This is a genomic window from Streptomyces triticirhizae (genome assembly GCF_003696235.1).
In the GTDB taxonomy this organism is placed as follows: domain Bacteria; phylum Actinomycetota; class Actinomycetes; order Streptomycetales; family Streptomycetaceae; genus Streptomyces; species Streptomyces triticirhizae.
In genome coordinates this window covers 1-48692 of the sequence record NZ_RFFJ01000019.1, presented here as the reverse complement: position 1 = coordinate 48692, position 48692 = coordinate 1, and the positions used below count along the sequence as shown (strand labels likewise).

The following is a 48692-nucleotide window of genomic DNA, read 5'->3' as shown; positions in this document are numbered from 1 at the left end:
GGCGCGCGTGCCGCCCAGCGCACGCCGTCTCCGCGCGCCGCCCGCGCACGCCGCCCGTGCCCCGGGTGCGCCACGGCGCCGCGCCCGGGGGAGACTGGGAGGGTGGCGGGCAGACGAGCGCGGCGGGCGGCCGACCGGGGACAGGTGACCGAGACGGTCGAGGGCGGGGTCGCCCAGCTGGTGCCGGACCCGGATCGGGCGGACGCCTGGGAGCTGCTGTTGGACGGCGCTCCCCAGTCGCACGTGGACCTGGCCGATCCGACGCGGCTCACCTTCGAGTACCAGCGCAGGCTGGGGCACCTCGTCGATCTGATGGCCCCCGCCGGACGCCCCGTGCGGGTGCTGCACCTCGGCGGCGGGGCGCTCACCCTGGCGCGCTATGTGGCCGTGACCAGGCCGCGCTCCAGCCAGCAGGTGGCCGAGCCGGACGCCCCGCTGACCGCCCTCGTGCGCCGGCACCTGCCGCTTCCGGACGGCGCGCGGGTGCGGGTGCGCGCCCTCGACGCCAGGCAGGCGCTGTCCAGGGTCCCGCCCGGCTGGGCCGACCTGGTCATCACCGACGTCTTCGCCGACGCCAGGACCCCGGCCCACTGCGCCAGCCTGGAGTTCCTCGACGCGGTCAGGGGAGCGCTGGCCGTCGGCGGCTGGTACGCCGTCAACTGCACGGACGGGCCGCCGCTCGCGCATCTGCGGGGGCAGGTCGCCACCCTGCGGGCCCGGTTCCCCGAGGTCTGTCTGATGGCCGAGCCGGCCGTGCTGCGCGGCCGGCGCTTCGGCAACGGCGTGCTCTGCGCGGCCGACCACCCGCTGCCGGTCGCCGAGTTGACCCGCAGGGCCGCCGGCGACCCGTTTCCGGCGCGGCTGTTGACCGGGCGGGAACTCGCGGACTTCACCGGCGGCGCGGCCGTGGTCACGGACGCCACGGCCCGGCCGTCGCCGTCCCCGCCGGAGGGAACTTTCCCCTGATCAGGGGCCGTTGTCAGACCCTCGTGTCACAGTGTGTGCTCGAACGGAGACTTCGAGTGTGACAAGGGGTGGGGATGAGCGTGTGGGGCCTCGATCGGGTGAGTCGGGCGGCGCGTCACGGGAGCTGGCTGGCTCGTGGACGCCGGCCTCGGGGAACAGCGGTGCAGCGGTTATCAGTGAGAACGATCATGGTCAGGGCGCGAGTGCGCTGGCCCTGTTCTCGTACTCGCGGCGGGCCTTGCGCTGGGCCGGCACTGCGGGAAGGCCCTGGCCGCCGTCGAGCGGCGGCGGCGTACGAATGCCAGCTTCGGAAGGCCGCCGTCGAGGCCCTGAGCCGCACTCTGGCCGCAGAACTCGGCCCCCGAGATATCCGGGTCAACTCCCTTGCCCCGGGGCCGACCGCCACCGACTTCAACGGCGGTGCCATGCGGGATGACGCCCGTATGCGCCAGGGGCTGGCCGGGCAGACCGCGCTTGGCCGTGTCGGCGAACCCGAGGAGATCGGCGACGCCATCGCCACACTGGCGTCCGACGGCCCGCGCTGGATGACCGCCCAGCGCGTCGAGTCTCCGGCGGCGCCTTCCTGTGACCGACCGAGCGAGTCTGTCCCTGGCCACAGGCAACGGCGCGCCGGATTCATTCCGCGCCAGTCTCGTCTTCATCCAGCTCCGACGCGTCCGGGGCGCGTACCGAACCGCGCACATCTGGAGCGCGAACCCGAGCCGGTGATGCTCCGTCCGCCGCAGGGCGATCAGGTCCCGGTCCACGTCGTCCAGGAAGAAGAACCGCTCCAGCTCGGGCCTCGTCGGCTCCTCGGCGAACGTCCCGTACGCCTCGGCCCGCTCATCGCTCAAAGGATTCCACCGGCACGAGCCGGACCGCGGCCAGCCCCGGACCGGGCCCGGAGGCGCTTCACCGAACCCCAGCGGCGAAGTGGATCACTGCGCTGGACGGCCATGATCGTTCTCACCGATAACCGCTGTACCTATGTTCCCCGAGGCCGGACGCGGACGCCCCCGGCCCGGCCGCGCCGGGCGCGGTTCCGGACCGGGGGCCTGTCTCCCCCGCCCTCCCTCCCTCGGCGCCCGCCTGGGGCGATGGCTCGCCCGGTGCGGCGGGGTGCTGCGGGAGGGCTTCCGGGTAGGGCGGGGGGAGCGTGGCGGCGCCGGCCGCCCGGGGTCAGCCGGCGGCGGGCAGTTGCCCGGAGCCGACCACTCCCGCGTACCAGCGCGCGCTGGCCTTCGGGGTGCGCCGCAGCGTCTCGAAGTCCACGTGCACGACGCCGAAGCGTTTGCTGTAGCCGTACGCCCACTCGAAGTTGTCCATCAGGGACCACAGGAAGTAGCCGCGCACGTCCACGCCCTCGGCGATCGCCTGGTGCACCGCGTCCAGGTGGCCGTGGAGGTAGCTGATGCGGTCCGGGTCGTGGACGGCCCCGCTGGCGTCGACCTTGTCGTCGAACGCGGCGCCGTTCTCCGTGATGTAGAGCGGCAGGTCGGGGCGTTCCTCGCCGAAGCGCCTCAGCAGCTGCACCAGCCCGGTCGGGTCGATGACCCAGCCCATGTCGGTGCGTTCGCCCGGCGCCAGGTGGAACTCGACGCTCTCCGAGCCCACCCAGGGCGAGTGGTCGGAGGCGCCGTGCCCGTCGTTGCGCGGCGCCTCCCTGCCCTCCACCGGCGCGGAGACCACGGTCGGCGTGTAGTAGTTGAGCCCGAGGAAGTCGATCTGCTGGTGGATCTCGGCCTCGTCGCCGTCCCGCACGAAGGACCAGTCGCTGACGTGCGCGGTGTCCTCCTTCAGGTCCCCGGGGTAGGCGCCGTGCAGCACCGGGTCGGTGAAGATCCGGGTGTGCAGCGCGTCGATGCGGCGCGCGGCGTCCTGGTCCTCCGGGGACTCGGTGTGGGACCTGATCACCCCGGGGTTGAAGGTGATGCCGATCTGCGCCTCGGCCGGCAGCACCGTGCGCAGCGCCTGAACGCCGAGCCCGTGCGCGAGGTTGAGGTGGTGGGCCGCCTTCAGCACCGACTCGGGCTCGGTCCGCCCCGGGGCGTGCACCCCGGAGCCGTAGCCGAGGAACGCGCTGCAGAAGGGCTCGTTCAGCGTGGTCCACAGCCTGACCCGGTCGCCCAGCGCCGTGGCGACGAGATGCGCGTACTCGGCGAAGCGCTCGGCGGTCTCCCTGGCCGGCCAGCCGCCGGCGTCCTCCAACTCCTGGGGCAGGTCCCAGTGGTAGAGGGTGATGGCCGGGGTGATGTTCCGCTCCAGCAGCCCGTCGGCCAGGGCCCGGTAGAAGTCCAGCCCGCGCTGGACGGCGGGGCCGCGCCCGGTGGGCTGGACCCGGGACCAGGACACCGAGAAGCGGTAGGCCTGGAGGCCGAGTTCGGACATCAGGTCGAGGTCGTCGGACCAGCGGTGGTAGTGGTCGCAGGCCACGTCGCCGTTGTCGCCCTGGAAGACCTTGCCGGGGGTCCGGCAGAAGGTGTCCCAGATGGACGGAGTACGGCCGTCCTCGCTCGCCGCGCCCTCGATCTGGTAGGAGGCGGTCGCCGATCCCCACAGAAAGTCGGCCGGGAAGACCCGTGGTTGCTTTTCAGTCATGGAAGCGCTCCCATTCTTGCTCGTAGAGAGGGTATCGAAGCCGGACCGGCGGGGTGCTCAGCCCTTGAGTGCGCCGTGCATGATGCCGCCGACGATCTGCCTGCCGAACAGCACGAAGGCGATGAGCAGAGGCAGTGTGCCCAGGAAGGCGCCCGCCATGATCACGCCACGGTCGGGTACGTAGCCCTGCCCCAGCCCGGTCAGCGCGACCTGCACCGTCGGGTTCTGTTGGGTCAGGGCGATGATTGGCCAGAAGAACTCGTTCCAGGCCGCCACGAAGGTCAGCATTCCCAGCACGGCCATCGCCGGTCGGGCCGCCGGGAAGACCACGTGCCAGACCACCCGGAGGCTGTTGGCCCCGTCCACCCTGGCCGCCTCGATCAGCTCCGTCGGCAGCGCCTGCACCAGGTACTGGCGCATGAAGAAGACGCCGAAGGCGCTGACCATGGTCGGCAGGATCACGGCCTGGAGCTGGTTGGTCCACTCCAGCTTGGCGATCGCCATGAACAGCGGGACCACGGTGAGTTGGGGCGGCACCATCATGGTGCCGATGACCAGCAGGAGGAGCAGGTTCTTCGCGCGGAACCTCAGCTTGGCGAAGGCGAAGCCGGCGAGCGTGGCGAACAGCACGGTGGAGATGGTCACGGTCCCGGCCACGAAGATCGTGTTGATCATGGCCGTGCCCATGTTGGCGTCGGTCCAGGCCGCCTCCAGGTTGGTGAACAGCCGCCCGCCGAACCAGAACGGCGGAGTCGTCTCCGCCAGCCGGGAGTTGGTGTGCGAGGCCGCGATCGCCGACCACAGCAGCGGGAAGAGCGAGCCGACCGTGAAGACGGTGAGGATGAGATAGGTCAGCCAGCCGGCGCGCAGGTGGCCCCCGGCCCGGCCGGCCCTCCCGGCCCGCCTGCGGCGGCTTCCTCCCCGGGGCGGCGGGTCCGTCGTCTCCCGCGTGTTCGGGGCGATGACAGGTGCTGTCGCCATCACGCCTCCTCGCCGTTGCTCTTGCCCACCAGCCGGGTGAGCACCCAGTAGAGAATGCCGATGACGATCAGCAGCAGGAACATCGTCCAGGCGATGGCCGCCGCCCGGCCGAGGTGCAGGTTGAACCAGCCGGTCTCGTACATGTAGAGGCCCAGGGTCTGGTACTGACTCTGCGAGCCACCGTTCTCGCTGCCCGCCAACAGGTAGGCCTCACCGAAGAGTTGGGTGGCGCCGATGGTGGAGATCACCACGGTGAAGAGGATGGTGGGCCGCAGCGCCGGGATGGTCACATGGCGGAACTGCTGCCACCGCGAGGCGCCGTCCAGGGACGCCGACTCGTAGAGGTCGTTGGGCACCGCCTGCATCGCGGCCAGATAGATCAGGGTGTTGTAGCCCGTCCACCGCCAGATCACGATCGAGGAGACCGCGAACTGCGAGGACCAGGTCCCCGCCTCCCAGCTCACCGGGTCGATGCCGACCAGGTCGAGCGCCCAGTTGATCATGCCGTAGTCGCGGCCGTAGAGCATGGCGAAGACCAGCGTGGCCGCCGCCACCGAGGTGGCGTACGGCGTGAGCATCGCCACCCGGAACATCATGCTGCCGCGCATCCGGTAGTTGAGGATGTGCGCCAGGCCCAGCGCCATCAGCAGCTGCGGGACCGTGGAGATGAGGCCGATGGTGAACGTGTTGCGGAGCGCGTTCCAGAAGAACTCGTCGTCCCAGAGCCGCGAGAAGTTGTCGAAGCCGACCCACTCCATCTCGTTCGGGTTGGTCATCGACACCTGGTGCATCGCCGCCCACCCGGTGTAAAGGAGGGGGAAGAGCCCAAAGGCGGCGAAGAAGAGGAAGAAGGGGGAGATGAAGGCGTAGGGGCTGTACTTCAGGTCCCATCGATACCAGCGGGAGCGGCGCTCGGTCCGCTTCCGCTCCTGGGAGGGAGGGCCGTCGGCCTTGCCGGAATCGTGGCGCGGGGCCGCGCCCCCCGAGGTGACGGAGGGCGCGGCCGAGGCGTGGTCAGTTGTCATCTACCTGTCCCGGTCATTCCGCGAGTGCGTTGTCCAGCTGGCTCACGACGCTGTCCCAGGCCTCGTCCCCGGAGATGCCCTGCTGCTCCAGCGCGGCCAGGCCGTCGGTGATGCCCTGCTGGATCACCTGGTCCTGCGGGCCGATCACCGAACTCGGGATCTCGGCCGCCGCCTCGGTGAAGATCTGCCCGATGGGCGCGTCCTGGAAGTACTCGTGGGTGGCTTCGAGCACCTCGGGCAGCTCGTGGGCCGCCGCCGAACTCGGGAAGCTGCCACGCTCGGTGAAGAGCTTGGCCTGCTGCTCGGGGGCGGTCAGCCAGGCGGCCAGCTTGACGGCTTCTTCCTTGTTGTCACTGGCCTCGGGGACGCCGATGAAGGAGCCGCCCCAGTTGGAGGGCGAGGGGGACTGGGCGACGTCCCAGGCGCCCTGGCCGTTCTCGCCGGCCTCGGACTGGATGTAGCCGAGCATCCAGGCCGGGCAGGAGGCCACGGTGGCGAAGGCGCCGTTGGCGAAGGCGGTGTTCCACTCGTCGCTGAACTGCTGCTGACGGTCGGTCAGTTCGCCCTCGGCGGCCTGCACGGAGAGGTCCCAGGCGGTCTGGACGGCCTCGCTCTCCTGGTAGTTCACCTCGCCGTCCGCGCTGTAGTACCGCTCCTCGTAGCCGGAGACGACGGCGTTGAACATGCCGCCGGCGGAGTCGAGGTAGGCCACGTCGGCCGGCCCGTTGGCGAGGAACTGCTCGCCGACGTCGAGGTAGGACTGCCAGTCGGCGAAGAGCGCGCTGACCTCCTCGCGGTCGGTCGGAAGCCCGGCCTCCTCGAAGTAGTCCGTGCGGTAGCAGATGCCGGTCGGACCGATGTCCGTGCCGAGCCCGATCACCCGGCCGTCCTCGGTGGTGGCCTGGTCAAGCTTCCAGGGAAGGAAGTGGCTGGTGTCCACGTCCTCGTACTCGTTGAAGTCGACCCAGCGGTTGTTGAGGTCGCCGGTCATCTCGGCGATGTTGCCGACCTCGATGGCCTGGATGTCCATCAGACCGCTGTTCTGCGCGAGGCGGGTGCGCAGCTGGGCGATGTAGTCGCCGTTCTCGGTGATGGAGTCCTGCGTGATGGTGACGTTCGGGTTCAGCTCCATGTACTCGTCGTACAGGCCGGCCTCCTCGAAGCCGAACTGGCCGAAGACGCCGATGCTGATCTCGACGTTGCCGTCGCCGCCGCCCTCCTCGTCGTCGCTGCCGCAACCCGCGAGGACGCCCGTGGCAAGGGTGGCGGCTACCCCGAGGGCGAGGACCCGGGTGGTTCTGCGGTTGGGCCGGTGAAAAGTGCGTGCTCTATCGCGCATGACGGATTGTCCTCCTGGCGCACACATGACGTTGCCTTCCCGGCCAGTGGTGCGGCTGTGGGGGATGGGCCTGGGCTCGGAACGTACGGGTTCTGTAGGGTTCTCGTCGCGTGGGAGCGCTCCCAGCTGTGATGGGTTGAAGGCTTCCTGAGCCCTCGGCAAGTGTCAAGTCATAGAACAGGTCGCTTCGGTATCCGTGATGTAGTTGGACTCTGGGGCGCAAACGGGAGGAACCGATGGCAGTGACAAGGCGCGGCATGGGGCGCGACGGAAGACCAACCCTGGAGCAGGTCGCCGCTCGCGCCGGCGTGGGGCGGGGCACGGTTTCCCGTGTCATCAACGGCTCGCCCCGGGTCAGCGAACGCACGCGCGCGGCCGTTCAACAGGCCATCGCCGATCTGGGCTATGTGCCGCACCGCGCGGCCAGGGCGCTGGCCGCCAACCGCTCGGACGCGATCGCCCTCGTGGTCCCCGAGGCCGAGACCCGGCTCTTCGCCGAGCCGTACTTCTCGGGCATCATCCGGGGCGTCAGCGCGGAGTTGGCGGACACCGACATCCAGCTGCTGCTCACGCTCATCCGCACCCCGAAGGAGCGGCAGCGCTTCTCGCAGTACGCGGCCAGCCACCGCGTGGACGGCGTGCTGCTGGTCTCGGTCCATGGAGACGATCCGATGCCTGACCAGTTGGCTGAAATGGGCATCCCCGTGGTCATGAACGGGCGTCGTTCCTCGGACGAGATGGTTCCCCACGTGGACTGTGACAACGTCGGCGGCGCGCAGTTGGCCGTGGAGCACCTGCTGGGCCGTGGGCGTTCCACGGTGGCCACCATCACGGGCCCCTCCGACATGTATGTGGCCCGCTGCCGGGTCGACGGCTACAAGGAGGCGCTGCGCGCCGCCGGCCGGGAGCCTGACGAGGACCTGATCGCCAAGGGCGACTTCTCGGAGGAGAGCGGTCATGCGGCCATGCACAAACTGATCAAGCGGCGACCGGAGTTGGACGCGGTCTTCTGCGCCTCCGACCTGATGGCCATCGGGGCCCGCCGTGCGCTGCGGGAGCTGGGCCGGTCCGTGCCCGGGGACGTGGCGCTGGTCGGCTTCGACGACTCCGCGCTGGCCCGGCACATGGACCCGGCGCTCACCAGCGTGCGGCAGCCGATGGAGGGCATGGGCCGGGCGATGACCAGGGCGTTGCTCGCGGAGATCGGCGACTCGGGCCCCGACCGCCCCCGGCTGGTGCTGCCCACGGAGCTGGTGCGCCGGGCCTCGTCCTGAGGTTCGGGCCTCGCCCCGCCGGCGGGGCGAGGCCCGAACCTCAGGACGCCGGTGGGCGCCGGCGGGCGCCCTCGCGGCGTCCCGCGTCCGTCGGCGCGGTGTTGCGCTGGCCACATCCCGGCGCCGCAGTGCGCGTGAAAGCGCTCCCACGGGAGTGCTTATCGGCCATGCCCGAGGGGCCTTCCGTTGCCAGAAGGTTGTGCAAGGTGGCATCCGCTGTCGGTGCCTCGGTCTATGGTCCCTTGCATGGCTGTTCGACCACTCTGTGCGCCCGGCGATCTCGATCTTCGCCGGCCGCTGCCCGGGCGTCCCGCCGCCGCGCAGCGGGTCACGGCCGTCGCGGCCACGTCCGGCCTCACCCGGGTCGCCGTGGCCACGGCCGCGCCCTGGTTCCCCGGCCTCGCCGAGCTGTTGGTGCTCGCCCCCGGCGAGGACGCTCCGCCGTTACGCCTGCCCATGGCCCGGCGCCCCCAGGGGGCCGTGGTGCGGGACATGGTCTTCAGCTCGGACGACGCCGCGCTGACCGTCTCGCTCGGCGGCTCCGAGGAGCAACAGCTCGGCCAGGTCGCGCACTTCGCGCTGCGGCCCCGGCCCGTCGAGCGCTGGCGGCGCTCGCTCAGCCGGCCGGTCTACGCGGGCTTCAGCGAGTGCGGCGGCCTGCGGCTCGCCGTCAGCGGCGACGGGCGGGTGGTCGCCGGCTGCGACCAGTCCAGCCGTTCCGTGCTGGCCTGGTCGGCGGCCGACGGGTCCCGGCTGGTCGACGGGGCCGCCGAGCCGCCCCGGGTGGGCGGCAGCGAGGCGATCGCGGTCGACGGCGAGGGCTCCCGGCTCGCGTTCCGACTCTGCCGCCCCTACGAGCGGGCCCCCGACGGCGGCATCGCCGTACTGTCCCCGGACAGCGGCGCGTTGAGCGTGCTGCCCACCGGTCTCGACTGGTGCGCCGGGCTGGCCTTCGCGCCCAACGGCGCGCTGCTGGTCGTGCTGGGCACGGCCGGCGGCACCGCGCAGGCGGTCTTTCTCGACCCGGCCCGGCAGCCAGCCGACGCGGTGGTGGAGCGCCGTCGCCTGGCCGCGCTGCCCGCCGAGGCCGCCCAGCAGACGGCGCGTCCGGCCTGGGGGGCGGCGGGCCCCAGGGCGGCCCTGCGCGCCGACCGCACCGTCACGGTGTGGGACCTGGCGGCGGGGGAGCCGCTGTGCTCCGTCTCCGACCTGGGCCGCTCCACCGCCTGGGCCCTGACCCCCGACGGCCGCGCCCTGGTGGTGGCCTCCCCGGCCGAGGTGCGTGGCCATGACCTCGGCTGACACCGGGCCCGCGCGGCCCGTCCTCGACCCGACCCCCGAGCCCCGACCGCCCCAGAGCTGATCGTCCGAGAGCCGAACCGCCCGAGATCCACCCCCGAGAGCTGACCGCCCGCCGAACCCAGGACGGACGTCATGAACCCCTCCGACCCCCCAGGACCCGGGGCCCCCGCCCCTCTCGACCCGACCCGGGGCCCCGACCGTGAACGCCCGAAGTCCCCGTCCCCGCAGGGCACTTCGGGCGCCTCTCCCGAGGCCGTCGCGCGGGCGCTGCTGGCCGCGCGGCCCAGCGAGGAAGGCTGGTGGGAGATCTGCCGCCAGCTGGAGCGCATGACGCCCGAGCGGCTCGCGGCGATCCGCCCGGCGGCGCTGCGCTGGCCGGCGGCCCACCGGCCGATGCCCGACCGGTGGTGGGCGCAGTGGACCTCGGGGGACGTCCGCCCGCACCACGCCCTCGCCGGCACCCGGGCGTTGGGCCGGCTCGACCACGTGGAGACGGGCACCGTCCCCTACCCGGTGGCCGAGGACTGGGCGGAGGACCGGGACGTCGAGGGGAACGGGGACGTCGAGCGGGACGTCGTGCGGGATGGGCACGGCGCGGAACGCCCGACCGGGCACGCGACGGGGCACCCGTGGGGGACCGGCCCGGTGGACGCCGACCCGCCGCCGCCGTCGGCCGACCCCAGGGAGGCCCGCACGGCGTACTTCTACAACGGCGCCAGCGCGGTGGCCGCGCCCGCTGGGCTGCGCTGGCTGGCCCTGGCCGCCGCCGCCGAGTGGCACCACAACGGCGGGGACATCGTCCGCTGGGAGACCACCAGGGACGCCCCGCTCGTCTGGTACCTCGACGGTTCCGGGACCCACGACGAGTCCTACGACCTGCAACTCTCCCCGGACGGCGCGATCGTGGTCGCCGCGGTGGAGGGCGCCTGGCGGGCCTGGTCGGCGGCGACCGGCGAGCCGCTGTGGCGGGTCAGGCCGCACGCCGCCGAAGAGGCGGCGGACGCCGAGGAGTTGGCGGACGCCGAGGAGTTGGCGTTCGACGCGGAGGACGTCGAGGTCAGCATGGACGACCTGGTGCGCTTCGGCTTCTCGGCCGACGGGCGCCGGCTGGCCGTCGGCACCGGCAGTTCCGACGTGGTGGCCGTGCTCGCCAGTCACACGGGAGAGGTCCTGTTGCGGGTCCCCGAGGGGGAGGACGCCTTCGGCCCGGTCGCCCTCGACGCCACCGGCGAGCTGCTGGCCCACACCGGCCCCGCCGGCCGGGTGGTGCTGCGATCCGTGCCCGAGGGGCGCGTGCTGGCCGTCGCCGACACCGGGCTCAGCTCGATCGGCGCGCTGGCCCTGGCGCCGGACGGCGACGAGCTGTTCGTGGTGGGCGGCGCGGTCGGCGGCGTTCCCGAGCGCGCCGGCCTGGCGACGACGGCGCGGCCGGCCGGCCGCAGGTTCACCCTGCGCCGGGACGGCGGGCGGACCGTGCTGACCGGCCAACCCCTGCTGCGGCCCGGCGAGTTCACCGAGGGCCTGGACGCCGACTCGCCGTCGGCCGCGATCACCGCGCGGTCCTGCTGGACGGCGGAGGGGCCGTTCGCCTTCGTGGGTGCCGACTTCGGCTCCCTGCTCTTCGACGGCGAGGGCCGCACCCTGTGGGCCGACCCGGCCGCCGCCGTCGGCGCGTTCACCTCCGACGGCCGGGCCCTGGTCGTGGTCCAGGAGGACATCGACGTCTGGTTCCTCGCCGGCCTCGAACGCCCCGACGAGCCGGTGCCCGCCGAGGAGCCGGCGCCCGGCCTGGTGTTGCTCACCGGGCTGCCGCCGGCGCTCGCCGGGCCGGCCGCCGCCGGCGGCGACCAGCCGGCCGAACTGCCCTGCTCACACTGGTCGGTGCGGGTCGCCGCGGTGGCGGACGGGGCGCGGGCCCTGGCCTTCTGCGCCAAGCTGGACCGGGACTCCGTCGGCCGCCCGCAGGTGCTCTGCCGCTGGCCGGCCGGGTCCCCGCCCGGCCAGACGCCGCCGGAGACCGGCCTGCTGCCCGAGGTCGACGGCTCCTCCTACCTCTCCGACCTGGCGTTCTCCCCCTCGGGGGACGTGCTGGCCAGGGGCCTGCTCGGCGACGAGTCCGCGCTGGCGCTGGACGAGGTGGCCAGCGGAGCGACCCGCTGGGTCTACACCCTGCCCCCGGTCGCCTGGGACGAGGAGGAGCGGCTGCGCATCGCCTTCAGCGCCGACGGCTCCCGGGTCGCGCTGGCGGCCCATGTCACCGGACGCGTCGTGGTGTTGGACGTCTCCAACGGCAAGCCGCTGCTGTCCTTCGCGGAGTCCGCCACCCAGACGGTCTCCTGGCGGGGCGCCCGGATCGACATGGCGGCGCTGGACGCCACCGGCGAGCGGGTCGCCTTCGGCGTCAGGGACGCCACGAGCCGGGTGGTGGTGCGCGAGGTCGGCGGCCCCGCCCTTTCCGTCGCGGCGCCCGCCGGCCTGCGGCAGGTCACGGGGCTCGCCTTCGCGCCCGACGGGCGGACGTTGGCCGTCGCCGGCGCCACCCAGCGTGGCCACGCCGGGCTCTGGCGGCTCGCGCTCGACGGGGACCCGGGCGAGGCGGCCGTGCCGCCGGTCACGGCGGTGCGGGACCTGCCCATGCACGACCAGCCCGACGGCCAGCTGGTCTGGTCGGCGGCGGGTCCCCGGGCGTACTTCCCCGGCAGCCACGGCTGGGGCGCGGTCTGGGACGGGGGCTCGGGGCGGACCCTGGTGGAGATACCCTTCGGCTGCGCCGACGGCGGCGTGGCCCTCTCGCCCGACGGCGGGACGCTGGTCACCGTGACCCAGTTCGGCGCCAGGCTCTGGCCGTTGCCGGCCCCCTGAGCCGGGCGGCTCGGCGCCGGCGGCCGCGCCGGTCCCGCCTTCAACCCGTGAACGCGCGCCGGCCCCGCCGAACGCACCGAGCCCCCGGTGCCGCGAGGGCAACGGGGGCCGGTACGTGGGGGGTTCCCATGGTGTGCGCCACCGGCACCCCGCCGGCCGGGCAGGTCACCCGGCCGGCGGGGCATGGGTCACACGGTGATCGACGGGTCGATCACAGCGGGGGGTAGGCGTTGGCCAGCAGCTCCTGGAACTGCGCGGAGAACCAGTGCCCGGAGATCGGGGCGTTCGGCAGGGCGCCCGACGGGTTGTTGCCGTTGCGCGGGTTCCCCTCGTAGGTGGGGTCGCACATCCGGTCGAAGCCCTTGCCCTCGTCGTTCGGGATCTCCTCGCTGGAGCCGTCGGACTCACCCGGGGGCTTGATCCAGACGTAGGCGTCGATGCCCGGGGCGGGCGAGGCCTCCGGCCGCTCACCGAGGCCGGCGCCGGCCTGGTTGCACCAGTTGCCGGCCTGGATGCGCCGGTCGACCCGGCTGCCCTCGACATACGCGTTCACGTCGGTCTGGGGACCGGGACCGGTCGGACGGTCCGGGCCGCCCCAACCGCTGCGGGAGGTGTCGATCAACATCCCGATGTCCGAGTTGAAGCCCTGGGAGACCAGCTCCTGGCGGAACGCCTGGGCGAAGGACTGGTTGTCGATGTAGCGGTTCCAGTCCACCCAGTCGCTCTCGCGCACCGGAGTGCCGTTGATCGTGTCGTCGATGCTGTAGTACGGCTCGACCGTCGGGCCGTAGTTGGCCGTGTTGACGATGAAGCCGTGCACGTCGTCCACCGAGGCGCCGCCGGTGGTGGCCGCCTCCGCGAACAGCTGGGCCGAGGCACCGAAGTTGTCGTCCCACCCGATCCAGCCGTAGTGGCCGGCGTCGATGTAGTTGTAGACGTTCTCGATCGCGCCCAGCTGCTCCAGCGCGTACGCGACGCCGTTGACGTAGTTGCCGTTGGCCAGCATCTCGTCACACTCGGGCGTCGCGGTCTCGCGCGGGCTGACGTTGGTGATCAGGTTCGGGAGCGAGTCGATCTCGATGACCGTCACGATCCGCAGGTCGGCGTAGGCCGGGTCGCCGAGGATCTCGGCGATCGGGTCGATGAACTCCGACTGGTAGCGGTCGAGTTCGTCGGGGCCCAGCTCGCCGTTGGAGGCGAGCGCGGCGCAGTCGCGGCCCGGCAGGTTGTAGATCACGACCTGGAACACGAAGTTCTCGTGCCCCTCGGCCTGGACCAGCGCATTGTCGAGGTGCTCGCGCAGACCGGTGCTGTTGCCGGCCGAGCCGCCGTCGATCGCGGCGATCCGGTCCAGCCAGACCCCGGTGGGCTGGTCGGCGATGGCCTCGCCGCCCGGCTCCGAGGCCGCGTTGGCCGACCAGTCGGGGTTCACGTAGACGCCGGCGCCCTCGTAGGGGTTGTCGACGCGTGCGAGCGGCTGGGCGTCCTCGTTGGCGTTGGCCATGCTGAGGGTGCTCAGCGTCATCACGCCGGCGCCCAGCAGGGCGCCCGCGACGAGCGCGGTCCGCTTCCTGCCTCGGTGCCGTGGGGGGTTGGTGCGGCTCATTGCGGTACTTCCTCCAGATGGTTGCGTCGGCCCAACGGACGTGCGAGTTGGGGCCGTCGTGCGTCAAGCAAGGAAGGGCGAACCGGTGGGCTCACCGGACCCGTGCCGTGACGACGAGGACAGAGCCCGGACGAGCCTGAGGCGGCACCGCCGAACCCGTTCCCGTCACACGCCCACGCGTCGTTGGGTGAAGCCGGCCGGGGGACTCGGGGAGCCCCTGGTGGCCCCGGCCCGCGTGGAAACGGGCCGGAACGGTGGCCGAACTCTCCTGGGAGCTGGTGGGGGTGGTGGGGGACATGGGGTGCGTTCGGAAGCGGCTCCGGTTCGTCTGACGTCTGCTCTCGACGCCTCTCACGGCTTGGGACCGCTCCCACTGGTTGAAGGGACCGTAGGGCAACTGACCCCTCCGCGCCAAGGGGTCGTTCAAGAATTCATCGCTGACCTGCCGCTTAAGCATGGGATTTGTCCGAGGGGTTGACGTGTTCAGGCAATGCTCGGATTCTTGGGAGCGCTCCCACTGGCCTGTGCACGTCACGCAGACAAGCACGTTCTCCCATCGCCGAGCCGCGAGGAGGTTCGATGCGAATCCAACGTGGATCTCCCATCGGGACTTCAACAAGAGCGAGATCACGCAAGAAGAGCCGCCGCCTGTGGGTCGCCGGAGCCGTGGCCCTGTCCCTGCCCCTGGGTCTGACCCTGGCCGGCAGTGGCAGCGCCAGCCCGACGGCCGACGGCGGCATCGGCGTGCAGCAGTACGAGGACGAGTTCCTTGAGCTGTACGCCAAGATCAAGGACCCGGCCAACGGGTACTTCTCCCCCGAGGGGATTCCGTACCACTCGGTCGAGACGCTGATCGTCGAGGCCCCGGACCACGGTCACGAGACCACGTCCGAGGCGTACTCCTATCTGATCTGGCTGGAGGCGCAGTACGGCCAGGTCACCGGTGACTGGGAGCCGTTCAACGACGCCTGGGAGCTGATGGAGGAGTACATGATCCCCGGGTCGGAGGATCAGCCCACCAACAGCTTCTACGACCCCTCGTCCCCGGCGACCTACGCGCCGGAGTCGAACGACCCCTCCAACTACCCGGCGGCGCTGGACGGCAACGTCCCCGTCGGGCAGGACCCGTTGGCCAACGAGCTGTCGTCGACCTACGGCACGGACGACATCTACGGGATGCACTGGCTCCAGGACGTGGACAACGTCTACGGCTACGGCAACACCCCGGGCGACCCGTGCGGCGGCAACGCCGAGGGGCCGTCGTTCATCAACACCTTCCAGCGCGGTCCGCAGGAGTCGGTGTGGGAGACCGTGCCGCACCCGTCCTGTGACGACTTCAGCTTCGGTGGCGAGAACGGCTACCTGGACCTGTTCACGGACGACGCGCAGTACGCCCAGCAGTGGCGTTACACCAACGCGCCGGACGCCGACGCCCGCGCGGTGCAGGCCGCCTACTGGGCCAACCAGTGGGCCTCCGAGCAGGGCAACGCGGCGGCGGTCGCGGAGACCGTGGAGAAGGCCGCCCAGATGGGCGACTACCTGCGGTACTCGATGTACGACAAGTACTTCAAGCAGGTCGGCGACTGCGTCGGCCCGACCACCTGCCCCGCCGGCAACGGCAAGAACAGCTCGCAGTACCTGATGTCCTGGTACTACGCCTGGGGCGGCGCGCTGGACTCCTCCGCCGGCTGGGCCTGGCGGATCGGCTCCAGCTTCAACCACTTCGGATACCAGAACCCGCTGGCCGCGTACGCCCTTTCCACGGACGACGCGCTGGTCCCCGACTCGCCGAGCGCGGGCCAGGACTGGGGCCAGAGCCTGGACCGGATGGTGGAGTTCTACACCTGGCTCCAGTCCGCCGAGGGCGGCATCGCCGGTGGCGCCAACAACAGCTGGGACGGCGCCTACGGCCAGCCCCCGGCCGGCACCTCCACCTTCTACGGCATGTGGTACGACGAGGACCCGGTCTACCACGACCCGCCGTCCAACCAGTGGTTCGGGATGCAGGCGTGGTCCATGCAGCGCCTGGCCGAGTACTACTACGAGTCGGGCGACGCCGCCGCCGGCGCGGTGCTCGACAAGTGGGTCGCCTGGGTGCTGCCCGAGGTGACCGTGGGCAACGGCGCCGACTTCGCGATCCCGTCCACGCTCTCGTGGTCCGGCCAGCCGGACACCTGGGACCCGGACAACCCCGGCGACAACGCCAACCTGCACGTCGAGGTCACGGCGCACTCGCAGGACGTGGGCGTGGCCGGGTCGTTGGCCAACGCGCTCTCGTTCTACGCCGCGGCGACCGGTGACACGGCCGCCCAGGAGACCGCCGCCGGCCTGCTGGACGCGCTGCTGGCCAACTCCGACGACATCGGCGTGGCCACCGAGGAGGTCCGCGAGGACTACGGCCGCTTCGGCGACGAGGTCTACATCCCGGCGGGCTTCAGCGGCACCATGCCCAACGGCGACGTGATCGAGCCCGGCGCGACCTTCGACTCGCTCCGCTCCTTCTACCACGACGACCCCAACTGGCCGCAGGTGGAGGCGTACCTGAACGGTGGGGACGCGCCGACGTTCACCTACCACCGCTTCTGGGCGCAGGCCGACATCGCGATCGCCTTGGCGACCTACACCAACCTCTTCGGCGAAGAGGCGTAGGAGCGAGGCGACCGTGAGGCAGCCGTGAGGCAGTCGAGAGTCAGTCGAGAGGCATAGTCACCCGCCCGGAGGCGTAGCCTCTGTGCGGGAGTGAAGGCGGCGGGAACGGGGTCGCGCACGACCCCGGCCTCCCGCCGGTTCCACGCACCACCGAGGGCCCTGGTGAGAGCGCACCAGGGCCCTCGGCATGGTCGCCTCTCCGGCGCCCGGGCCGACCGGCCGGCTCAACGGGCGCGCACCGGCCGTCAGTCGCTCAACGGGTCGGCGCCGGTTGGTCAACGGGCGGGCGCCAGGCGCCGGTTGGTCAGCGGCGCGGGGTCACCAGCACCAGAAGAGCACGCAGGTGTCGTCGTCCTCGCGGCCACCACCGCCACCGCCACCGCCTCCGTCACCGCCTCCGTTGGAGCCGTCCTCGTCGCCGGGCGGCGGGGTGGGGTCGGGGCTGCCCGGCTGCGACGGGTCGCCGGGGTCGGCGGGCTCGGACGGCGGCGACGCGTCGGAGGAGTCGGGGCTCGGCGTCGGCTGAACGGTCCCGCCGTGCTCGGCCGTGGGCGGCTCCTCGGTGGTCGCCTCGGCCTCGGCCTCGGCCGACGCCTCGGCGTCCTCCTCCGCCGTGGGCTCTGAGGCGGAGGACTCGGTGGTGGCCTCGGGCGAGGTCTCGGTCGGCTCGGGCGCGGGGCTGGAGGGGTCGGCCGTCTCGCCGTCGGGCGAGGCGGGGGCCTCGGCCGCCTCGGCCTCGCGGTCCTCGGCCGAGTCGCTGGTGGGCAGCACCACCTCGCCGACCTCGGCCACCGCTACGCCCAGCACCACGACGCCCAGCAGCCCGGCGAGCAGATAGCGGCGTCGGCCCCGGCCGCCCGCCGCGTGGCTGGCGCGCCGGCCCGAGCGGCCGCGCGGGCGGTCGTCGTCCGGGTCGCCGTAGCCGTCGTGGTCGTCCTGTCCGTCCCGGGCGTCGGCGACGACGGGGAGGGCGGCGGTGTGCCGTTCCTCGTGGCGGTGCCCGTGTCCGTGCCGGTGCTCGTGCTGGCGCTCGTGCCGCTGCTCGTGCCGGCCGACGGCGGGGACGCCGTGGCGCGGGGTCGGGTCACCCTGGTCCGTGTCCGTGCCGGCCCCCGGCCAGGACACCAACTCCCCGCAGCCGGGGCAGATCAGCGCGCCGTTGATATGGCGGCGGCACGTCTCGCAGTAGTCCATGGGTCCCCGTTTCGTTGCGATGGACCGGTGGGGGTTTCGAACACCTTAGCGCCGTGGAAGCGCGCCCACGGGATGGTGACGGAACGGCCACGCGAGCCCCATGAGTCATCAACTGTTCCTTCGCGCACCGCCGTTGTGTGAACGTCGCGCGGGCCTCCCGGCGGCGGTCCGGGGCCGTTGTCAGACCCCGCCGCTACCCTTGGGCGCCATGTGTGGACGGTATGCGGCGAGCCGACGGCCCGAGGATCTCGCCGGACTTTTCGACGTGGCGCTGGTGGACCCGGGGGAGCCCCTGCCGGCCGACTGGAACGTGGCGCCCACCAAGGAGGTCTACGCGGTCCTGGAGCGCCCGGTGAAGGAGCGCGGCCCCGAGCCGGTGCGCCAGCTGCGGAAGCTGCGCTGGGGCCTGGTCCCCTCCTGGGCCAAGTCCCCCGAGGGCGGGGCCCGGATGATCAACGCCAGGGCGGAGACCGTGCACGAGAAGCCGTCCTACCGCCGCCCGTTCGCCGCCCGGCGCTGCCTGCTCCCCGCCGACGGCTACTACGAGTGGGTCACCGGTGACGCCGAGCGCGCGGAGGAGGAGAAGGGCAAGCGCAAGCGCCCCCGCAAGCAGCCGTACTTCGTCACGCCGGTCGACGGCTCGGTGATGGCGCTCGCCGGGCTCTACGAGTTCTGGCGGGACACGACGCTGCCCGACGACCACCCCTCCGCCTGGTGGGCCACCTGCACGGTGGTGACCACCGAGGCCGAGGTCACCCCGCTCCCCGGCCGCGCCGAAGCGGACGAGGGGCCGCGCACCCTGGCCGACATCCACCCCAGGATGCCGCTGGCCCTGCCGCCCGACCGCTGGGACGCCTGGCTCGACCCGGCCCGCCGCGAGCCCGAGGCGATACGCCCCCTGCTGGCCCCGCCCCCGGCCGGCACCTTCCGCGCCTATCCGGTCTCCACCGGCGTGAGCAACGTGCGGAACAACGGCCCTGAGCTGGTGGCCGAGCTGCCGAGCCCCGAGGAGGTCACCCTGTTCTGAGGCGGCCCGGAATACCCCGGGGCGGTTCGGTGTTGAGCCCGGCGACCGCGTCAACCACCCATGACTCGCCCGGGGGCGAGAGAGGGAGACCGCCAGATGGGTTCCATCGCCTGCCCGTCACGTCCCGCCGAGCAGCGCACCCCGCGCGCCAGCGAGGTGGACTGGGCGACGCTGCGGCTCGCCGCCGAGGGTGCCTCCACATCGGCGGAACGACCGGTTCGTCGTCTATCCTCCCAGTCGAGCGAGCCCGCCTTCGGGTTTCGCGGCTACCCAAGGGAGGTGGGTCCGGTCACCGGCACCGACGACGGCGTGTTCGAGGAGACGGAGAGGGCCGAGGAGACCGAGGCCGAGCGGAACGCGCGGTTCGAGCGCGACGCCCTCGGCTACCTGGACCAGATGTACTCGGCGGCGCTGCGGATGACCCGCAACCCGGCCGACGCGGAGGACCTCGTCCAGGAGACCTACGCCAAGGCGTACGGCTCGTTCCACCAGTTCCGCCGGGGCACCAACCTCAAGGCGTGGATGTACCGCATCCTCACGAACACCTTCATCAACTCCTACCGCAAGAAGCAGCGGGAGCCACAGCGCAGCGCGGCCGAGGACATCGAGGACTGGCAGTTGGCCAGGGCCGAGTCGCACATGTCGACCGGCCTGCGGTCCGCCGAGTCCCAGGCCCTCGACCACCTCCCCGACTCCGACGTGAAGCAGGCCCTCCAGGCCATCCCCGAGGAGTTCCGGATAGCGGTCTACCTCGCGGACGTCGAGGGCTTTGCGTACAAGGAGATCGCCGACATCATGGGTACCCCCATCGGCACGGTGATGTCCCGGTTGCACCGTGGTCGGCGTCAGCTGCGCGACATGCTGGAGGACTACGCGCGGGAGCGCGGCCTGGTCCCGGCCGGGGCGCAGCAGAAGGGTTCGGAGTCATGACCGGCGAGGAGCCGCGCGCCACGGACTGCTCTGAGGTCCTGGACCACCTCTACGAGTACCTCGACCACGAGATGCCCGACCGGGACAGCGACAAGATGCGCCAGCACATCGACGAGTGCTCTCCGTGTCTGGAGAAGTACGGTCTGGAGCAGGCGGTCAAGAAGCTGGTCAAGCGCTGCTGCGGCCAGGACGAGGTGCCGGCCGACCTCCGTGCCAAGGTCCTTGAGCGGATCGACGCGATCAGGGAAGAGGACTGCGGCCGGGTCGGCTCGGGCGAGGACCGCCAGCAGGCCGACCGCTGACGTCCGGCGACGACGCGTCGACCGCCCGGAGCGCGTGACCGCGCGCTCCGGGCGGTCGTCTTCGTTTCGCGCCGGGGGCGCCGCCGCGCACGCGCCCCGTCACCCCCCTGGTCTTCCGCGCTCTTCCGCCGTCTCGCGCGCGGCCCTCGGCTGACCCATGCTGTGAGCAGGCACCTGTCGCCCCATGGTTGGATGCGGTTCGGGACGGACAGGAGAACTGTGAAGTGCACGCTACGAGGCGGGAATCAGGCGGGACACCGTGAGGATCTTCGGCAGGGTGCGGCAGCGCCCGTCCACGGACTGGCGGCTGGCCACCAACCGGGCTTTCACCCTCATCGACGACGGCCGCTACGAGGACGCGGACGCGCTGCTGACCCGCGCCGCTGACCTGGAGCCGTGGCTGTCGGAGTCCTGGTTCAACCTCGCGCTGCTGCACAAGTTCCGGCACGACTGGGAGCAGGCGCGCTCCGCCGGGCTGCGCGCCGTCGCCCTGTTGGAGAAGGACGCCGGCGCTCCCGACTGGTGGAACGTGGGCATCGCCGCGACCGCCCTCCAGGACTGGCCGTTGGCCCGGCGCGCCTGGCAGGCGTACGGGCTGCCGGTGCCGAAGGCGTCCTCCGTCGCGGACGAGCCGTTGGGCATGGAGTTGGGCGGCGCGGCCGTGCGGCTCTCGCCCGAGGGCGAGGCCGAGGTGGTGTGGGGCCGCCGCCTCGATCCGGCCAGGATCGAGGTGCGCAACATCCCGCTGCCGTCCTCGGGCCGCCGCTGGGGCGAGGTGGTGCTCCACGACGGCGTCCCGCGCGGTGAGCGGACCACGGCCGTCGCCGGCGGCTCGGCCGTCTTCCCGGTCTTCGACGAGATCGAGCTGTGGGCCCCCTCGGCCGTCCCGACCTGGGTGGTGCTGATCGAGGCGGCCACCGAGGAGGACCGGAACGCCCTGGAGCGGCTGGCCTCCGACGCCGGCTACGCCGCCGAGGACTGGTCGTCCTCGGTGCGGCTGCTGTGCCGGTCCTGTTCGGAGAGCCGGATGCCCAGCGAGGAGGGCGACGGGCTGGCCCAGCACGACCCGCACGACCACAGCGTGCCCGGCCGCCCCGGCCCGTTGGGCCACACCGGGGCGGGCGCCCTCTGGTCGCCGGAGCGGGAGTGCGGGATCGCCGCGCCCAGCGGTCTGGTGCGCGGGCTGTTGGACGGTTGGGTCCGCGACCGGCCCGACGCGCGCGCCTGGCGGGACCTCGAAGAGGTCTGCTGAACCCGCCCGTTGGGGGCGTTCCGGGGGCCATCCGGGGGCCTTGCGCGGACGGTTCCGGGGGGCGGGGGAGCACGGGGCGGGGCGCCGTAAGCTTGTCCCGGCAGTGCGGGGACCGCCCCGCGAGCGGCACCGAGAGGCGAACGGCGGACCATGGCGGAGCAAGAGACCGACGAGCGCGAGTTCATCGACGACACCCAGGACGCCGGGGAGCGGGAGAAGGCGCACCGGGAGCGCGGCACGGTCCGGCCCATCACGGTGGTGGGGCACCCGATGCTGCACCGGGAGTGCCGGGACGTCACGGAGTTCGACGAGAAGCTGGCCGCGCTGGTCGACGACATGTTCGCCAGCCAGCGCGCCGCCGAGGGCGTCGGCCTGGCCGCCAACCAGATCGGCGTCGACCTCAAGGTCTTCGTCTACGACTGTGAGGACGACGAGGGCGTGCGCCACGTGGGCGTGGTCTGCAACCCGGTCCTTGAGGAACTGCCCGCCGAGCGGCGGGTGTTGGACGACAACAACGAGGGCTGCCTCTCGGTGCCCACCGCCTACGCCGAGCTGGCGCGCCCCGACTACGCGGTGGTGCGCGGCCAGGACGCCGAGGGCCGGCCCATCCTGGTGCGCGGCACCGGGTACTTCGCCCGCTGCCTCCAGCACGAGACGGACCACCTCTACGGCCGGCTCTACATCGACCGGCTCTCCAAGCGGGACCGGAGGAACGCGCTGAAGATGATGGCCGAGGGAACGCCGCGTTACGAGACCGTTCCCAACGAGGACTGACCAGGCGAACCCTTTCCCCGAGCGCCAGTGGGCTCAACCACTGGCGTTCCGGGGGGAGTTGACGCGCGTTGACAACCTCGGGCACTCTCGTTGCGTCCCTCCCTTTCCCCTCTCGGAGGCACCATGTTCAGACGTTTCGTGAGAGTCTTGCTCACTGTTGTCATGGTCGCATCAGCGGCCCTGGTCGGTACGGTCGCCACGGCCGGAACGGCGCAGGCGGACGGCTGTTACACCTGGAACCGCACCCTCAGCCAGGGCAGCAGCGGCGAGGACGTCCGTCAGCTCCAGATCCGCGTCGCCGGCTACCCGGGCTACGGCGCGGTGTTGGCGATCGACGGGCAGTACGGCCCGGCCACCGCCGCCGCCGTCACCCGCTTCCAGCAGGCCTACGGCCTGTCGGCCGACGGCATCGCCGGGCCGCAGACCTTCGGCAAGATCTACGACCTCCAGGACAACGACTGCACCCCGGTCAACTTCACCTACGCCGAGATGAACCGCTGCAACTCGGACTGGTCAGGTGGTGCGGTCAGCGCATCGGCGGCACGGGCCAACGCGCTCCAGCAGATGTGGAAGCTCCAGGCCCTGCGCCACGCGCTCGGTGACCGCCCGCTCAACACGAGCAGCGGCTTCCGTTCCTACGCCTGCAACAGCGCGGTCGGCGGCGCCGCCAACAGCAACCACCTCTACGGCCGCGGCATCGACCTGGTCGGCTCGCCGACCTTCTGCCAGATCGTGCAGCAGGCCCGCTACCACGGCTTCAACGAGATCCTGGGCCCGGGCTACCCCGGTCACAACGACCACGCCCACCTCGGCAGCATGAGCAGCCGCTACTGGTCGGCCCCCAGCTGCGGCATCTGAGCAACGGCCCCGCGGTGTCACCCGCGAGCACCTGAGCACACGGCCGGGCGGCCGGCGCGAGAGCGCGCCGGCCGCCCGGGTCCGGGGAGACCTCCGTCAGAGGCCGTCCTCGGAAGCGACCGTCCTCAGAAGTCGTCGTCGAAGGAGACGTTGCCCTCCACGGCGACCTGGTAGGCCGAGGGCCGCCGCTCGAAGAAGTTCGTCAGCTCCTGGACGTCCTGCAACTCCATGAAGGCGAACGGGTTCCGCGAGCCGTAGATCGGCTTCAGCCCCAGCCGCACCAGCCGCTGGTCGGCCACGCACTCCAGGTACTCGCGCATGGAGGCGGTGTTCATCCCCGGCAGCCCGTCCCCGCACAGGTCGCGCGCGAACTGCAACTCGGCCTCGACCGCCTCGCGGAGCATCTCGGTGACCTGCCCGCCCAGCTCCTCGTCGAAGAGGTCGGGCTCCTCCCGGCGGACGGTGTCCACCACCGAGAACGCGAACTCCATGTGCATACTCTCGTCCCGGAACACCCAGTTGGTGCCGGTGGCCAGGCCGTGCAGCAGGCCACGGGAACGGAACCAGTACACGTAGGCGAACGCCCCGTAGAAGAACAGCCCCTCGATGCAGGCGGCGAAGCAGATCAGGTTGAGCAGGAACCGCCGCCGGTCCGCCTTGCTCTCCAGGCGCTGGATGTCCTCGACGGAGTCCATCCAGCGGAAGCAGAACTCGGCCTTCTCCCGGATCGACGGGATGTTCTCGACGGCGGCGAACGCGGCGGCCCGCTCGTCCGGGTCGGGCAGATAGGTGTCCAGCAGCGTCAGATAGAACTGGACGTGCACCGCCTCCTCGAAGAGCTGCCGGGACAGGTACAGCCGCGCCTCGGGGGAGTTGATGTGCTTGTAGAGGGTGAGCACCAGGTTGTTGGCCACGATCGAGTCGCCGGTCGCGAAGAACGCCACCAGCCGCCCGATCAGGTGCTGTTCACCCGGCGACAGCTTGGCCAGGTCCGCCACGTCGGAGTGGAGGTCGACCTCCTCCACGGTCCAGGTGTTCTTGATGGCGTCCCGGTAGCGCTCGTAGAACTGCGGGTAGCGCATCGGCCGCAGGGTCAGCTCGAAGCCGGGGTCGAGCAGGTTCTTCTGGTCGGCGGCACCCGCGTCGGGGGTGTCGGTCGACGGGGTGTTCTGGGTGGGGACGCTCACTGGCAGGCCTCGCAGGACTCGGGGTTCTCCAGGGAGCAGGCGACGGCCTGCTCGGGGACGGACAGGTCTTCGTTGACGGAGACGGCCACGGGGGTGGTGGCCGGGGCGGGAGAGGGAACGGGCACGGCCGCCGCGCTGGACCGCGCGGAGGCGGCGATCCGGGTCGCGGGCCGCGACCTCAGGTAGTAGGTGGTCTTCAGGCCGCGCTTCCAGGCGTAGGCGTACATCGAGCTGAGCTTGCCGATGGTCGGCGACGCCATGAACAGGTTCAACGACTGGCTCTGGTCCAGGTACGGGGTGCGGTCGGCCGCCATGTCGATCAGGGAACGCTGCGGGATCTCCCAGGCCGTGCGGTACAGCTCCCGCACCGTCTCGGGCAGCCCGGGCACGTCCCGCACGGAGCCGTTGGCCGCGCGCAGCGCCTGCCGGGTCGCCTCGTCCCAGCGGCCGAGACGCTTCAACTCGGCGACCAGATAGGTGTTCACCTGGAGGAACTCGCCGCTGAGGGTCTCCCGCTTGAACAGGTTGGAGACCTGCGGCTCGATGCACTCGTAGACGCCGGCGATCGAGGCGATGGTGGCGGTCGGCGCGATGGCCAGCAGCAGCGAGTTCCGCATCCCGACCCGGCCGATGCGGGCGCGCAGCGCCTCCCAGCGCTCCGGCCAGGCGTGCGCGACGCCCTCGAAGTGGTCGGGGTGCAGCACGCCCCGTGCGGTGCGGGTGTCCTCCCACGCGGCGTGCGGGCCGTGCCGCTCCGCCAGCTCGGCGGAGGTCTCGTAGGCGGCCAGCATCACCCGCTCCGCGATCCGGGTGGACAGCTCGCGGGCCGCCGCCGAGTCGAACGGCAGGCCCAGCCGGAAGAACACGTCCTGAAGGCCCATCACGCCCAGACCCACCGGCCGCCAGCGGGAGTTGGACGCCTCGGCCTGCCCGGTCGGGTAGAAGTTGATGTCCACCACCCGGTCCAGGAAGAGCACGGCGGTCCGCACGGTGGCGTCCAGCCGCTCCCAGTCCATCGCGCCGTTCTCGCCCAGGTGCGCGGCGAGGTTGACGCTGCCCAGGTTGCAGACGGCGGTCTGGCCGTCGTCGGTGACCTCCAGGATCTCGGTGCACAGGTTCGAGCTGTGCACCACGTTGCCGGGCCTGGCGGTCTGGTTGGCGGTGCGGTTGGCGGCGTCCTTGAACGTCATCCAGCCGTTGCCGGTCTGCGCCAGGGTGCGCATCATCCGGGCGTAGAGCTGGCGCGCCGGCACCGTGCGCTGGGCCAGGCCACGGGCCTCGGCCTCCCGGTAGGCGGCGTCGAACTCCTCGCCCCACAGGTCGGTCAACTCCGGCACGTCCACCGGCGAGAAGAGCGACCAGTCGGCGTCCGCGTCCACCCGACGCATGAACTCGTCCGGAATCCAGTGCGCGAGGTTCAGGTTGTGGGTGCGCCTGGCCTCCTCGCCGGTGTTGTCGCGGAGTTCGAGGAACTCCTCGATGTCCGCGTGCCAGGTCTCCAGGTAGACGCAGGCCGCGCCCTTGCGACGGCCGCCCTGGTTGACGGCGGCCACGGAGGAGTCCAGGGTGCGCAGGAACGGCACGATGCCGTTGGACTTGCCGTTGGTTCCCCGGATCAGCGAACCCCGGGCCCGCACCCGGCTGTAGGAGAGTCCGATGCCACCGGCGTGCTTGGAGAGCCGGGCGATCTGGTGGTAGCGCTCGTAGATCGAGTCCAGCTCGTCGGCGGGCGAGTCCAGCAGATAGCACGAGGACATCTGGGGGTGCCGGGTGCCGGAGTTGAAGAGCGTGGGCGAGGACGGCAGATAGGCCAGCGAGCTGGTCAGCCGGTACAGCTCGGCGACCTGCGCCAGCGCGTCGGCCGAGTCGTCCGGGGCCAGACCGCAGGCCACCCGCAGCAGGAAGTGCTGCGGGGTCTCGATCACCCGCCGGCTGACGGGGTGGCGCAGCAGATAGCGCGACTGGACGGTGCGCAGCCCGAAGTACTCGAAGCGGTCGTCGGCGCCCTCGGCCACGGTGCGGGCCAGCAGCGCGTTCAACTCCTCGGCGTGGACGCGGACGAAGTCCGCCGTGGAGTCGCCGATCAGCCCCTCGCGGTGGCCCACGGCGATGGACTCGGCGAACGTGACCGCGCCCTGCCCGGCGGCCTCCTCGCGGATCGCGAGGGTGAGCAGCCGGGCGGCGAGCCGCGAGTAGGCGGGCTCCTCGGCGATCAACCCGGCCGCCGCCTCGATGGCCAACTCCCGCAACTCGGCCTCGTCGGAACCCGGATGGCGGCCCCGCTCGACGGCGGCGGCGACCCGCGCGGGGTCGGCGGCCGGAAGGTCGGCGGTGAGGTCGGCCAGGAGGCGGGGCAACGCCGCTGAGGCCGGCTCTGCGGGGGCGGCGGGTGCGATGGTCACTCGGTGCTCTCCCTCGGGACGCGGTGCGCTCCGCGAGTCTGGGCGCGAGTGACGAGCGGGCAGGGCTGTGCCAGGCATGGCTCAACCGCACCGCGTCCCTCGGCCCAGCCCACGGGGCTTGGACGTGATCAGCCGTCGGCAGGCATTCGGACTCGTCAGGGCGAAAGCAAAGCAGGCCATGACACACCGTTGCGGGACAGCTCCGGATTCCCACCGGATTCCCCTGCGGCGACAGCGAGGTCGAGCATACATCTTGTGCCACTCCCAACGAGCAGCCCCATATGTTGTGTTCTCCGTCTCGTCGCGTGGCGCGTTCACCTGCGAACGCCCACGGGGCTCCGGGGCCCTCTGGGCACCGGGGACGCCTCCCGGGCGTGTGCGGTTGCGACGCGTTCCGCGTCAGGAAACCCGCGCCACGGCGCCGGGGCGTGTCGCGTTCCGGGTCGCGTCCGGGGGCGCTGCCACGTCACTCCCGGCGCAGCACGAAGTAGCCGGCGCCGTGCTCGACGACCGCGTACTCCGCCTCGGGGTACAGCTGGGCGGCGCGCTCCACCATGCCCGTGGGGGACATGCCGGGGCCGTGGTAGGCCAGGTAGTCGGGGGCGGGCACATGGGGGTCTCCGACCCAGAACACCCGGCAACGGCCGGTGAGTCGCGCGATCGGGCGGACGTTGGCCGCCACCTCGGCGTCGTCGGGGACGGCCGCGAGCACCCGTTCCGCCTCCCTGGCCACCTCGCCGGGGCGCCAGGTCTCCGCCTCGGTCAGCTGCGCCACCGGCAGCGAGGGGCTCAGCGCCAGCGTCGCCCCGAGCAGCCCGGCCGGCAGGAAGCGGGCGTAGTCCCGCAGCCAACGCCGGTGCGAACGCCCGGAGTTGGCCAACGCGTCCACCAGCGCCAGGACCACAACGGGCATCAGGACCGCGCTGTAGTGGAAGTCGGTGCCCCAGTAGTGCGGCTCGTGGGAGACGAACCGCCAGCCCAGCGTCGGCAGCGCCACCAGCAGCAGCGGGGAGCGCAGCGCCAGCAGCCCGCTGGTCGGCAGCAGCAGCCACAGCAGCGTCCTGGCCTTCTCGCCGATCCCGTCCAGCAGCGCGCCCAACGGGCCGCCCCCGCCGCCCTCCTCGCTGAGCTTGGTCCAGTAGTCGTAGTCCCCGGCGTTGTTGAACGCGGGGATCAGCACCAGCAGCGTCAGCGCGCACAGCGCCGCCCCGCCCACCGCCACCGCGCAGGCCGCCCGCGCCGCCCCCGGATCGCGGTCGCGTGACCGCAGCGCCACCACCAGCGCGATGGCGGCCGTGGTCAGCCCGAGGTCCTCCTTGACCAGCACCAGCGGCAGCGCCCACGCCAACGCGGCCCGCCACCGCCCCAGCAGCAGCGCCTCCAGCGCGAGGGCGATCAGCGGCACCGCGAAGCAGATCTCGTGGAAGTCGAAGTCAACGGCCTGCTGCACGCCCCAGGAGAGCCCGAAGACCACCCCGACCGTCAGCCCGCGCGCCCGGCCGAGCAGCGCGATGCCGACCCGGGTCACCGGCACCGCCGCCAGCGCGAACAGCGCCGCCTGCGCCACCAGCAGCGTCACCGGGCTGGGGAAGACCCGGTAGAACGGGGCCAGCAGCGCGGTGACCGGGCTGAAGTGGTCGCCCAGGATGAGGAATCCGGGCCCCTTGAGGTCGGCCACCGGCTCGCGCAGCCGCGCGTAGGAGGCGACGGCCTGCTCGAATATGCCCAGGTCCCAGGAGCGGGTCCGCAGGTCGCGGTAACGCCCCACGGAGAGCACCGTGTAGAGCGCGAAGAGCACGCCGGCCAGCGGATAGGGGTCGCGCGACCCGGGCAGCCGGCGGCGCGGCTCGGCCGGCGGTGCCTCGGCCTCGCCGGCCCGGTCCCGCTCGATGGTCGCCATGCCCCTCCTCAGCCCGCCGCCCGCGCGCGGAAGCCCCCGCGACGGTTCTCACCAGACAGAAACGCTAGGCGAGGGCCGTTGGTTCGCACACCTCAGCCCCCGGCGGTCCCGCGTTTCGGGGGCCGGGGGCCGAGATGTGCGGCGTGGTCAGCAGCAGCCGTGGTGGGAGGTCGGGTCGGCGTACCGGCGGTCGGTGCGCCGCTTCTCGAACTCGCGCCGGCTGAGCAGCGGGGCGCCGGGGTCGGCGGCCTCGGCCCGCTCCCGGTACCGCTGGTAGGCGTTCTCGCCGGTGAGTTCGGTGACATACCAGCGCAGCCAGGCCAGCGCCCGGCGCGGCGCGGTCAGCGCGTTCACTCCCGCTCGCCCTTCTCGGCGGTGACGGACGTCCCGTCGCCGGCGTCGTCGCGCTGTCGCGGAATCCCGCCGCCGGGCCCGAGCCCGGCCCGCGCCAGTTCGGCCTTCTCCTCCCGGGTGGCGATCAGCTGGGCGGGGGCGATCAGCCGGGAGGCCACATAGGGCGCCTCGTGCAGCCGCACCTCGTCGGGCGTGCGGATCGCCCTGAGCGCCACCCGGAACGCGTCGAGGAACACGATGATCACCAGCAGTGCCAGCACGGCGCTGAGCGCCGCGTCCAGCGTCGCGTTGTTGACGATGGTCCGCATGTCGCCCATGTCCTGGGCACCCGGCAGGAGTTGGCCGGCGTCGATGCCGTCCTGGTACTGGTCGCGGCGGGCCAGGAAGCCGACGGTGGGGTCGCCGGAGAAGACCTTCTGCCAGCTGGCGGTGAGGGTGACCGTGGCCACCCAGGCCATCGGCACGGCGGTGACCCAGGCGTACTTCAGCCGGCCGGACTTGATCAGCAGCACCGTGCACAGGCCCAGCGCGAGCGCGCCGAGCAGCTGGTTGGAGATGCCGAAGATCGGATAGAGCGTGTTGATGCCGCCCAGTGGGTCGTTGACGCCGACCCACAGCAGCCAGCCCCACAGGCACACCACCACGGCGCTGGTCAGCGCGACGCCGGGCAGCCAGCCCGTGGCGCGGAACCTGGCCATCCTCGGGTGGGTGCTCGCCAGCGCGTCCTGGAGGATGAACCGGCCGACGCGGGTGCCGGCGTCGATCGCGGTCAGGATGAAGAGCGCCTCGAACATGATCGCGAAGTGGTACCAGAAGCTCATCATCGTGTCGCCGCCGAGGATCTCCGAGAGGATCGCGGCCAGCCCCAGCGCCAACGTGGGCGCGCCCCCGGTCCTGGACAGCAGCGAGCCCTCCTCCACCGACTCGGCGGCGGCGCTGAGTTGCTCGGGCGTGACCACGAAGCCCCAGGAGCTGATCGTCTCGGACGCCGCCTGAACGGTGTCTCCGATCACCGCCGGCGGCGCGTTCATCGCGAAGTAGACGCCCGGGTCCAGCACACAGGCGGCGGTGATCGCCATCACCGCGACCGAGGACTCCATCAGCATCGCGCCGTAGCCGATGCTGCGCACCTGGGTCTCCTTCTGGATCATCTTGGGCGTGGTGCCCGAGGAGATCAGCGCGTGGAAGCCGGAGAGCGCGCCACAGGCGATGGTGATGAAGACGAACGGGAAGAGCGAGCCGGCGAAGACCGGGCCCTCGCCGTTGCTCGCGAAGTCGGTGACCGCCTCCATCCTCAGCGTCGGCAGCGTCACGACCAGCGCCAGCGCCAACAGCCCGATGGTGCCGATCTTCATGAACGTCGACAGGTAGTCGCGCGGCACCAGCAGCAGCCAGACCGGCAGCACCGAGGCGGCGAAGCCGTAGATCACCAGCCAGATCACCAGGGTGCGCGGCGCGAGCGTGAAGGTGTCGGCCAGGCCCGAGTTGGCCACCCAGCGGCCGGCGACGATCACGAACAGCAGCAGCCCCACGCCCACGGCGGTGACCTCGGAGACCCGGCCGGGCCGCAGGTAGCGCAGGTAGACGCCCATGAAGAGGGCGATCGGGATGGTCATGCCGACGGAGAACGTGCCCCAGGGCGACTCGGCGAGCGCCTGCACCACGACCAGCGCCAGCACCGCCAGCAGGATGATCATGATGCTGAAGATGGCCAGCACCCCGGCCACGCCGCCCACCGGGCCGATCTCCTCGCGGGCGATCTGCCCCAGGCTCTTGCCGTCCCTGCGGGTGGAGAAGAAGAGCACCACCATGTCCTGGACGGCCCCGGCGAAGATCACGCCGACGATGATCCAGATCGTTCCCGGCAGATAGCCCATCTGCGCCGCGAGCACCGGGCCGACCAGCGGCCCGGCGCCGGAGATCCCGGCGAAGTGGTGGCCGAGCAGGACCCGCCGGTCGGTCGGCTGGTAGTCGAGCCCGTCCTCAAGGCGCTCGGCCGGGGTGGCCCTGGTGTGGTCGGCGCGCAGCACCCGGCGGAGGATGAAACGGGAGTAGAAGCGGTACCCGATGGCGTAGGAGCCGAGCGCGGCCGCCACCATCCACGCCGCCGAGACGTCCTCTCCTCGGGAGAGGGCCAACATGGCCCAGCCGATGGCCCCGATGACGGAGACGGCGGTCCAGATGATGATCGAACGCGTTCGCGCCTGGCGCGCCTGACCTAGGAGTTGCACGTTTTGCTCCCGTGTCTGCCGGCTGGTCCTCATTGACTGCCCCGGGAATCTAGGCCACCGGAGCCGCCTTGACCATGGGGCGTGCGCGCCCGGCGCACGCGCCGGCGGAGTCACCACCGGTCAGGAGGGGTGCGGGCGCTCCAGGTTGGCCACGAACTTGTAGCGGTCGCCCCGGTAGACGGAACGCACCCACTCGACCGGCTCACCCTCGGTGTCCCGGGAGTGCCGCGAGAGCATCAGCATCGGCAGCCCGACGTCCGTGCCCAGCAGCCCGGCCTCGCGCGGATTGGCCAGCGAGGTCTCGATGGTCTCCTCGGCGTGCGCCAGATGGACCTGGTAGACCTCGGCCAGCGCGGTGTAGAGCGAGGCGTAACGGACCAGGCTGCGGCGCAGCGCGGGGAAGCGCTCGTGGGACAGGTGGGTGGTCTCTATGGCCATCGGCTCGCCGCTGGCCAGCCGCAGCCGCTCGATCCGCAGGACCCGTCCGCCCTCCGGCAGGTCGAGCAGCCGGCTGAGCCGCTCGTCCGCGTTGATGTAGCCGATCTCCAGCAGCTGAGAGGTGGGCTCCAGGCCCTGGGCGCGCATATCCTCCGTGTAGGAGGTGAGTTGAAGGGTCTGCGAGACCTTGGGCTTGGCGACGAAGGTGCCCTTGCCCTGGATGCGTTCCAGTCGGCCCTCCACCACCAGCTCCTGGAGCGCCTGACGCACGGTGGTTCTGGAGGTGTCGAACTCGCTCGCCAACGACCGTTCCGGCGGCACCGGAGTGCCGGGTGGCATGGTCTCGGTCATCTGCTGAAGATGGCGCTTGAGACGGTAGTACTTGGGGACGCGGGCCGTGCGAACCCGGTCGGCGGCGTCGGCGGCACCCGATTCGCTGGCCATGTCCCACCCCTCCGACTCGTTGTGTTCTGCCGTCACCGGCTCCTCCGAAAGATCGCAGCTGACATCGTGGCACGGGCCGCGCCGGGCCGCCGCCCCAGGGCAGATGTCGGTCCGGTAACGGACCCGCCCGGCGGCTCGTGGGCTCTTGACACCCTTCCTGGTCTGGTCCAGGCTCCCGTGCAACTGGTCTAAACCTCTTGTCTACACCACTAACGCGACGGCCGCCCCGCGCCACCACCATGTGGACGGGTGCCGGCACGAGAAGGAGGGTGACGTGAAGCGCAAGCTGATCGCTGCTATCGGCGTGGCCACCATGGCGGCCACGGTCGCCGCCTGCGGCTCGGGCGACGACGGCGGGGGTGGCGGCGATTCCGGCGCCATCACCGTCTGGCTGATGGACGGCTCCGCCCCCGACGCGTGGTTGGAGGAGCTGAACGCCGCTTTCGAGGAGGAGCACGGCGTCACCGTCAACGTCGAGATCCAGCAGTGGGACGGCATCCAGGACCGGGTGACCACCGCGCTCTCCGAGGACGGCACCGTCGACGTGCTGGAGATCGGCAACACCCAGACGGTCGGCTACGCCAACACCGGTGGCCTCGCCGACCTGGGCGACCTCGCCGACGAGCCGTGGAACGAGGCCATGTTGGAGTCCGCCCAGGTGGACGACACGCTCTACGCGGTGCCGTGGTACGGGGCGAACCGCGTGGTGATCTATGACAGGAGCATCTGGGAGGAGGCCGGCGCCGAGGTGCCCACCACGCGCGACGAGTGGATCACCGCGCTGGAGACCATCCAGGAGAACACCGATGCCGAACCGATCTACCTGCCAGGCCAGAGCTACTACGTGATGGGCGGGTTCGTCGCGGACGAGGGCGGCAGCTTCGCCGTGGAGGACGGCGACGGCTGGGCCGGCGCGCTGGCCACCCCCGAGGCGCAGGCCGGCATGGAGTTCTACGCCGAACTCCAGTCCTTCTCCAGCGCCCCCGCCGAGATCGACGAGGCCGAGCCGCAGCAGTCCACCGAGGTCGTGCCGAACGGCGAGGTCGCCTCGTGGGTCGGCCTCGGCTGGGAGGCGGCGGGCGCCATCGCCGCGATCGAGGAGCAGGGTGGCGAGGCCGACCTCGGCTACTTCCCGATCCCCGGCAAGACCCCCGACCAGTTGGGCCACGTCTTCCTCGGCGGCTCCAACCTCGCGATCAACGAGCGCGCGGGCAACCCCGAGATGGCCGACGAGTGGCTGCGCATGGCCACCTCCCAGGAGTGGGCGCAGAAGTACGTCGACGCCAACAACGGCGGCGTCGTTCCCAACCGCACGGACGTCACCGCCACCCCGGAGGAGGGCAGCTTCGCCGAGGCGATGGTGGCCTCCGCCGACGTCGGCTACCTGCCGCCGCTGACCACCGGATGGGCCAACGTCGAGACCGATCCCAACCCGATCAAGGAACTCATGACCAAGGCCATCAACGGCCAGGACTACCAGTCCGCCGCCGAGGAGGCCGACGCGGAGATCACCGAGCGGATCAACCGCGAGTAGCCAGCCCCCCCAGGGGGTGCCGCCGTCACCGGCGACGGCACCCCCTCGCCCTTGTTCGCCACCCGAGGGAAGACGCGCATGACCGTGCACATCGAGGAAGCACCGGCACCACCGCCCCCGGTGAAGGGGAGCCGGGGACCAGGCGAGGGCCGGCGGCCACCGCGCCGGCGGGTGCCCTCGGGCCTGGTGCCGTACCTGCTGCTGGCACCCGCCGTGTTCGCCCTGCTGGCGGTCCTCGGCTACGCCCTGGCCCGGAACGTGCTCATCTCGTTCCAGGAGTTCGGCCGCCGGCAGCTGATCTCCCGGACCACGGAGTGGACCGGGCTCGACAACTACAAGGCGGTCCTGGAGAACGAACGTTTCTGGGACTCCCTGGTCCGCACCTTCTTCTTCATGGCCGCCAACGTGGTCCTGATCATGGTCCTCGGAACGCTGCTGGGGCTGCTGCTCAACGCCCTCGGCAAGAAGATGCGGCTGGTGCTGGCCATCTCCCTGGTGGCGGCCTGGGCGATGCCGGTGATCCCCAGCACCACGGTCTTCCGGTGGCTCTTCGACACCCAGTTCGGCCTCGCCAACTGGGTGATGCGCACCCTCGGCTTCTCCGGCTACGACCAGCACAACTGGTTCGGCAGCGGCATGTCCACGCTGGCCATCGTCACCCTGCTGATCGTCTGGACCTCGGTCCCGTTCGTCGCCCTCAACCTCTACGCGGGGCTGACCACCGTCAGCGGCGAGATCTGGGAGGCCGCCCGGTGCGACGGGGCCTCCTCGCAGCGGATCTTCTGGTCCATCCTGATGCCGATCATGCGGCCCTTCTTCATGATCACCACGTTCCTGGAGATCATCTGGGTCTTCAAGGCGTTCGCGCAGATCTACGCGATGAACGCCGGCGGGCCCGACCGCCAGTCCGAGACCCTCCCGGTGATGGCCTACGTCGAGGGCATGGGGCAGAACCAGTACGGCATGGCCGCCGCGATCTCGGTGCTGACGCTGGTGATCCTGCTGATCGCCATGTCCTTCTACTTCCGGCTGATCCTCAAGCAGGAGAAGGAGAACTCATGAGGAAGGTCTGGCTCAACGGCACGGCCCTGGTGCTGTCCGCGCTGTTCATCTTCCCCGTCTACTGGATGGTCAGCACCTCCTTCAAGAGCAACTCCCAGGTGCTCACCAAGGAACCCGTCTTCTTCTTCACGCCGACCTTCGAGCACTACTCGACGGCCACCGGGGTCGAGCTGTTCTGGACCTATGTGACCAACAGCGTCGTCGTCACCGTCGGGGCCGTGCTGCTGGCGCTCGCCGTCGCGCTGGCCGCCAGCTACGCCATCGCCCGGCTGGAGTTCAAGGGCCGCAGGGGCATGGTGATCGCGGTGATGATGGCGCAGATGGCGCCCTGGGAGATCCTGATCATCGTCGTCTATCTGAACGCCAGGGACGCCGAGATGCTCAACAGCCTCCTGACCCTGACGCTGATCTACTTCGTGATGTCCCTGCCCTTCACCATCTGGACGCTGCGCGGCTTCATCGCGGCGGTGCCCAAGGAACTGGAGGAGTCGGCGATGCTCGACGGCTGTAACCGGCGCCAGGCGTTCCTGCGGGTGATCTTCCCGCTGCTGGGCCCGGGGCTGATGGCCACCTCGCTCTTCGGCTTCATCGCGGCGTGGAACGAGTACGCCATGGTGCTGGTCCTCAACAAGTCGCCCGACGCCGCCACCCTCCCGCTCTGGCTGACGCAGTTCCAGACGAACTTCGGCAACGACTGGGGCGCCACCATGGCCGCCTCCACCCTGGTCACCATCCCCGTGCTGATCGTCTTCCTCCTTCTCCAGCGACGGGCCACCGGCGGGCTCTCCGCCGGGGCCGTGAAGGGATAACGCGCCATGACCACCGTGGTACCCGACTCCGACACCGTCACCCGGGACGCGCTGGCCGTTCTGCAACCCACCTTCGCCGGCACCCACCGGGCGCCCGACTGGCTGCTGGCCCAGCTGGAGAACGGGATGACCGGCGTCGGGCTCTTCGGCAGGAACGTGGTCTCCACCGAGCAACTCGCCGAGCTGACCGGGCATCTGCGGCAGGCAAGGCCCGACGTGTTGGTGGCCGTCGACGAGGAGGGCGGCGACGTCACCCGCCTCGACGTGCACGGCGGGTCCTCGGTCCCCGGCAACCACGCGCTCGGCAGCGTCGACGACCCGGAGTTGACCCGCGCGGTCGCGGCCGAGATCGGCCGCCGGCTCGCCGCCTGCGGGGTCAACGTCAACTGGGCGCCGTCCGCCGACATCAACTCCGACCCGGAGAACCCCGTGATCGGGGTCCGCTCCTTCGGCGAGGAACCCGACCTCGTCGCCCGGCACACCGTCGCCTATGTGGAGGGGCTCCAGTCCGCAGGCGTGGCCGCCTGCGTCAAGCACTTCCCCGGACACGGCAACACCAACGTGGACTCCCACCACGCGCTCCCACGCATCGACATCGACCTGGAGACGCTCCACGAGCGGGAGTTGGCGCCCTTCAGGGCCGCGATAGCCGCCGGCACCCGGTGCGTGATGAGCGCCCACATCGTGGTGCCCGCGCTCGACCCCGACCGGCCCGGCACCCTCAGCCCCGCCGTGCTGACCGGTCTGCTGCGCGCCCCGGCCGCCGAGGGCGGCCTCGGCTTCGACGGGCTGATCTACTCCGACGCCATCGAGATGCGGGCGGTGGCCGAGACCTACGGCCTGGAACAGGGCTGCGTCCTGGCCGTCGCTGCCGGCGCCGACGCGCTCTGCATCGGCGGCACCCCCTCCGACGAGGCCGAGGTGCTGCGGCTCCGCGACGCCCTGGTGCGGGCCGTGCGCTCCGGCGAACTCCCCGAGGAACGGCTCCACGAGGCGGCGGAGCGGGTGCGGGCCCTGGGCCGCTGGACCGCCGCCGAACGGGAACGGGGCGCGGCCGACCCGGCCGGCGCCGATGGCACCGGGATCGGGCTGACCGCCGCCCGCCGCGCGGTGCGCGTCAGCCGTCCCGACGACGCCCCGCTCCAACCCCTGACCGGGCCGGCCCATGTGGTCACCCTCAGCCCTGCGGCCAACATCGCCGTGGGCGAGGAGACTCCCTGGGGCCCCGGCGCCGAACTGGCCCGGCTGCTCCCCGGCACCACCGTCAGCGGCCACGCCGGCGCCGACGCCGAACGCGCGGGCCCCGCCGGGCTCGCCCGCCAGGTGCTGGCGGCGGCGGGGGAGCGGCACCTGGTCGTCGTCGTCAGGGACCGCCACCGCCACGCCTGGATGGCCGAGACCGTCGCCGAACTCCTCGCGGCCAGGCCGGAGTCCGTCGTGGTGGAGATGGGCGTGCCGCACGCCCCGCCCGTGGGCGGCACGCATCTGGCCACCTACGGCGCCGCCCGGGTCTGTGCCCAGGCCGCCGCCGAGGCCCTCACCGGCCGCCGCGCCGACTGAGTCGGCCGGCCGGCCCGTTCCGTCGCCGTGTCCCACGGCCCCTCCTCGCGTTCCCCTTCGTGTGACGCGCGCGCCGCCCCGGCGGCGCGCGCCCTGTCCGTCCGATGTCCTCGTCCGCACCCTTCCGGCTGGGAGAAGCCCCGATGTCCGCCACCGAGCCAGGCCGGCTGATGTTCGCCGAGATGACCGAGCAACCCGCCGTGCTGCGCCGCCTGTTGGAGCAGGGGGCCCCGCGCGTCGCCGACGTCGCGCGGCAGATCGCGGAGCGTCAACCGCGCTTCGTCCTGCTGACCGGGCGCGGCACCTCAGACAACGCCGCGCTCTACGCCAAGTACCTGCTGGAAGTCCGCCTGGGACTGCCCTGTGGTCTCACCTCCATGTCCACCACCACCGCCTACGAGGCCAAGCCCGACCTGCGCGACTGCCTGGTGATCGCCGTCAGCCAGTCAGGCGGCTCGCCCGACCTGGTGGCCTCCACCACCGCCGCCCGCGAGGGCGGCGCGATCACCCTCGCCGTCACCAACAACCCGGAGTCCCCGCTGGCCAGGGCCAGCGAGTACGCCATCGACGTGCTGGCCGGGCCCGAGCGCGCGCTGCCCGCCACCAAGACCTACACCGCCGAGCTGTTGGCGCTCTATCTCTTTGTCGTCGCCCTGGGCGGCGGCGACGGCACCGCCGCCGCCCGGCCTCTGCCCGACCTGGCCGAGCGCGTCCTGGCCCGCCGGGACGAGATCCGCCAACTGGCCGCCCGCTACCGCTTCGCCGAACGCATGGTCCTCACCTCGCGCGGCTACGGCTACCCCACCGCCAGGGAGGCGGCGTTGAAGCTGATGGAGACCAGCTATGTGCCGGCCCTGGCCTACTCGGGCGCCGACCTGCTCCACGGCCCGCTGGCCATGGTGGACAACGTCTTCCCGGTGATCGCCATCGTCACCGGGGGCAGGGGCGGCGACGCCCTGCGCCCGGTGCTCGACCGGCTCACCGACCGGGGAGCCGACCTGATGGTCGTCGGCCCCGAGCGTGCCCTGGCCGGGGCCTCGGCGGGCTTCGCCCTGCCCACCGACGACCTGGACGAGGAGCTGGCGCCGATCCTGGAGATCATCCCGCTCCAGCTCCTCGCCTACGAGGTGACCCGCGCCCGGGGCCAGGACCCCGACGTCCCCCGCGCGTTGGCCAAGGTCACCGAGACGCGCTAGCCGGGGCGCCGGACTCAGAGCAGAGCACCCCCGGTGGCGTCGATGGACTGGCCGGTGACCCAGCGGGAGTCGGCCGAGGCGAGGAAGGCGACCACGTCGGCTATGTGCGCCGGCGTCCCCACCTCGCCGAGCGGCGACATGCTCGCGATCGCCGCCCTCCGCTCGGGGTCGGACAGCTCCAGCCGTGCGTTCATCTCCGTGTCGACGATGCCGGGGGAGACCGCGTTGACCGTGATCCCGCGCGGGCCCAACTCCCCGGCCAGAGCCGCCGTCAGAGCCTCGATGGCGGCCTTGGTCATCGAGTAGGCGACCAGGTCCGGCATCATGCCGGGCCGCCGGGCGAGCCCGGAGGAGAGGTTGACGATCCGGCCGCCGTCCCGCAGCCGCGAGAGCCCGTGCTGGATCACGAAGAACGGGGCCCGGACGTTGACCGCCTGGACGCGGTCGAACTCCTCGGCCGTCGTCGCCGCGATCCCTCCGCCGCCGTCGCCGACGCCCGCGTTGTTCACCAGGATGTCCAGGCCGTCGGCCCGCTCGTCGAAGGCCGCCCACAGCGCCTCCGCGTCCCCCGGCTCGCCCAGCCTCGCCCCGATGGCGAAGGCGCTGCCGCCGGCCGCCTCGATGGCGGCGACCGTCTCCTTCGCCGCCGCGTCGCGCTCCCCGTAGTGCACCGCGACCCGGGCGCCCTCGCGCGCCAGCCGCTCGGCGATGCCCCGCCCGATGCCCCGGCTGCCCCCGGTGACCAGCGCCGTCCTGCCCTTCAGCGTGCCCATGAGGCGCACCTCTTCCCCTGAGATCGCCCCGGTATCGACGCCCCGGGCGAATTGACTAGTGCTCGTTACAGAAAGAACCGTAGCACCATTTCTCGAACGAGCGCTATAGAATTGGCGGCATGGTCACCCGATCGCGTGGACGCCCCCGTTCCTTTGACCGCGACGCCGCGCTGGAGCAGGCCACGCGCGCCTTCTGGCAGCACGGCTACGAGGCCACCTCGATCTCCGACCTGACCGCCGCCATGGGCATCGGGGCGCCCAGCCTCTACGCCGCCTTCGGGGACAAGCGCACGCTCTTCGAGCAGGTCGTGGCGCACTACGTGGAGCGCTACGGCTCCTTCGTCGGCCGGGCCATGGCCGAGGAGCCCACCGCCCGCGCGGCCGTCGGCCGGGTGCTGCGCGAGGCGGCCGTGGAGTACACCACGCCGGGCCGCCCCACGGGCTGCCTGATCGTCTCGGCGGTCACCAACTACCAGGAGTCCGTGCGCGAGGTGGCCGAGGAGCTGCGCGTCGTGCGCGAGGGGAACCTGCGCGCCTTCCGCGGCCGGATCAGGATGGACATCGCCTCGGGCGTGCTCCCGGCGAGCGTGGACGCCGACGCCCTCGCCCGGTACACGGGCGTCGTGATGCAGGGGATGAGCCAGCAGGCACGGGACGGCGCGGACGTCGAGGAGTTGACCGCCGTGGCGGAGCTGGCGATGAGCGCCTGGCCCCGGGAACTGCCGCAGGAGGACGCCGAGCGGGAGAGGTGAACCGGACCTCGGCGGGGAACCACCCACGGGCCGCGGCACCGAAGAGGGACCCTCAACCCTCTTGGCACCGCAGCCCGGAGCGATATGGGCCCGGGGCGCCGTCAGGGCAGAAAGCGCCGGGCCCCGCTCTGCTCTCCTGTGCGGGGAGAGCAGAAGTCAACGGTTACCTCATTCTGGACCGGCCGCCTCCCATGTGTCCATGCTCTGAACGGACTTCCTGCCCCGTTTCGCCGTTCCCCGTCACAAGTTGATCACAAGGCGCATCGGAACCGTCTCAAGGCGTACGCCGGTAAGCTCCGGGTGTGCCCTCCATGAACGACCTCGTACGTCAGCACACCGCCCTGGGGACCGGAGACCTGGAGTGGCTCCACCTCCTGGTCTCCGAGTGGCAGCTCCTGTCCGACCTGTCCTTCGCCGACCTGGTGCTGTGGCTGCCGACCGAGGACGGCACCCGCTATGTCTCCGTCGCCCAGATGCGGCCCAACACCGGCCCCACCTCGTACCAGGACGACATGGTCGGCCACCTCGTCCCCCGGGGCCGGCGGCCGCTGCTGGACGTGGCGCTGGACGAGGGCCGGATCGTGCGCGAGGGCGACCCGGAGTGGCGCGAGGAGGTGCCGGTGCGGGTGGAGTCGATCCCGGTCCGTCGGGAGGGCCGGGTGCTCGGGGTGATCGCCCGCAACACCAACCTGCTGACCGTGCGGACCCCCAGCCGGCTCGAACTCACCTATCTCCAGAGCGCGTCCGACCTGGCGCAGATGATCGCCGGAGGTGCCTTCCCGTTCCCCGGGCAGCAGGTGGGGATGGACCGGGCGCCCCGCGTCGGCGACGGCTTCATCCGGCTGGACGCCGATGGCGTGGTGCAGTACGCCAGCCCCAACGCCCTCTCCGCGTACCACCGCCTGGGCCTGGCCACGGATCTGGTGGGTCTCCCGCTGGGGCCGACCACCGCCGAACTGGCGCCCACCCGAGGGCCGGTGGACGAGTCCCTGGTGAAGCTGGCCAGCGGCTGGGCGCCCAGGGAGGCCGAGATCGAGGGCGCCGACTGCGTGATCCAGCTCCGGGCGATCCCGCTCAAGCCCAAGGGCGAGCGCATCGGGTCGTTGATACTCCTGCGCGATGTGACGGAGTTGCGCCGGCGGGAGCGCGAGTTGATCACCAAGGACGCCACCATCCGGGAGATCCACCACCGGGTGAAGAACAACCTCCAGACGGTGGCCGCGCTGCTGCGCCTCCAGGCGCGCCGGATCGGCGCCGCCGGGGACTCCAGCGCCAGGGCCGCGCTGGAGGAGGCGGTGCGCCGGGTCGGCTCGATCGCCATCGTGCACGAGACGCTCTCCCAGAACCTCGACGAGCGCGTGGAGTTCGACGAGATCGCGGACCGGGTGATCACCATGGTCGCCGAACTCTCCCCGGAGGGAAGGGTGGTGGGCCGGCGCACCGGCCGCTTCGGCATCCTGGACGCGGAGACCGCGACGCCGCTGTCCATGGTGCTCACCGAGGTCCTCCAGAACGCCCTGGAACACGGCTTCGGCCCCGGCGAGCGGGGCGCCATCGACGTGGTGGCGGCGCGCACCGACGCGCCACGCGGCCCCAGCCGGCTGCTGGTCACGGTGGAGGACGACGGGCGCGGCCTGCCCGCCGGCTTCGACCCGCGCGGCGACGGGAACCTCGGCCTCCAGATCGTGCGCACCCTGGTGGAGGGGGAGTTGGGCGGGCGCTTCGACATGCTGCCGTCCGACGGCGGCGGCACCCGGGTGGTGCTGGACCTGCCGCTGGAACCGGAGAAGCGCTGACGGGTGAGGCGGGCGTCGCCTCGTTGACGCGGCGTCAGCCCGCGTCCTGGCGAGTCCGCCGGGCAGCACTAAGCCCCGGCGTCCTGGCCGGTGTTCGGCCGGGTGCCGGGGCTCATCACGTCCTACGCGATATGCACCGTGGGCGGTGCGGGTGCTGCGGCTCGGGGCAGCGAAGGTGGTGGCGGCGAGCCTGTCAGGCGGTGGCCTTACGCGCCCGGTTGCGAGCGGCGCGACGCTTCATCGCACGGCGCTCGTCCTCGCTCATGCCGCCCCACACGCCGGAGTCCTGACCGGACTCCAGAGCCCACTGCAAGCACTGCTCCATCACGGGGCAGCGGCGGCAGACGGCCTTGGCTTCCTCGATCTGCAGCAGCGCGGGACCGGTGTTGCCGATGGGGAAGAACAGCTCGGGGTCTTCCTCGCGGCAAACGGCGCTGTGACGCCAGTCCATGTCTGCTCCATCTCCTGCACGTTGCAGTTACATTGCTTGTGAATGTGAACGCTTTCACGAATCCCCTCACGAAGCAATGAGTGCCGCTGGACGTCACTCTGGGTGAGGACCTCACTGCGATCCCGGAGGATGAGGAGGAAGGATTCGGACTCTCAAGGGGGCCAGAGGTTTGGCCGTCCCGATCGCCATGAAGAGGTTCGCAAACCTCGGCGACGGATACAACCCCTTCCGTGAAGTTTTTTTTGAATCCTTGGTGTCGCCTAGCTCACAACCCTAATTCCCTTGGGTGGAGTCTGCGCTAAACGTTCGACTACAAGGACTTTTGGCGGTTCCGCTCACACAATCACACGCAGTGCACGGCGCACGCCTGTGAAGGAGACGCTGTTTCGCAGTCCGAGGTGGTCACCATCAAGCTGAAACGGCAGTGGCACCTGCGATTGCAAGGTGAACTCCGTTTCGTCATGCAACGACACCACATGTCGGCCATGTGGCCCTCGGTCCGGGCTGGAGCGCAGGAGTTGGGTGCCGTAGCGGGTGACGGCGGCGGAGGAGAGGCGGGAGAGGCCGAGCACGTCGAGCGCGGTGTCGAAGGAGGCCCGGGGGGCCGCGTACATCGGCTTGTTGCCCAGGAACGTCCAGGGCGCGGTGTTGCAGACTATCGACAACACCAGCCCCTCGACCGGGTCTTGGCCCGGCCGCGTCAACGAGATGGTGCCGTGGGTGCGTTGGCGGTCGCCGAGGAAGTGCCGCATCGCCTGGCGGACGTAGAGCGCGTGGGTGGAGCGTTTGCCGCGCTCGCGCTGGCCCTCGACCCGGCCGATCACCCCGGCGTCGAAGCCGTATCCGGCGCAGAACGTGAACCAGCGGCTCGGCACCTCGGCGTCCTGGGTGCCCGGGGTCCCGGTGGCCAGGCCCAGGCCGATGGCGCGCTCGGAGCCCGCGTGCAGGGCGTCGAGGAGCGCGCCGGTGGCCTCCACCGCGTCGTTGGGGAGGCCGAGGGCGCGCGCGAAGACGTTGGTGGAGCCGCCGGGCACGACGGCCAGCCGGGGCAGGTGGCCGTCCCGGTCGGGGCCGTCGTGCAGCAGCCCGTTGACCACCTCGTTGACCGTGCCGTCGCCGCCCAGGGCGATCACCACGTCGGTGCCGGCCTCGGCGGCCCGGCGGGCCAGCCGGCGGGCGTGGCCCCGGTACTCGGTGGCGGCGACGTCGAGCTTGACGTCGCTGGCGAGCGCGTGGCTGATCACGTCCCTGGTGCGCGCACTGGTGGTGGTGGCGACGGGGTTGACCACGAGAAGTGCGCGCATGGGTGCAGGGTACCCAGGTCGGGGCGGGGGAGGTGTCGGCGGTGCCTTATACCCTGGCCGGGTGAGCGAGAAGAGCGCGCGGAGCCCCGGGGGGACGGACGGGGAGATGGCCGCGGCAGGGAAGGACGCCGCGCGGCCGCGCAGGGTGGCGGTGGCCGCCGTGGTGTGCGCGGCCCAGGGCGCGGTGCTGGTCGGGGTGGGGCTGGTGATCCTGGTGTTGGCGCTGACCGGGGACCCGGGCGATCCCGCGCAGGCGGTCGCGGGCGCGGTGACGCTGGTGGCGCTGGCGGTGCTGCCGCTGGTCGCCGGGCACGGGCTGTGGCGGCTGCGGCGGTGGAGCCGGGGGCCAGGGGTGATGGCGCAGCTGTTGGCGCTGCCGGTCGCGTTCACGCTGCTGGGGAGCGGGGGCGGCTGGGTCGCGGCCGCGTTGCCGCTGGCCGCCTCCGCGCTGTTGGTGCTCGGCTGTGTGCTCAGCCCGACGGCGACCGAGGCGCTGGGGGTGGGGCCGCGCTCCGCCTGAGGGGGCGGAGCGGGGGCGGGTGCGCGTGGGGCGCGCGGCGTTGGGCTCACTCCTCGACGAGGAGCTTCTCCCGGAGTTGGGCCAGGGTGCGGGCCAGGAGCCGGGAGACGTGCATCTGGGAGATGCCGACCTCCTGGGCGATCTGCGACTGGGTCATGTTGCCGAAGAAGCGCAGCAGCAGGATCTTCTTCTCGCGGGGCGGGAGTTGCTCCAGCAGCGGCTTGAGGGACTCCCGGTACTCCACGCCCTCCAGGGCGTCGTCCTCGGCGCCCAGGGTGTCGGCGACGGCCGGCGACTCGTCGTCCGTGTCGGGGACGTCCAGCGAGAGCGTGCTGTAGGCGTTGGCCGACTCCAGCCCCTCCAGCACGTCCTCCTCGGAGATGTTCAGTCGCTGGGCCAACTCGTGCACCGTGGGCGCGCGGCCGTGCTGTTGGGACAGCTCGGCGGTGGCCTGGCTCAGCGAGAGACGCAACTCCTGGAGCCGGCGCGGGACCCGCACCGCCCAGCCCTTGTCCCGGAAGTGGCGCTTGATCTCGCCGACCACCGTGGGCGTGGCATAGGTGGAGAACTCCACGCCGCGCTCGGGGTCGAAGCGGTCCACGGACTTGATCAGGCCGATGGTGGCGACCTGCGTCAGGTCGTCCAGCGGCTCGCCCCGGTTCCGGAAGCGGCGGGCCAGGTGCTCGACCAGCGGCAGGTGCATCCGCACCAGGGTGTCGCGCAACTCGGCGCGCTCGGCCGAGCCTTCGGGCAGGTTGCGCAGCTCGACGAAGAGGCCACGGGCCGCGCTCCGGTCCTGCGGGTCGGGAGCGACCCTGCGTCGCGGCTGCGGCTCGGCGCGCTCGGGTCGGCTCGCCGGTGCCACCGGGTCCACCGGATCGCTCTGCCCGGGAATGCTGGCGCCGGCCGGCTGTGCCGCCGTGCGCGCTGTCTGCTCCACCTCGTTCACCTCGGCCCCCTCGTCCCGTGGCGGCCCCTCGGCGCCGGTCACGGCGTTCCGGGGGCGGCGCCGCGCTTCTTGTGCAGGCTGATGCTGACCGTCCTGTCCTCGGCGACGGCCGATTCGACCTCGCCGGCGAGCGCGGTGAGGACCGTCCAGGCGAACGTGTCCCGCTCCGGGGCGTGGCCCTCGGTGGTCGGGGCCGAGACCGTCACCCGGAGCGCGTCGCCGACCAGCGTGAAGACGCAGTCGAGCACGCTTCCGGGGATGGCCTGTTGGAGCAGGATCGCGCAGGCTTCGTCGACCGCGATGCGGAGGTCCTCGATCTCGTCGAGGGTGAAGTCCAGCCGCGCGGCGAGCCCGGCCGTGGCCGTGCGCAGCACCGACAGATAGGCGCTGGCGGCCGGCAGCCGGACTTCGACGAAGTCCTGCGATCCGGGCTCACCTGGGAATGGGGACACCCTCACCTCCACAGAGACTCACAGTTCGTAGACGCTCCCTGGCACCGGTCGGTGCCCTGGCCGCCCTGCGACGCTACCGCGATCCACCGCGCGCTGTCGCCTGGCCCGGGGACGCGACCGACCGGCCTGACCACCTCAGCGGTATTACTCATCGTAGTGCGCTCGGTGCGTAGTGTGCCCGGTGAGGCCGCGTCAAATCCCCTGTCGGCGACAGATGTTGTGCGTGGTCACCGCGCGGTGGTCGTTGATCGTACTGCCCCGTTCGGCCGTCGTGTCACGCCCACCCGAGCTGGGTGAGTCCCACCTCGTCGGCCAGGCAGCGGTCGATCACACGGTCGGAGCCGAACACCACGTTCTCCGGGAGGGCGTTGACGTCGACCCAGCGCACCTCGGAGTGCTTGTCCGGTTCGACGTTGCGGGCCTCGCCGCGCCAGGTGTCGGTCAGGAAGATCACCGTGAGGAAGCCGTTGGGCGCCCCGACCCCGCGCGCCGCGTGCAGCACATGGGCGACCCGCAGCGAGGACTCCTCGACGACCAGGCCGGTCTCCTCCCGCAGCTCCCGCACGGCGGCGGTCGCCACGGGCTCGCCGGGGTCGCACTTGCCGACCGGCAGGTCCCACTGGCCGGGCGCGAACTTGGCCCTGGGGCCACGTCGCAGCAGCAGCACCCGGTTCGTGGCGCGGTCGTGGACGAGAACGGCGGCGGCGAGCAGGGTCATCGACTGGACGGCCGGCGGCAGGGTCTGCGACATGCCACCAGCCTAGGTGGGGCCGCCCGTTGGGCGGGAGTCGGCTCCTCGACGGCGGGCGGTGGCGGCCGGTCGGGTTCAGCGGGGGAACGGCGGCGGGCCCGGGTGCGGCCAGGCCGGGGTCGGCCGGCGGCGGGGCGCGCGGGCCGAACCGGCGAATCCCAGGCCGAGGATCGCGATCAGCAGGGCCGGCACCGAGAGCAGCATGGTGAGCAGCATCAGCGTGCCCCGGGTCGAGTCGAGGTACGCGCTCCAGTCGCCGATCCGGAAGGAGAGGGCCACGGCGCGGTACTCCAGGTAGGCGGCCATGGCCAGCAGCGTGAGGCCGGCGCCCCTGGCCACCGGCCTGCCCAGGCAGGCCAGCACCCCGACGACCAGCATGGAGATCGCCAGCGCCGCCTCGTGGAAGTAGATGCCGCTGGTCAGGGACGTGGGCGAGTGGAAGAGCGACGGGTCGACCAGGTCCCGGAAGTACTCGCCCCAGGACTTGAGGTCGTACTCGGCGGCCAGCCGCTGGTTGTCCAGCGTCCAGGCGAGGTCGGCCAGGGCCAGCGCGATCAGCAGGCCGCCGCCGAGGACGCCGAGGGTGCCCAACGGGCGGGGGCCGCCGGGGTGTTCGCCCGGGTGGGGCGGGAGCTGGCCGGCCGGTTCGCGGGCGGCTTCGCGGGCGGGGAGCAGCAGGATCAGCACGGTGACCGCGATCAGCAGGCCGACGGCGTAGGTCGCCAGGGTCCAGGGGCCGTAGGTGGGCGCGTCGAAGCCGGCGCGGTAGCCGTCGTCGAGGGCGCCGACGGCCTGCCGCAGGCAGAGCGCCAGCAGCAGGAAGGCCAGCACCAGCGCGCCGCCCCTGGCGACCCGGCGCTGGCAGAGGGCCAGCACGGCGACCGTGACCAGGGCGACGGCGAACATCCACTCGTACGGGGTCAACGCCCTCAGGTCCACGGGGCGGAGCGGGTCGACCAGCGCGCGGAACAGGTCGTCGGCGGAGCTGACGGGGGAGTCGTTGATCCCGGTGATCACCCAGGCGATCACGCCCCCGCCGAAGATCAACAGCAGCACGCCGGCGACGAGATACCGGGGTCCGTGCTCCAGGGAGGCGCGTGCGGGCGCGGGGTCGGGGAGGGGCGCGGGGACGTGCGGCGGTGCGCCGGGCGTGTTCGGCTCAGGTGGTGCGGTCATGGCTTCCCCCCGTGGCTGACGACAGGCCGCTGGTCGGCGGCCCTCTCGACCATGGCAGCGGTCGCGGGCGTGGGGAAGGCGCGGAGCCCGGGCTGTTGCGAAGGCGTTGCACGGGGCGCGGAAAACCGGGCGAGCGGGAGGGGCCGAACAACCAGAAAACCGCACCTTGCGGGTGCGGTGAATTCCTCGCTGCATTGCGTGGTTTGGCGTGCTCGATTGGGTGTCACACGTCAACTCCCAAGCGAATTCTGGCGAATAGGTGATTGCCTTGTCAAACGGCGGAGAAAGTCCGGAGATCGCGGCCGAACATGCCTGTCCGGACGGGCTGCACGCCCGTCTCGACCCCCTGCGGAACGAGGCCGTCGCCGCGCTCGACGCCACCCTGGCCAGCACCGGCCTCACCCACCAGGGCCTGGTCGAACGCGACCTGGGCGCACACGAGTTGGCGCGTCGGGTCGTCCGGTTCGACGCGGTGGACAGCGGCCTGTGCTTCGGGCGGCTCGATATGGCGAACACCACCGGAGGGAGGGCCGGACGCGAAATCGGCGCGGCGGATATCCAGGAGAGGAAGGGAGAGCCGGCGGGCGCGAATGCGGAAACCCGCTATGTGGGCCGGATCGGACTGCGTGCCGACGACGGGGAACTCACCCCGCTGCTGATCGACTGGCGGGCGCCGGCGGCCCGCCCGTTCTATGTGGCGACCGCTCTCCACCCGGAGCGGGTGAGAAGGCGGCGGCACATTCGGTCGCGGGGGCGGCGGGTGATCGGAATCTGGGACGAGGACTTCTCCGGCGGCACCTCCGAGGTCAACGGGGACGCCGCGCTGCTGGAGGCGCTCACCGTCGCCAGGACCGACCGGATGAGCGACATCGTGCCCACCATCCAGGCCGAGCAGGACGAGGTGATCCGCGCGCACCACGCCGGCGTGCTGGTGGTGCGGGGCGGCCCCGGCACCGGCAAGACGGCGGTGGCGCCGCACCGGGCCGCCTACCTGCTCCACACCCGGCGCGAACGGCTCGCCAGGAGTGGGGTGTTGGTGGTCGGGCCGACGGCGACGTTCCTCTCCTACATCGGGGAGGTGCTGCCCTCCCTGGGCGAGACCGGCGTGCTGCTGGCCACCGTAGACCGGCTCTTCGCCGGGGTGACCGCCCGGGGTGCCGGGCCGGCGGCGAGCGCGGAGACCAGGGGGCGGCTGGCCATGGCGGAGGTGCTGGCGGCCGCCGTCGAGGACCGCGGGCGGCCGCCGGACGAGGGTTGCCGACTCGTCGTGGACCGGCAGCCGTTGACCGTTCCGCACGAGGCGTGCGCGCGGCTGGTCGAGCGGACCCGTCAGGCCGGGCCGCGGCACAACGAGGCGGCTCCGGTCTTCCGGGACCTCCTCCTGGACGAGCTGGTCGAACGGGTCGCCGCCCGCTACGGGACCGACGTGCTGGACGGCAGCCCGCTGCTCACCGGCCCAGCGGGCGGCGGCCGACCGCACCCGGGCCGTCCGGGAACGCCGTGCTCGGCGCCCCGGACGGCCCGGGTGCGGGGGTGGTGCGGCCCATGACCGGGGGAAACGCCGGTCGGATGGGCGGGAGGACCGGGTCAGGCCTTCTTGGTCTCCCAGAAGATCTTGTCGATCTGGGCGATGTCTATGGGGGTGCTGGTCAGCGGGTCTGCATTCGAGGGATCGCAGGTCAGAGGGGTGAAGCTGTCGGGTTGCCCGGGGT

The 48692-nt window shown here is 71.9% G+C and carries 39 protein-coding genes, 2 pseudogenes and 1 riboswitch; of the genes and pseudogenes, 21 read left to right on the top strand and 20 right to left on the bottom strand.

Features of this window, described 5'->3' with window-relative positions:
• The first annotated feature begins 102 nt into the window (after positions 1 to 102).
• Positions 103 to 966 (top strand): spermidine synthase, encoded by an 864-nt coding sequence (locus EBN88_RS06255; protein WP_122182797.1) that lies wholly within the window; start codon positions 103 to 105, stop codon positions 964 to 966.
• Between the two features lie 74 nt (positions 967 to 1040).
• Positions 1041 to 1466, top strand: a pseudogene (locus EBN88_RS31620) (SDR family oxidoreductase); the annotation flags it as partial.
• A gap of 177 nt (positions 1467 to 1643) precedes the next feature.
• Here the strand turns inward: EBN88_RS31620 and EBN88_RS06240 are convergent.
• The 5 genes and pseudogenes from EBN88_RS06240 to EBN88_RS06220 all read right to left on the bottom strand — a co-directional run.
• Positions 1644 to 1820, bottom strand: a pseudogene (locus EBN88_RS06240) (DUF4158 domain-containing protein); the annotation flags it as partial.
• A gap of 325 nt (positions 1821 to 2145) precedes the next feature.
• Positions 2146 to 3564 carry a GH1 family beta-glucosidase gene (locus EBN88_RS06235; RefSeq protein WP_122182796.1) on the bottom strand — a complete coding sequence of 473 codons (1419 nt, stop codon included), beginning with the start codon at positions 3562 to 3564 and terminating at the stop codon, positions 2146 to 2148.
• A 57-nt stretch (positions 3565 to 3621) separates the two neighbouring features.
• The gene (locus EBN88_RS06230; protein ID WP_122182795.1) at positions 3622 to 4545 is read right to left on the bottom strand and encodes a carbohydrate ABC transporter permease; all 924 of its coding nucleotides are present in this window, start codon (positions 4543 to 4545) and stop codon (positions 3622 to 3624) included.
• Positions 4545 to 5570, bottom strand: coding sequence for a carbohydrate ABC transporter permease (locus EBN88_RS06225; RefSeq protein WP_122182794.1), 1026 nt, complete (start codon positions 5568 to 5570; stop codon positions 4545 to 4547). Before EBN88_RS06225 ends, EBN88_RS06230 begins: the two co-directional genes overlap by 1 nt.
• Positions 5571 to 5583: 13 nt before the next feature.
• Complete coding sequence (locus EBN88_RS06220) at positions 5584 to 6909, bottom strand: ABC transporter substrate-binding protein (RefSeq protein WP_122182793.1); 1326 nt, start codon at positions 6907 to 6909, stop codon at positions 5584 to 5586.
• A 236-nt stretch (positions 6910 to 7145) separates the two neighbouring features.
• On the opposite strand from EBN88_RS06220, the gene EBN88_RS06215 reads away from it, so the two are divergent.
• The 3 genes from EBN88_RS06215 (at position 7146) to EBN88_RS06205 (ending at position 12347) form a co-directional block, all read left to right on the top strand.
• Entirely contained in the window at positions 7146 to 8183 is a 1038-nt protein-coding gene (locus tag EBN88_RS06215; protein WP_122182792.1) for a LacI family DNA-binding transcriptional regulator, read from the top strand.
• Between the two features lie 246 nt (positions 8184 to 8429).
• On the top strand, positions 8430 to 9485 hold the full coding sequence (locus EBN88_RS06210; RefSeq protein ID WP_122182791.1) for a WD40 repeat domain-containing protein: 1056 nt from the start codon (positions 8430 to 8432) through the stop codon (positions 9483 to 9485).
• Positions 9486 to 9617: 132 nt separating this feature from the next.
• Positions 9618 to 12347, top strand: coding sequence for a hypothetical protein (locus tag EBN88_RS06205; RefSeq protein WP_122182790.1), 2730 nt, complete (start codon positions 9618 to 9620; stop codon positions 12345 to 12347).
• A gap of 211 nt (positions 12348 to 12558) precedes the next feature.
• On the opposite strand, the gene EBN88_RS06200 is transcribed toward EBN88_RS06205, so the two are convergent.
• Positions 12559 to 13953, bottom strand: coding sequence for a glycoside hydrolase family 6 protein (locus tag EBN88_RS06200; protein WP_122182789.1), 1395 nt, complete (start codon positions 13951 to 13953; stop codon positions 12559 to 12561).
• Between the two features lie 579 nt (positions 13954 to 14532).
• On the opposite strand from EBN88_RS06200, the gene EBN88_RS06195 reads away from it, so the two are divergent.
• Positions 14533 to 16602, top strand: coding sequence for a glycoside hydrolase family 48 protein (locus tag EBN88_RS06195; protein ID WP_122182788.1), 2070 nt, complete (start codon positions 14533 to 14535; stop codon positions 16600 to 16602).
• Positions 16603 to 16920: 318 nt separating this feature from the next.
• Here the strand turns inward: EBN88_RS06195 and EBN88_RS06190 are convergent, their stop codons facing one another.
• Positions 16921 to 17796 carry an SCO2400 family protein gene (locus EBN88_RS06190; RefSeq protein WP_122182787.1) on the bottom strand — a complete coding sequence of 292 codons (876 nt, stop codon included), beginning with the start codon at positions 17794 to 17796 and terminating at the stop codon, positions 16921 to 16923.
• 208 nt (positions 17797 to 18004) lie between these two features.
• Here EBN88_RS06190 and EBN88_RS06185 point away from each other — a divergent pair, with 208 nt between their 5' ends.
• From EBN88_RS06185 to EBN88_RS06160, 6 genes are all read left to right on the top strand, one after another.
• Complete coding sequence (locus EBN88_RS06185; RefSeq protein ID WP_122182786.1) at positions 18005 to 18823, top strand: SOS response-associated peptidase; 819 nt, start codon at positions 18005 to 18007, stop codon at positions 18821 to 18823.
• A gap of 279 nt (positions 18824 to 19102) precedes the next feature.
• Positions 19103 to 19753 (top strand): sigma-70 family RNA polymerase sigma factor, encoded by a 651-nt coding sequence (locus tag EBN88_RS06180; protein WP_199742274.1) that lies wholly within the window; start codon positions 19103 to 19105, stop codon positions 19751 to 19753.
• Positions 19750 to 20055 (top strand): mycothiol system anti-sigma-R factor, encoded by a 306-nt coding sequence (gene rsrA, locus EBN88_RS06175; protein ID WP_122182784.1) that lies wholly within the window; start codon positions 19750 to 19752, stop codon positions 20053 to 20055. Before EBN88_RS06180 ends, rsrA begins: the two co-directional genes overlap by 4 nt.
• Before the next feature lie 259 nt (positions 20056 to 20314).
• Complete coding sequence (locus EBN88_RS06170) at positions 20315 to 21307, top strand: tetratricopeptide repeat protein (protein WP_122182783.1); 993 nt, start codon at positions 20315 to 20317, stop codon at positions 21305 to 21307.
• 150 nt (positions 21308 to 21457) lie between these two features.
• A complete protein-coding gene (gene def / locus EBN88_RS06165; RefSeq protein ID WP_122182782.1) occupies positions 21458 to 22081 on the top strand; it encodes a peptide deformylase in 624 nt (207 codons plus the stop codon).
• Positions 22082 to 22204: 123 nt separating this feature from the next.
• On the top strand, positions 22205 to 22939 hold the full coding sequence (locus EBN88_RS06160; RefSeq protein WP_122182781.1) for a D-Ala-D-Ala carboxypeptidase family metallohydrolase: 735 nt from the start codon (positions 22205 to 22207) through the stop codon (positions 22937 to 22939).
• A 125-nt stretch (positions 22940 to 23064) separates the two neighbouring features.
• Here the strand turns inward: EBN88_RS06160 and EBN88_RS06155 are convergent, their stop codons facing one another.
• From EBN88_RS06155 to EBN88_RS06130, 6 genes are all read right to left on the bottom strand, one after another.
• A complete protein-coding gene (locus EBN88_RS06155) occupies positions 23065 to 24126 on the bottom strand; it encodes a ribonucleotide-diphosphate reductase subunit beta (RefSeq protein WP_407703379.1) in 1062 nt (353 codons plus the stop codon).
• On the bottom strand, positions 24123 to 26528 hold the full coding sequence (locus tag EBN88_RS06150) for a ribonucleoside-diphosphate reductase subunit alpha (RefSeq protein ID WP_233580489.1): 2406 nt from the start codon (positions 26526 to 26528) through the stop codon (positions 24123 to 24125). The genes EBN88_RS06155 and EBN88_RS06150 overlap by 4 nt, the downstream gene beginning before the upstream one ends.
• A 120-nt stretch (positions 26529 to 26648) precedes the next feature.
• A riboswitch (cobalamin riboswitch) is annotated at positions 26649 to 26812 on the bottom strand.
• Between the two features lie 182 nt (positions 26813 to 26994).
• On the bottom strand, positions 26995 to 28428 hold the full coding sequence (locus tag EBN88_RS06145; RefSeq protein WP_122182779.1) for a DUF2079 domain-containing protein: 1434 nt from the start codon (positions 28426 to 28428) through the stop codon (positions 26995 to 26997).
• Positions 28429 to 28575: 147 nt separating this feature from the next.
• Entirely contained in the window at positions 28576 to 28782 is a 207-nt protein-coding gene (locus EBN88_RS06140) for a YbdD/YjiX family protein (protein ID WP_325052725.1), read from the bottom strand.
• The gene (locus EBN88_RS06135) at positions 28779 to 30923 is read right to left on the bottom strand and encodes a carbon starvation CstA family protein (protein WP_233580490.1); all 2145 of its coding nucleotides are present in this window, start codon (positions 30921 to 30923) and stop codon (positions 28779 to 28781) included. The genes EBN88_RS06140 and EBN88_RS06135 overlap by 4 nt, the downstream gene beginning before the upstream one ends.
• Before the next feature lie 210 nt (positions 30924 to 31133).
• Complete coding sequence (locus EBN88_RS06130; RefSeq protein WP_122182777.1) at positions 31134 to 31895, bottom strand: GntR family transcriptional regulator; 762 nt, start codon at positions 31893 to 31895, stop codon at positions 31134 to 31136.
• Between the two features lie 274 nt (positions 31896 to 32169).
• On the opposite strand from EBN88_RS06130, the gene EBN88_RS06125 reads away from it, so the two are divergent.
• The 5 genes from EBN88_RS06125 (at position 32170) to EBN88_RS06105 (ending at position 38056) form a co-directional block, all read left to right on the top strand.
• The gene (locus EBN88_RS06125; protein ID WP_122182776.1) at positions 32170 to 33429 is read left to right on the top strand and encodes an extracellular solute-binding protein; all 1260 of its coding nucleotides are present in this window, start codon (positions 32170 to 32172) and stop codon (positions 33427 to 33429) included.
• A 78-nt stretch (positions 33430 to 33507) separates the two neighbouring features.
• Entirely contained in the window at positions 33508 to 34491 is a 984-nt protein-coding gene (locus EBN88_RS06120) for a carbohydrate ABC transporter permease (protein WP_122182775.1), read from the top strand.
• Positions 34488 to 35300, top strand: a complete 813-nt coding sequence (locus EBN88_RS06115; protein ID WP_122182774.1) for a carbohydrate ABC transporter permease — start codon at positions 34488 to 34490, stop codon at positions 35298 to 35300. Before EBN88_RS06120 ends, EBN88_RS06115 begins: the two co-directional genes overlap by 4 nt.
• Before the next feature lie 6 nt (positions 35301 to 35306).
• Positions 35307 to 36860, top strand: a complete 1554-nt coding sequence (locus tag EBN88_RS06110) for a glycoside hydrolase family 3 protein (protein ID WP_122182773.1) — start codon at positions 35307 to 35309, stop codon at positions 36858 to 36860.
• A gap of 143 nt (positions 36861 to 37003) precedes the next feature.
• Complete coding sequence (locus EBN88_RS06105; protein ID WP_407703378.1) at positions 37004 to 38056, top strand: SIS domain-containing protein; 1053 nt, start codon at positions 37004 to 37006, stop codon at positions 38054 to 38056.
• 14 nt (positions 38057 to 38070) lie between these two features.
• On the opposite strand, the gene EBN88_RS06100 is transcribed toward EBN88_RS06105, so the two are convergent.
• Positions 38071 to 38829, bottom strand: a complete 759-nt coding sequence (locus tag EBN88_RS06100; RefSeq protein ID WP_122182771.1) for an SDR family oxidoreductase — start codon at positions 38827 to 38829, stop codon at positions 38071 to 38073.
• 119 nt (positions 38830 to 38948) lie between these two features.
• Here EBN88_RS06100 and EBN88_RS06095 point away from each other — a divergent pair, with 119 nt between their 5' ends.
• The gene (locus tag EBN88_RS06095) at positions 38949 to 39581 is read left to right on the top strand and encodes a TetR/AcrR family transcriptional regulator (protein WP_122182770.1); all 633 of its coding nucleotides are present in this window, start codon (positions 38949 to 38951) and stop codon (positions 39579 to 39581) included.
• A gap of 311 nt (positions 39582 to 39892) precedes the next feature.
• On the top strand, positions 39893 to 41377 hold the full coding sequence (locus tag EBN88_RS06090; protein ID WP_122182769.1) for a sensor histidine kinase: 1485 nt from the start codon (positions 39893 to 39895) through the stop codon (positions 41375 to 41377).
• 193 nt (positions 41378 to 41570) lie between these two features.
• Here EBN88_RS06090 and EBN88_RS06085 read toward each other — a convergent pair whose 3' ends face one another.
• Together EBN88_RS06085 and EBN88_RS06080 are read right to left on the bottom strand one after the other, a co-directional pair.
• On the bottom strand, positions 41571 to 41828 hold the full coding sequence (locus tag EBN88_RS06085) for a WhiB family transcriptional regulator (RefSeq protein ID WP_062206726.1): 258 nt from the start codon (positions 41826 to 41828) through the stop codon (positions 41571 to 41573).
• Positions 41829 to 42163: 335 nt separating this feature from the next.
• A complete protein-coding gene (locus EBN88_RS06080) occupies positions 42164 to 43132 on the bottom strand; it encodes a diacylglycerol/lipid kinase family protein (protein WP_122182768.1) in 969 nt (322 codons plus the stop codon).
• Between the two features lie 61 nt (positions 43133 to 43193).
• On the opposite strand from EBN88_RS06080, the gene EBN88_RS06075 reads away from it, so the two are divergent.
• On the top strand, positions 43194 to 43652 hold the full coding sequence (locus tag EBN88_RS06075) for a hypothetical protein (protein WP_199742273.1): 459 nt from the start codon (positions 43194 to 43196) through the stop codon (positions 43650 to 43652).
• A 46-nt stretch (positions 43653 to 43698) separates the two neighbouring features.
• Here EBN88_RS06075 and EBN88_RS06070 read toward each other — a convergent pair whose 3' ends face one another.
• The 4 genes from EBN88_RS06070 to EBN88_RS06055 all read right to left on the bottom strand — a co-directional run bounded on the left by EBN88_RS06070 (position 43699) and on the right by EBN88_RS06055 (position 46980).
• Positions 43699 to 44592 (bottom strand): RNA polymerase sigma factor SigF, encoded by an 894-nt coding sequence (locus EBN88_RS06070; RefSeq protein ID WP_407703377.1) that lies wholly within the window; start codon positions 44590 to 44592, stop codon positions 43699 to 43701.
• A 47-nt stretch (positions 44593 to 44639) separates the two neighbouring features.
• The gene (locus tag EBN88_RS06065; protein WP_122182798.1) at positions 44640 to 45053 is read right to left on the bottom strand and encodes an ATP-binding protein; all 414 of its coding nucleotides are present in this window, start codon (positions 45051 to 45053) and stop codon (positions 44640 to 44642) included.
• Positions 45054 to 45327: 274 nt separating this feature from the next.
• Complete coding sequence (locus EBN88_RS06060; RefSeq protein WP_122182765.1) at positions 45328 to 45804, bottom strand: NUDIX domain-containing protein; 477 nt, start codon at positions 45802 to 45804, stop codon at positions 45328 to 45330.
• Between the two features lie 75 nt (positions 45805 to 45879).
• On the bottom strand, positions 45880 to 46980 hold the full coding sequence (locus tag EBN88_RS06055; RefSeq protein WP_147472664.1) for a hypothetical protein: 1101 nt from the start codon (positions 46978 to 46980) through the stop codon (positions 45880 to 45882).
• Positions 46981 to 47248: 268 nt separating this feature from the next.
• On the opposite strand from EBN88_RS06055, the gene EBN88_RS06050 reads away from it, so the two are divergent.
• Positions 47249 to 48529: a helicase domain-containing protein gene (locus EBN88_RS06050; RefSeq protein ID WP_122182763.1), complete on the top strand. Its 1281-nt coding sequence runs from the start codon at positions 47249 to 47251 to the stop codon at positions 48527 to 48529.
• The last annotated feature ends 163 nt before the right edge of the window (positions 48530 to 48692 follow it).

Coding starts and splice junctions, on each gene's coding strand:
- EBN88_RS06090 (WP_122182769.1), top strand. CDS start 39,893: ATGAACGACCTCGTACGTCAGCACACCGCCCTGGGGACCGGAGACCTG.
- EBN88_RS06215 (WP_122182792.1), top strand. CDS start 7,146: ATGGCAGTGACAAGGCGCGGCATGGGGCGCGACGGAAGACCAACCCTG.
- EBN88_RS06055 (WP_147472664.1), bottom strand. CDS start 46,980: ATGACCGCACCACCTGAGCCGAACACGCCCGGCGCACCGCCGCACGTC.
- def (WP_122182782.1), top strand. CDS start 21,458: ATGGCGGAGCAAGAGACCGACGAGCGCGAGTTCATCGACGACACCCAG.
- EBN88_RS06225 (WP_122182794.1), bottom strand. CDS start 5,570: ATGACAACTGACCACGCCTCGGCCGCGCCCTCCGTCACCTCGGGGGGC.
- EBN88_RS06210 (WP_122182791.1), top strand. CDS start 8,430: ATGGCTGTTCGACCACTCTGTGCGCCCGGCGATCTCGATCTTCGCCGG.
- EBN88_RS06120 (WP_122182775.1), top strand. CDS start 33,508: ATGACCGTGCACATCGAGGAAGCACCGGCACCACCGCCCCCGGTGAAG.
- EBN88_RS06190 (WP_122182787.1), bottom strand. CDS start 17,796: ATGGACTACTGCGAGACGTGCCGCCGCCATATCAACGGCGCGCTGATC.
- EBN88_RS06115 (WP_122182774.1), top strand. CDS start 34,488: ATGAGGAAGGTCTGGCTCAACGGCACGGCCCTGGTGCTGTCCGCGCTG.
- EBN88_RS06145 (WP_122182779.1), bottom strand. CDS start 28,428: ATGGCGACCATCGAGCGGGACCGGGCCGGCGAGGCCGAGGCACCGCCG.
- EBN88_RS06185 (WP_122182786.1), top strand. CDS start 18,005: ATGTGTGGACGGTATGCGGCGAGCCGACGGCCCGAGGATCTCGCCGGA.
- EBN88_RS06060 (WP_122182765.1), bottom strand. CDS start 45,804: ATGTCGCAGACCCTGCCGCCGGCCGTCCAGTCGATGACCCTGCTCGCC.
- EBN88_RS06205 (WP_122182790.1), top strand. CDS start 9,618: ATGAACCCCTCCGACCCCCCAGGACCCGGGGCCCCCGCCCCTCTCGAC.
- EBN88_RS06080 (WP_122182768.1), bottom strand. CDS start 43,132: ATGCGCGCACTTCTCGTGGTCAACCCCGTCGCCACCACCACCAGTGCG.
- EBN88_RS06130 (WP_122182777.1), bottom strand. CDS start 31,895: ATGGCCAGCGAATCGGGTGCCGCCGACGCCGCCGACCGGGTTCGCACG.
- EBN88_RS06100 (WP_122182771.1), bottom strand. CDS start 38,829: ATGGGCACGCTGAAGGGCAGGACGGCGCTGGTCACCGGGGGCAGCCGG.
- EBN88_RS06135 (WP_233580490.1), bottom strand. CDS start 30,923: ATGTTGGCCCTCTCCCGAGGAGAGGACGTCTCGGCGGCGTGGATGGTG.
- EBN88_RS06230 (WP_122182795.1), bottom strand. CDS start 4,545: ATGGCGACAGCACCTGTCATCGCCCCGAACACGCGGGAGACGACGGAC.
- EBN88_RS06235 (WP_122182796.1), bottom strand. CDS start 3,564: ATGACTGAAAAGCAACCACGGGTCTTCCCGGCCGACTTTCTGTGGGGA.
- EBN88_RS06200 (WP_122182789.1), bottom strand. CDS start 13,953: ATGAGCCGCACCAACCCCCCACGGCACCGAGGCAGGAAGCGGACCGCG.
- EBN88_RS06195 (WP_122182788.1), top strand. CDS start 14,533: ATGCGAATCCAACGTGGATCTCCCATCGGGACTTCAACAAGAGCGAGA.
- EBN88_RS06160 (WP_122182781.1), top strand. CDS start 22,205: ATGTTCAGACGTTTCGTGAGAGTCTTGCTCACTGTTGTCATGGTCGCA.
- EBN88_RS06110 (WP_122182773.1), top strand. CDS start 35,307: ATGACCACCGTGGTACCCGACTCCGACACCGTCACCCGGGACGCGCTG.
- EBN88_RS06095 (WP_122182770.1), top strand. CDS start 38,949: ATGGTCACCCGATCGCGTGGACGCCCCCGTTCCTTTGACCGCGACGCC.
- rsrA (WP_122182784.1), top strand. CDS start 19,750: ATGACCGGCGAGGAGCCGCGCGCCACGGACTGCTCTGAGGTCCTGGAC.
- EBN88_RS06105 (WP_407703378.1), top strand. CDS start 37,004: ATGTCCGCCACCGAGCCAGGCCGGCTGATGTTCGCCGAGATGACCGAG.
- EBN88_RS06085 (WP_062206726.1), bottom strand. CDS start 41,828: ATGGACTGGCGTCACAGCGCCGTTTGCCGCGAGGAAGACCCCGAGCTG.
- EBN88_RS06220 (WP_122182793.1), bottom strand. CDS start 6,909: ATGCGCGATAGAGCACGCACTTTTCACCGGCCCAACCGCAGAACCACC.